The sequence below is a fragment of the Neobacillus camarae genome, assembly GCF_054950115.1.
Genome location: NZ_JBUCKX010000006.1, coordinates 1 through 57671, shown reverse-complemented (window position 1 = coordinate 57671; position 57671 = coordinate 1). Strand labels below are relative to the sequence as shown.

61 protein-coding genes, 1 pseudogene and 1 riboswitch (1 of these 63 running past the window's edge) are annotated in these 57671 nt (G+C 40.4%); of the genes and pseudogenes, 7 read left to right on the top strand and 55 right to left on the bottom strand.

The features are described from left to right. The 16 genes from ACY8D0_RS27690 to ACY8D0_RS27615 form a co-directional block, all read right to left on the bottom strand. Positions 1 to 2: a 2-nt sliver of a carbonic anhydrase gene (locus ACY8D0_RS27690; protein WP_462413687.1), read on the bottom strand. 499 nt of this gene lie to the left of the window's left edge; only 2 of the gene's 501 nt are visible here; only part of the start codon is in view: it crosses the left edge, with 2 bases visible at positions 1 to 2; the stop codon falls past the left edge of the window. A gap of 84 nt (positions 3 to 86) precedes the next feature. Further along, positions 87 to 452: a Na-translocating system protein MpsC family protein gene (locus ACY8D0_RS27685; protein ID WP_462413686.1), complete on the bottom strand. Its 366-nt coding sequence runs from the start codon at positions 450 to 452 to the stop codon at positions 87 to 89. A 93-nt stretch (positions 453 to 545) separates the two neighbouring features. Beyond that, positions 546 to 3155: a DUF2309 domain-containing protein gene (locus ACY8D0_RS27680; RefSeq protein ID WP_462413685.1), complete on the bottom strand. Its 2610-nt coding sequence runs from the start codon at positions 3153 to 3155 to the stop codon at positions 546 to 548. Beyond that, a complete protein-coding gene (locus tag ACY8D0_RS27675; RefSeq protein ID WP_462413684.1) occupies positions 3140 to 4681 on the bottom strand; it encodes an NADH dehydrogenase subunit 5 in 1542 nt (513 codons plus the stop codon). Before ACY8D0_RS27675 ends, ACY8D0_RS27680 begins: the two co-directional genes overlap by 16 nt. Positions 4682 to 5317: 636 nt before the next feature. Continuing rightward, positions 5318 to 6109 (bottom strand): 3-oxoacyl-ACP reductase FabG, encoded by a 792-nt coding sequence (gene fabG / locus ACY8D0_RS27670; RefSeq protein ID WP_462413683.1) that lies wholly within the window; start codon positions 6107 to 6109, stop codon positions 5318 to 5320. A 38-nt stretch (positions 6110 to 6147) separates the two neighbouring features. Beyond that, entirely contained in the window at positions 6148 to 7548 is a 1401-nt protein-coding gene (locus ACY8D0_RS27665; protein WP_462413682.1) for a phenylacetate--CoA ligase family protein, read from the bottom strand. A gap of 99 nt (positions 7549 to 7647) precedes the next feature. Next, the gene (locus ACY8D0_RS27660) at positions 7648 to 8040 is read right to left on the bottom strand and encodes a cobalamin B12-binding domain-containing protein (protein WP_462413681.1); all 393 of its coding nucleotides are present in this window, start codon (positions 8038 to 8040) and stop codon (positions 7648 to 7650) included. Between the two features lie 41 nt (positions 8041 to 8081). Continuing rightward, positions 8082 to 9788: an acyl-CoA mutase large subunit family protein gene (locus ACY8D0_RS27655; protein WP_462413680.1), complete on the bottom strand. Its 1707-nt coding sequence runs from the start codon at positions 9786 to 9788 to the stop codon at positions 8082 to 8084. Between the two features lie 24 nt (positions 9789 to 9812). Beyond that, positions 9813 to 10754: a methylmalonyl Co-A mutase-associated GTPase MeaB gene (meaB, locus tag ACY8D0_RS27650; protein WP_462413679.1), complete on the bottom strand. Its 942-nt coding sequence runs from the start codon at positions 10752 to 10754 to the stop codon at positions 9813 to 9815. Between the two features lie 35 nt (positions 10755 to 10789). Further along, a complete protein-coding gene (locus tag ACY8D0_RS27645; RefSeq protein ID WP_462413678.1) occupies positions 10790 to 11500 on the bottom strand; it encodes a FadR/GntR family transcriptional regulator in 711 nt (236 codons plus the stop codon). Between the two features lie 52 nt (positions 11501 to 11552). Continuing rightward, complete coding sequence (locus tag ACY8D0_RS27640; protein ID WP_462413677.1) at positions 11553 to 12311, bottom strand: sigma-70 family RNA polymerase sigma factor; 759 nt, start codon at positions 12309 to 12311, stop codon at positions 11553 to 11555. Positions 12312 to 12425: 114 nt separating this feature from the next. After that, a complete protein-coding gene (locus ACY8D0_RS27635) occupies positions 12426 to 13724 on the bottom strand; it encodes an MFS transporter (protein WP_462413676.1) in 1299 nt (432 codons plus the stop codon). 375 nt (positions 13725 to 14099) lie between these two features. Then, complete coding sequence (locus tag ACY8D0_RS27630) at positions 14100 to 15293, bottom strand: M24 family metallopeptidase (RefSeq protein ID WP_462413675.1); 1194 nt, start codon at positions 15291 to 15293, stop codon at positions 14100 to 14102. Between the two features lie 52 nt (positions 15294 to 15345). After that, on the bottom strand, positions 15346 to 16242 hold the full coding sequence (locus tag ACY8D0_RS27625) for an AEC family transporter (RefSeq protein WP_462413674.1): 897 nt from the start codon (positions 16240 to 16242) through the stop codon (positions 15346 to 15348). A gap of 225 nt (positions 16243 to 16467) precedes the next feature. Then, positions 16468 to 17073 carry a hypothetical protein gene (locus tag ACY8D0_RS27620; protein ID WP_462413673.1) on the bottom strand — a complete coding sequence of 202 codons (606 nt, stop codon included), beginning with the start codon at positions 17071 to 17073 and terminating at the stop codon, positions 16468 to 16470. 175 nt (positions 17074 to 17248) lie between these two features. Beyond that, entirely contained in the window at positions 17249 to 17884 is a 636-nt protein-coding gene (locus ACY8D0_RS27615; RefSeq protein WP_462413672.1) for a hypothetical protein, read from the bottom strand. Between the two features lie 190 nt (positions 17885 to 18074). Here ACY8D0_RS27615 and ACY8D0_RS27610 point away from each other — a divergent pair, with 190 nt between their 5' ends. The 3 genes from ACY8D0_RS27610 (at position 18075) to ACY8D0_RS27600 (ending at position 20768) form a co-directional block, all read left to right on the top strand. Next, a complete protein-coding gene (locus ACY8D0_RS27610; RefSeq protein ID WP_462413671.1) occupies positions 18075 to 18866 on the top strand; it encodes a class I SAM-dependent methyltransferase in 792 nt (263 codons plus the stop codon). 16 nt (positions 18867 to 18882) lie between these two features. Then, positions 18883 to 19197: a hypothetical protein gene (locus ACY8D0_RS27605; RefSeq protein ID WP_462413670.1), complete on the top strand. Its 315-nt coding sequence runs from the start codon at positions 18883 to 18885 to the stop codon at positions 19195 to 19197. 179 nt (positions 19198 to 19376) lie between these two features. Then, positions 19377 to 20768, top strand: coding sequence for an amino acid permease (locus tag ACY8D0_RS27600; protein ID WP_462413669.1), 1392 nt, complete (start codon positions 19377 to 19379; stop codon positions 20766 to 20768). Positions 20769 to 20941: 173 nt separating this feature from the next. On the opposite strand, the gene ACY8D0_RS27595 is transcribed toward ACY8D0_RS27600, so the two are convergent. From ACY8D0_RS27595 to ACY8D0_RS27565, 7 genes are all read right to left on the bottom strand, one after another. Next, on the bottom strand, positions 20942 to 21340 hold the full coding sequence (locus ACY8D0_RS27595) for a VOC family protein (RefSeq protein ID WP_462413668.1): 399 nt from the start codon (positions 21338 to 21340) through the stop codon (positions 20942 to 20944). 155 nt (positions 21341 to 21495) lie between these two features. Further along, positions 21496 to 22602, bottom strand: coding sequence for a glycosyl hydrolase family 18 protein (locus ACY8D0_RS27590; protein WP_462413667.1), 1107 nt, complete (start codon positions 22600 to 22602; stop codon positions 21496 to 21498). A 184-nt stretch (positions 22603 to 22786) separates the two neighbouring features. Next, positions 22787 to 23245 carry a hypothetical protein gene (locus tag ACY8D0_RS27585; protein ID WP_462413702.1) on the bottom strand — a complete coding sequence of 153 codons (459 nt, stop codon included), beginning with the start codon at positions 23243 to 23245 and terminating at the stop codon, positions 22787 to 22789. Positions 23246 to 23250: 5 nt separating this feature from the next. Next, the gene (locus ACY8D0_RS27580) at positions 23251 to 24039 is read right to left on the bottom strand and encodes a hypothetical protein (protein ID WP_462413666.1); all 789 of its coding nucleotides are present in this window, start codon (positions 24037 to 24039) and stop codon (positions 23251 to 23253) included. Positions 24040 to 24191: 152 nt separating this feature from the next. Then, a complete protein-coding gene (locus ACY8D0_RS27575; protein ID WP_462413665.1) occupies positions 24192 to 24632 on the bottom strand; it encodes a cell wall hydrolase in 441 nt (146 codons plus the stop codon). Positions 24633 to 24784: 152 nt separating this feature from the next. Next, positions 24785 to 25114 (bottom strand): YciI family protein, encoded by a 330-nt coding sequence (locus ACY8D0_RS27570; RefSeq protein ID WP_462413664.1) that lies wholly within the window; start codon positions 25112 to 25114, stop codon positions 24785 to 24787. 147 nt (positions 25115 to 25261) lie between these two features. Beyond that, positions 25262 to 25456: a hypothetical protein gene (locus tag ACY8D0_RS27565; RefSeq protein WP_462413663.1), complete on the bottom strand. Its 195-nt coding sequence runs from the start codon at positions 25454 to 25456 to the stop codon at positions 25262 to 25264. Between the two features lie 274 nt (positions 25457 to 25730). Between ACY8D0_RS27565 and ACY8D0_RS27560 the strand changes: the two genes are divergently transcribed. After that, positions 25731 to 26066: a L,D-transpeptidase gene (locus ACY8D0_RS27560; protein WP_462413662.1), complete on the top strand. Its 336-nt coding sequence runs from the start codon at positions 25731 to 25733 to the stop codon at positions 26064 to 26066. 126 nt (positions 26067 to 26192) lie between these two features. Here ACY8D0_RS27560 and ACY8D0_RS27555 read toward each other — a convergent pair whose 3' ends face one another. The 3 genes from ACY8D0_RS27555 to ACY8D0_RS27545 all read right to left on the bottom strand — a co-directional run bounded on the left by ACY8D0_RS27555 (position 26193) and on the right by ACY8D0_RS27545 (position 28179). Continuing rightward, a complete protein-coding gene (locus tag ACY8D0_RS27555; RefSeq protein WP_462413661.1) occupies positions 26193 to 26969 on the bottom strand; it encodes a Cof-type HAD-IIB family hydrolase in 777 nt (258 codons plus the stop codon). Positions 26970 to 27039: 70 nt separating this feature from the next. Next, positions 27040 to 27252, bottom strand: a complete 213-nt coding sequence (locus ACY8D0_RS27550; RefSeq protein ID WP_462413660.1) for an SIR2 family NAD-dependent protein deacylase — start codon at positions 27250 to 27252, stop codon at positions 27040 to 27042. A gap of 54 nt (positions 27253 to 27306) precedes the next feature. Continuing rightward, on the bottom strand, positions 27307 to 28179 hold the full coding sequence (locus ACY8D0_RS27545) for an SDR family oxidoreductase (RefSeq protein ID WP_462413659.1): 873 nt from the start codon (positions 28177 to 28179) through the stop codon (positions 27307 to 27309). 200 nt (positions 28180 to 28379) lie between these two features. On the opposite strand from ACY8D0_RS27545, the gene ACY8D0_RS27540 reads away from it, so the two are divergent. After that, positions 28380 to 28814 (top strand): Rrf2 family transcriptional regulator, encoded by a 435-nt coding sequence (locus ACY8D0_RS27540; RefSeq protein WP_462413658.1) that lies wholly within the window; start codon positions 28380 to 28382, stop codon positions 28812 to 28814. Between the two features lie 362 nt (positions 28815 to 29176). Here the strand turns inward: ACY8D0_RS27540 and ACY8D0_RS27535 are convergent, their stop codons facing one another. The 13 genes and pseudogenes from ACY8D0_RS27535 to ACY8D0_RS27475 form a co-directional block, all read right to left on the bottom strand. Beyond that, positions 29177 to 29527 carry a VOC family protein gene (locus tag ACY8D0_RS27535; RefSeq protein WP_462413657.1) on the bottom strand — a complete coding sequence of 117 codons (351 nt, stop codon included), beginning with the start codon at positions 29525 to 29527 and terminating at the stop codon, positions 29177 to 29179. 118 nt (positions 29528 to 29645) lie between these two features. Continuing rightward, entirely contained in the window at positions 29646 to 29780 is a 135-nt protein-coding gene (locus tag ACY8D0_RS27530) for a hypothetical protein (RefSeq protein ID WP_462413656.1), read from the bottom strand. Next, on the bottom strand, positions 29761 to 30108 hold the full coding sequence (locus ACY8D0_RS27525) for a VOC family protein (protein ID WP_462413701.1): 348 nt from the start codon (positions 30106 to 30108) through the stop codon (positions 29761 to 29763). Before ACY8D0_RS27525 ends, ACY8D0_RS27530 begins: the two co-directional genes overlap by 20 nt. A gap of 281 nt (positions 30109 to 30389) precedes the next feature. After that, positions 30390 to 32216, bottom strand: coding sequence for an APC family permease (locus ACY8D0_RS27520; protein ID WP_462413655.1), 1827 nt, complete (start codon positions 32214 to 32216; stop codon positions 30390 to 30392). A gap of 135 nt (positions 32217 to 32351) precedes the next feature. Next, a riboswitch (cyclic di-AMP (ydaO/yuaA leader) is annotated at positions 32352 to 32493 on the bottom strand. 276 nt (positions 32494 to 32769) lie between these two features. Then, positions 32770 to 33087 carry a hypothetical protein gene (locus ACY8D0_RS27515; RefSeq protein WP_462413654.1) on the bottom strand — a complete coding sequence of 106 codons (318 nt, stop codon included), beginning with the start codon at positions 33085 to 33087 and terminating at the stop codon, positions 32770 to 32772. Positions 33088 to 33737: 650 nt separating this feature from the next. Beyond that, complete coding sequence (locus ACY8D0_RS27510; RefSeq protein WP_462413653.1) at positions 33738 to 34784, bottom strand: MBL fold metallo-hydrolase; 1047 nt, start codon at positions 34782 to 34784, stop codon at positions 33738 to 33740. Positions 34785 to 34990: 206 nt separating this feature from the next. Then, positions 34991 to 35809 carry a Cof-type HAD-IIB family hydrolase gene (locus tag ACY8D0_RS27505; protein WP_462413652.1) on the bottom strand — a complete coding sequence of 273 codons (819 nt, stop codon included), beginning with the start codon at positions 35807 to 35809 and terminating at the stop codon, positions 34991 to 34993. Between the two features lie 48 nt (positions 35810 to 35857). Next, positions 35858 to 36610 (bottom strand): DeoR/GlpR family DNA-binding transcription regulator, encoded by a 753-nt coding sequence (locus tag ACY8D0_RS27500; protein WP_462413651.1) that lies wholly within the window; start codon positions 36608 to 36610, stop codon positions 35858 to 35860. Positions 36611 to 36925: 315 nt separating this feature from the next. Beyond that, complete coding sequence (locus tag ACY8D0_RS27495; protein ID WP_462413650.1) at positions 36926 to 37750, bottom strand: MBL fold metallo-hydrolase; 825 nt, start codon at positions 37748 to 37750, stop codon at positions 36926 to 36928. A 173-nt stretch (positions 37751 to 37923) separates the two neighbouring features. Further along, entirely contained in the window at positions 37924 to 38550 is a 627-nt protein-coding gene (locus tag ACY8D0_RS27490; protein ID WP_462413649.1) for a LysE family transporter, read from the bottom strand. A gap of 384 nt (positions 38551 to 38934) precedes the next feature. Then, positions 38935 to 39708: pseudogene (gene proB / locus ACY8D0_RS27485) on the bottom strand (glutamate 5-kinase); the annotation flags it as partial. After that, positions 39705 to 40550: a pyrroline-5-carboxylate reductase gene (gene proC / locus ACY8D0_RS27480; RefSeq protein WP_462413648.1), complete on the bottom strand. Its 846-nt coding sequence runs from the start codon at positions 40548 to 40550 to the stop codon at positions 39705 to 39707. The pseudogene proB and the gene proC, both read right to left, overlap by 4 nt. A gap of 30 nt (positions 40551 to 40580) precedes the next feature. Next, positions 40581 to 40787: a Fur-regulated basic protein FbpA gene (locus tag ACY8D0_RS27475; RefSeq protein ID WP_462413647.1), complete on the bottom strand. Its 207-nt coding sequence runs from the start codon at positions 40785 to 40787 to the stop codon at positions 40581 to 40583. Positions 40788 to 41224: 437 nt separating this feature from the next. On the opposite strand from ACY8D0_RS27475, the gene ACY8D0_RS27470 reads away from it, so the two are divergent. After that, positions 41225 to 41758, top strand: a complete 534-nt coding sequence (locus tag ACY8D0_RS27470) for a site-specific integrase (protein ID WP_462413646.1) — start codon at positions 41225 to 41227, stop codon at positions 41756 to 41758. Positions 41759 to 41807: 49 nt separating this feature from the next. Here ACY8D0_RS27470 and ACY8D0_RS27465 read toward each other — a convergent pair whose 3' ends face one another. Continuing rightward, entirely contained in the window at positions 41808 to 42395 is a 588-nt protein-coding gene (locus ACY8D0_RS27465) for an RQC-minor-1 family DNA-binding protein (protein WP_462413645.1), read from the bottom strand. Positions 42396 to 42405: 10 nt separating this feature from the next. Beyond that, entirely contained in the window at positions 42406 to 43554 is a 1149-nt protein-coding gene (locus ACY8D0_RS27460) for an FAD-dependent monooxygenase (RefSeq protein ID WP_462413644.1), read from the bottom strand. Positions 43555 to 44083: 529 nt separating this feature from the next. Here ACY8D0_RS27460 and ACY8D0_RS27455 point away from each other — a divergent pair. Continuing rightward, positions 44084 to 45424 carry an AAA family ATPase gene (locus ACY8D0_RS27455; RefSeq protein ID WP_462413643.1) on the top strand — a complete coding sequence of 447 codons (1341 nt, stop codon included), beginning with the start codon at positions 44084 to 44086 and terminating at the stop codon, positions 45422 to 45424. Between the two features lie 122 nt (positions 45425 to 45546). On the opposite strand, the gene ACY8D0_RS27450 is transcribed toward ACY8D0_RS27455, so the two are convergent. The 14 genes from ACY8D0_RS27450 to ACY8D0_RS27385 form a co-directional block, all read right to left on the bottom strand. Beyond that, complete coding sequence (locus ACY8D0_RS27450; RefSeq protein ID WP_462413642.1) at positions 45547 to 45693, bottom strand: hypothetical protein; 147 nt, start codon at positions 45691 to 45693, stop codon at positions 45547 to 45549. A 56-nt stretch (positions 45694 to 45749) separates the two neighbouring features. Beyond that, entirely contained in the window at positions 45750 to 47045 is a 1296-nt protein-coding gene (locus tag ACY8D0_RS27445; protein WP_462413641.1) for an MFS transporter, read from the bottom strand. 295 nt (positions 47046 to 47340) lie between these two features. Next, a complete protein-coding gene (locus ACY8D0_RS27440; protein ID WP_462413640.1) occupies positions 47341 to 48765 on the bottom strand; it encodes a sulfatase family protein in 1425 nt (474 codons plus the stop codon). Between the two features lie 49 nt (positions 48766 to 48814). Further along, on the bottom strand, positions 48815 to 49867 hold the full coding sequence (locus ACY8D0_RS27435) for a GntR family transcriptional regulator (RefSeq protein WP_462413639.1): 1053 nt from the start codon (positions 49865 to 49867) through the stop codon (positions 48815 to 48817). A gap of 126 nt (positions 49868 to 49993) precedes the next feature. Then, entirely contained in the window at positions 49994 to 51250 is a 1257-nt protein-coding gene (locus ACY8D0_RS27430) for an anaerobic sulfatase maturase (RefSeq protein WP_462413638.1), read from the bottom strand. Positions 51251 to 51629: 379 nt separating this feature from the next. Further along, positions 51630 to 52853, bottom strand: coding sequence for an amidohydrolase (locus ACY8D0_RS27425; RefSeq protein ID WP_462413637.1), 1224 nt, complete (start codon positions 52851 to 52853; stop codon positions 51630 to 51632). Positions 52854 to 52955: 102 nt separating this feature from the next. Further along, positions 52956 to 53432 carry a hypothetical protein gene (locus ACY8D0_RS27420; protein WP_462413636.1) on the bottom strand — a complete coding sequence of 159 codons (477 nt, stop codon included), beginning with the start codon at positions 53430 to 53432 and terminating at the stop codon, positions 52956 to 52958. Between the two features lie 49 nt (positions 53433 to 53481). Continuing rightward, on the bottom strand, positions 53482 to 54360 hold the full coding sequence (locus ACY8D0_RS27415; protein WP_462413635.1) for a phosphorothioated DNA-binding restriction endonuclease: 879 nt from the start codon (positions 54358 to 54360) through the stop codon (positions 53482 to 53484). Continuing rightward, positions 54357 to 54764, bottom strand: a complete 408-nt coding sequence (locus tag ACY8D0_RS27410) for a hypothetical protein (protein WP_462413634.1) — start codon at positions 54762 to 54764, stop codon at positions 54357 to 54359. The genes ACY8D0_RS27415 and ACY8D0_RS27410 overlap by 4 nt, the downstream gene beginning before the upstream one ends. Positions 54765 to 54812: 48 nt before the next feature. After that, on the bottom strand, positions 54813 to 55058 hold the full coding sequence (locus ACY8D0_RS27405; RefSeq protein WP_462413633.1) for a hypothetical protein: 246 nt from the start codon (positions 55056 to 55058) through the stop codon (positions 54813 to 54815). A gap of 184 nt (positions 55059 to 55242) precedes the next feature. Next, positions 55243 to 56187 carry a S8 family peptidase gene (locus ACY8D0_RS27400; protein ID WP_462413632.1) on the bottom strand — a complete coding sequence of 315 codons (945 nt, stop codon included), beginning with the start codon at positions 56185 to 56187 and terminating at the stop codon, positions 55243 to 55245. Between the two features lie 243 nt (positions 56188 to 56430). Next, complete coding sequence (locus ACY8D0_RS27395) at positions 56431 to 56568, bottom strand: YvrJ family protein (protein WP_042462125.1); 138 nt, start codon at positions 56566 to 56568, stop codon at positions 56431 to 56433. 84 nt (positions 56569 to 56652) lie between these two features. After that, positions 56653 to 56871: a DUF2922 domain-containing protein gene (locus tag ACY8D0_RS27390; protein WP_462413631.1), complete on the bottom strand. Its 219-nt coding sequence runs from the start codon at positions 56869 to 56871 to the stop codon at positions 56653 to 56655. A gap of 37 nt (positions 56872 to 56908) precedes the next feature. Next, positions 56909 to 57127 carry a DUF1659 domain-containing protein gene (locus ACY8D0_RS27385; RefSeq protein WP_462413630.1) on the bottom strand — a complete coding sequence of 73 codons (219 nt, stop codon included), beginning with the start codon at positions 57125 to 57127 and terminating at the stop codon, positions 56909 to 56911. Positions 57128 to 57671: the final 544 nt, after the last annotated feature.

The window sequence follows — 57671 nt, the reverse complement described above, 5'->3', positions numbered from 1 at the left end:
ATTACGTTCACTCCATTTTTGAATTGAATTTAACTTCTAATTCTTTTCAATTGGACTTTACTTTCAAAATGGGAAACCCCCATTTTTTATGATAGTTTTTTCTCCAAATCTCCTGAAAGTTTAAAGACCATGACTCTTTCCCCGGTCTGGGTGCTGATATCGGTATGAAAACTGATGACTTCCTGAGCTGTAATTGAAAATATAATATCCTTTAATTCTTCTAGACCTGTTTCTACCAGGCTGTTTCGTGTCTTTTTTATCGATAACATTCCATCTTTTTCCCTGCATAACGCATATTCAGCAGGGGTCAAGATTCGATTCAATGTCACAATCACCATATCCCGTAAAATATCGGTCTTAACAGAAATAGAACCGCGGCCCAGATAATTTTTCTCCCATTGAGTTAATGCTTTACTAATTTCAGCTTCAAGACTGCCTTTTGACTTCTCCATATGACTTGATCCCTTCTCGACTATAGAATGGCTATATTACTTTATAACCAAAAATCGTACCGACAATAAAAATATTTTTTCCTTAGAGCGGCATTACGACCAGCTTTTCCAGTTCCCTTCCGGATCAATGGACGCAAGCCGTAGCCAACCGTTTTGAACTTTTTGTTGAAAGACCAGGTCCTGTTTCAACAACCGTTCCACATATTCCGCTGGTGCTTGGATGACCACCAGCAGCCTGATTGGTGCATGATATATCGTTTCATCTGATTGCATCACCGACTGCCATGCTAGTCCAGATAATAAATCACTGGCGTTCCCCTGCATCACACCCACTCCCGCTGTCACGGTCTGGGTTGCTTTATTTCCGCTTCCATAATAATGAGGAGCAACGGTTGATGCGTAATATTGCAGGTTGATCCATTGACAAACCGTAGCCGGTCCCGCAATGATACCGGCAAGCAAAGAACCGTTTTTATCCTTTTTCCAGTTATAGTTATGAAGGAAAACTCTTCCCTCCAGGTCGCATTCCTCGGTCAAGCTTCGTTCCCCGATGACAAACGCCGCATTGCCTGCTAATCCCCATTCCGGACGGATTTCACTCCAATCCTCGGAGAGTCGCTGGGCTTCCGCTTTCGGGTTTTTGAGATTGACTTTGAGAGTCGGCATTTTCGAAAGCCGCACCGCATTAGCCTCCTCACTCACCTTTGGCAAAACCTCTTGAACGCGGTTGTATGCTTCTTTTGCTGGATCCGACAGCTTTGGCAGATATACCCAATGCAATTCATCTAGTGTCGTAATATGCTCTGCCGCCGCAAATACGGTATCTTCCGGAATATAAATTCCCCTTGCCTCGAGGGCTTGCCGTACATGGGGAAGGTTGCACAATTCAGCCAGCACCCGCGCATTAAAAGCACTTGAGGCCCCGCCGCATGCCCCGCAATCGAGCGAAGCCGCATAGGGATTATTGTTGCTGTGACTTCCATGTCCGCAAATCACCACGAATGGAGCAAAATAATCTGTGAGCCCCATCATTTTTAAACCCTGTTCGGCAAAATGCACTTTCTCTTCCTCTGTAAAACCGACCGGCAGCTCCGTTTTAGAGTCCTCCGTACGGTCAAGCGTTAGTTCCACATCAGGTTGCTTAAGCCATGTATCCAGCAATTTCCTGAAAGTGCGTCCTGCACTCCTTGGTACAAAAGTGCGGGCCAACGTTTGCATACTAAGCCACGGGCCGCTTACCTCAGGCAGCAACATGCTGGCAAGCAGGTTATGTTTCATTGTTTTGAATGTACCGCCAAGTGAATGGACTGCCTGCTGCCGCTCGTGAAATGTCTGGTTTTGAGAACCGGACAAGTATTCATTTACCTTGAATTGCGGTTTGGACATGACCGGCAGGGAAGGATGTGTATGATTGTGATCGAGCTTGCAGGTTTCAATCGGCAAGCCGAAAAATCCGGCTGCCCCAAACGTTTCAAAACCAGCTGTTTGTTCCAATTTGCGGCGGAAAGGCTCTGACCGCACATCGATGCAAAAAACAAATTGGGCCAAGGATGGTGCCTTTTCTCCAGAAACCAACTGCTGCTTCAAGACGATTTGTTCCATTAATTGTTTTTCATATGTTTTTTCCCATGCTTCCAGCCAAAGTCTGTTGCGAGTCATCTGATCAAACTGCGAAGCCAGGTTCAAACGTGCTTTTTGTTCCGCTGCAGGCATTTGATACCATGCATTAATCGGTAGATTCCCCCAATGGAGCCAGGCAGCAATGAACGATTCCAGGGGCACGTCCTCTTCCCTTCCTTGATAAGGCAAAGGGAGATAAGGCTTTAACAATACCAACTCCATGGAAATTCTAACTGCCAAGTACTCAGTGACTAATGAGCTTTCCTTGATTTGCTGCTGCGAGCGCCATAGCATCATTCCCGCCCATCCCGGCAAGGCAAGCAAATGGGCTTCAAGATATTCTTGTGTCTCTGAATGGGAAATTCCTAATTGGAATAATGATTCCTCTAAGGCAATGTCTGCTTCATTAGGCAAATTCTTTATCTGTTTACGTATCTCTTGTGATAGTGCTGGGTCCAAGGAAGCCATTTTTCTCCATGACTGATAGAAACCAACTTCGCGATTTGGCATGGACCAAACAGCCTGGGATTCATCCAGGAACAATTTACACCACTTAATCATATGGCGATTGAGATCCTTTGACACCCAGTCGCCGCCTATCTGTTCGAAACGCTGGCTAAGGGGTTTCACGGAATGTCTTGCCTTTAAATGGAACTTCATTTTTTTGACCAATCGTTTCACTTCGGGAAGTGACGATAAATCAGAAGATGGCGGCTCCTGCATAAGTGCCGCGCGGCAAAACTGCTCCACTGCTGTACGCGGGAGTTCGAAAGACTGCTGCTTAAGCCATTGCTGCAGCCCTTCTTCTAAAAATTCCACTTCAATTTCGCCTTGATTCCATGCTGAATGCATAACAGAATTTTGGGGAAATAGCTCGATATCAGACATATCCTTGAAACGGCGTACTGTCTGTTCAAAGGATTGCCGTTCCAAACCGGCCCAAGGGCTGCGTGCCGCAAACTGGCTAATCGGGCCAAGCGGTGCGATGACCTCGCTAGCTGATTTTATTAAATCATGAATATCAAGACTAAAATCTTCAGGTACCTTTTCCCAACTTAATGTTCTGGCTAATGTCGGTGCCATCTGTATGCCCCCCTATAAGACAAGGATTTTGCCAAATATTTTGGATGACTTTCCACTAAAGTTTTGTGCGGCTCACCCAAATGGACAAGCCAAAGATAAATGACCGTAAATGCCGTTGATGATTGTTTGTGTGATAGCCATAACCCGAAGGCACTGCCACCCAACAAGATCAACAGAACCCAGATGATGGCAGGTGCAGGCGGCTGCGTGCCAGAGAAAATCGATTCATGTAACAGGCTGTCTAAGGCCGCATGAATGAATTTGAACATCAATACCGCTCCTGCAAGAAAAATAAATCCGGCCATTCGACCAGTCCTACCGTGTCCAAAAGCAACGAGTCCGGTCCAAGCAAAAATCACGGACCATCCTAAAATGAGCGTACTGATGATTTGATAACCATCGCCACCCGTTGCCAGCCAATAGCCAAAAGCGGTCAGGAGACCTAGAATCACTCCTACAATTACCCAAAAATAAGGGAATGGACGGTCCTTGAAAGAATGAGTCTCCCTATGCTGGACGGCCGACCCTGCTTGCAGGAATAGGCTTGCTTTGAACAGTCCATGTAAGATTGCATGAAGAATGGCGGCTAGATAGGCGCCTAATGCACACTGAATAAGCATGAATCCCATTTGCGCAATGGTGGACCCTACCAACTGCCGTTTATAGTCGACATGCACGAGCATGATACCTGTCCCAAGCAAAATGGAAAAGCCAGACAAAACGAGCAGAATCATCTGTGCTGAATATCCGTTAAAAAGCGGTGCGAAGCGAGTAAACATCAGGCCGCCGGCATTGACAATACCGGCATGCATAACAGCTGAAACAGGCGTTGGCGCCACTACCGAGTCCAGCAGCCAACGTTGAAACGGAAACTGTGCTGCCGGAATCATCATCGCCACTATTAACAGGACGCTGAAAGCGGTTCTCTCCCACGAAGCTAGTTGTGTAAGATTATCAAGTATGTGTGACAGCTGCCAGTGTCCTGTTTGTTGGGTAATCCAAGTTACAGCCAGCAGCAGAATCAGCCAGCTGAGTGAAAATAACCGGCCCGCATAGTCGGCTGCGTTTCTAGCCACTTGCCATTCCTTATTTAACCGGATAAGCAATGTAAGTCCTAAAAGGGTCACTCCCCAGCAGACCAACAGAAGGCGAAGATCGTTACTGAGCCAGGCAAGCGTGTCCGCAAACGTAGTGAGTGTCAGCAAAGTAAAATATTTTCGGTAATAACGATCCCCAAATAAATAACGAATAGAATAGCGCTGCACGATCAATCCTATGGTTAAGACAAAAAAGGCCAGGAGCCACGAGAGGGAGTCAAAACGCCAAGGACCCACCATCACAGTTTCATGGCTTGAAAGAAGCCCCCACAAAGCGACGATGGGAGTCAAGGCAATTAAGCCAATGTGAAAACGAACAAAATGTAAAGGAACCTTTTCCCATAGCAGCAAAATGGCGCCCACCATAGATACGGCAAGAACAATAAAAAATACACTTGGTAATGAAATGAACTCAAGAAAATGGGACATTCTATCTCTCTCCCCCATAGATTTTATTACTAGAAATCTTTTTATTTTTAGCTCTGCTAAATTGGGTTGCTGCTTTCCACTCCAGTCGCTCGCTTCCGCATTAAACAACATAGTTAAAAAATATCAACATGATCATTTAACAAAGCCTTATTTTAAAAACAAAAAAACCGGCAACTCTAAAGATAATGGTCATGTTATAACCATTACACTTTGAAGATTGCCGGTTTACTTTTAACGGCCCAATTGGGCTTTTAAATAGTCTACCTTTATGGTATTTAGTTCGATATAGTAGATTCCTATTTTCTATAGAATCCCTTTTTCATAACAGTCAATAAGTGATTATTAACAGTATGCTAAAAGTTACTATAGTGATAGAAATGGTTTAGTATTATTAACACGTAGTAAATGGTACTATTTATGAAACTTACTGTCAAGTAACTTACATCGGATATTGAAACAGTAATTTTTTTGTCCATGAGATCAACAATATCTTGTTAAATCAAAAGCTTTAGTCGTTAATTAAGCGGGAAAATGACAGTCAAACTAGATTAATAGTATTTTCTTTTACTTGTCAGAAAAAGGCACAACAAGCAATCTTACGCTCGTTGTGCCTTTTCCCGGATTAAAGTCCTAAAGTTAAACCACTAAACCACCATCTACACTCAGTACAGTACCATTAATATAATTAGCATCTTCGGAGGCTAAAAATAAATAAGCGGCTGCAATATCCTCCGGTTTTCCAAGCTTCCGTAGAGGGGTCTTGGATTCCATCATGTCGAGAACCTTTTGTGGTACTTTGGCTGTCATATCCGTCACGACAAAACCGGGTGCCACGGCATTGACACGGATCCCCTTTGGACCGAGCTCTTTTGCCCAGCTTTTGGTCAGCCCAATAACGCCTGCTTTAGTAGCCGCATAGTTGGTTTGGCCAACATTTCCATAAAGGCCAACAACAGAGGAGGCATTTAGAATCACCCCTGAGCCTTGCTCCATCATGAAAGGAACAACTTCCTTTGTACATTTAAATACACCTGTTAAGTTGACGGAAAGCACTTTTTCCCAAGCATCCTCGTCCATTTTGGTGAGAAAACCATCAATCGTAATGCCGGCATTATTCACCAAAATATCAACTTTCCCGTAAGTATCAATGGTCTGCTCAACCAATTGTTTTATTTGCTCTGTATCCGTCACATTAGCCTGAATAAAGAGAATATGTCCTTCCTTGCCAAGTTCCTGTTCTGCTGCCTTTCCAGCCTCGGAATTATAATCGGAGATAACGACTTTTGCCCCTTCTTGTAAAAATTTCTTGGCCGTCTCTTTTCCGATCCCGTTTGCTCCACCCGTAATAATGGCTACTTTTCCATCTAGTTTCACCTGGATACCTCCAATATGGGGCTGGACAGGATGGAGAGGAGATATTATGGTCATAAATCCCCTCCAAATTCCCAACCTGATTCCCCTATTTATTATTCTTTAAAATTGCGTTTATCGATAACCCGTTTTGCTTTGAACTGCGTCCTTTCCAAGGTACCGTTTGGAAGCAGTTCAATGTTGAATGTGACGCCAACTTCCCGCTTAAGCTCTTTAGAAATTTGATTGATAAGCTCCTCGTTCGTTCTGGTCCCCAATGATTCACATTGGATGGTGACCTCGTCCATGATATTTTCCCTGGTTACAATCAGGACAAACTCTTGTCCAAGACCGTCAATTCTGCGAACTACGTTCTCAATCAAACTGGCATATACATTGACACCGCGGACCGTTACCATATCATCAATCCGGCCATAGATGCCTTTGGGCAATCTTGGATACACACGGCCGCAAGCGCACGGCTCATCTGTCCATGTGGTTAAATCACCTGACCAATAACGGATTAATGGCTGCGACGTTCTTTCTAATGGGGTATATACGGGAACGCCTTCCCCTCCATATGGAACGAGTTTTTTCGTATGTGGATCGACCACTTCTGTATAAACGACATCCTGCCATAAATGAACCCCTTTTCGGTGTTCACATTCCGTATTGCTCATCCATGGCGTGACTTCCGCCATCGTACCGGAATCAATGCAGATCGCGCCAAATGTATCTTCAATTTTTTGTTTGGTCGATGGAACACCCGCACCAGGCTCTCCGGAGAAGAACAGAATTTTAAATTCGAAATCCTTGGGATCTACTCCCATTTCTTTTGCCTTTTCGGCTAAGTATAAGGCATAGGACGGTGTACCATAAAAGGCGGTTGGTTTTAGTTCCAAAAGCCATGACACCGCTTTTTCCGTTTGACCTGTCTGTCCGGCTCCGAACGGGAACGTTTTGGCCCCGAGCCGTTCTGCACCAATCAGGGCTCCCCAACTTCCAATATATAAGCTGAGCGGCGATGCAATAAACAACAAGTCGTTTGGCCGCAGTCCAAAACTCCACATGATTCGGGCATGCTGATGGGCAATCCGTTCCCAATCTTCTTTACCAAAGGAAAAGACGGTCGGTTTGCCGGTCGTTCCGGACGTTCCCTGTATACGGTGCACTTCCGAATAGGGAATGCAAACATTGGTGCCAAAAGGGGCGTTCTCCAACAAATCCTGCCTTACCTCATCCTTTGTCGTCACTGGTACCTGATCAAACTCTTTTAAACTTTTAATATCATCTGGATGGAAATCTACTTTTCCCCATTTCCTCTTGTAGAAGTCAGAATGTTCATAGGCATACTCCATGACTTTCTTTATTTTGAAAAATACCAATTCATCCAGTTCTTCCTTGGAGGCTGTTTCGATGTCTTTATACCAATACTTTTCATTCGAATCCGGAAGGTATTTCAGATCATACTTTGGAGGCCATTGTTGATATTGCTGCAAAAGTGACGTTTTTAACATGTATCCTGTTCTCCCTTTTCTAAAATTTTTTCCAGAAATACTAGGATGTATCAAATTTTTGGGAAAAGAAGTGGTGAGCGCTTCACCACTTCTAGCTTTTTACACAATTTCTTGCTTCACATTGGCACGGATAAAGGAAGCGATGCTGTCAATTCTTGTTTCGGGACCAAACACTTCAGCAATCCCAGCTTCTTTTAACAGCGGAATATCATCTTCCGGAATGACGCCGCCCATAATGATCAGCGAATCGACTCCTTTTTCCCGAGCAATTTTCACTACCTTTGGCCCTAAGGTTAAATGATTCCCGCCAAGGGTACTTAAGCCAATTACATCCGCGCCTTCCTGAATGGCGGCGTCCACGATTTGTTCCGGAAATTGATTTCCTAAATAAACAACCTCCATCCCCTCATCCCTCAGCATCCTTGAAACGACCAATGCACCACGCCAGTGTATATCTAAACCCAATTTCGCCATTACCACTTTAATTTGCATGAGAAGTCCTCCTTTTGATTTTCCGTTTTTTCACTAGGTGATTAAGCCAATGGGAATTGCCACAGTCCAAATTCTTCACGGAAAATTTCTTCGATTTCCCCTAGGGTGGCATATTCAAGAACGGCATCTTTTATATATGGCATAAGGTTGACATCTTCATGGCATTTTTGCCTTAATACGCTTAATGCACGGTCAACCTTTTCCTGATTTCTCTTTGCACGCAGTTTTTTCAGTTTTTCCTTCTGACGTCTTTCAGCATCCTGTGGGTATCTAAACACTTCCACTTTGGTTGTGCTTTGATCGGAAGGAAAATAATTCAAACCAACAATTTTATGTTTGCCGTTTTCGATATCCTTTTGCATCTCGTAGGCAAAGTTGGAGATTTCACGATGCAGCCAGCCCGACTCGACACATGCCACGAGGCCTCCTCTAGACTCAATATCGGAAATATAATCGCGAATCCGCTGAGCCATTTGCTGCGTTAAACTTTCCACAAAATAGGAACCAGCCAGTGGATCAACCGTATTGACCACATTCGTCTCTGTCTGAATAATTTGCTGGGTTCTGATGGAAATGAGAGCTGATTCCTCTGTCGGTGCGGAGTAAGCCTCATCATAAGAGTCAATATGCAAGGATTGCGCTCCGCCTAATACCGCTGCAAGGCCTTGAATCGCAGACCGGGCAACATTGTTTAACGGCTCCACTTTCGTTAAGGTAATGCCGGCAGTTTGCACATGGAAGCGCATGAGATGAGATTTCGGGTGCTTTGCATCAAACCGGTCCTTCATGACTTCATGATAAACAAGTCTAGAAGCACGGCATTTCGCAATTTCTTCAAAAAAGTCATTAAACAGATTCCAGAAAAAGGACAACCGCTTGGCAAAATCATCAATGTTATTTCCCCTTCTGATTAGTTCCTCAGAGGTAGCAATGGCATTCGCAATGGCACAGGCAACCTCTTGGACCGCAGTTGTACCGGCTTCGCGCAAGTTATAGCCATTGTAGCTAACCGGATTCCATCTAGGGAGGTTTTTACTTGCAAACTCAATGGCATCACATTGTAATCGGAAGGAGGCCTTTGGCGGTAGTACTTCCAAGGAACTTCCAATAGCTGTCTCCATTAAAAAGTCGTTTTGATTGGTACCTGATAACTTTTCTAATGGAATACCCTTTTTCTCCGCCATAGCAGCAAACATGGCCATGAGTACGACGGTGGTGCTTGGAAGATGGGTTACGATGTTACTCGAAATTTCATCGATTGGAATGCCTTCATATAAGGCTTCGATATCTTCAATGGAATCGATGGCGACACCGGCGGCTCCCACGTGGCCCTCGGCTTCCGGATCATCCGAATCATATCCCCTGATGGTTGGCAGGTCCAAGACAACACTCGTACCTGTCGCACCATTTTTTAATAGAAACTTGAAACGTTCATTGGTGTCCTCAGGGGTGCCGAATCCAGCAATTTGCCTGACTGTAAACAGCCGGCCACGGTACATATTCGGGTATACGCCGCGAACGTAAGGAGCTTCTCCTGAAAATCCAATATCCTCTAGATAATTGATATCCTTTATATCGTCCGGTGTGTAAAGCAGATTAATAGGAATCCCTGAATCGGAAAAGTATTGGCCTTCCCCATCTTTCCCTTTAACCGTATTTTCCTGCCAGCGCTTTTTTTGCTGCTCAATTTCTTGAACCGCATCTTGGTCAAAAAGTTTATTCTGGTTTACATCCGTTTTGTTAACCATAATTACCTCCCAAAAAATGAATGATTATTTTTTTAATAAACTGTTTACAATTTCATGTGAAACGGTAAAGGGATCTGAAACACCATTTCTTAGCTCTTGTATCTGGTTCTGGACGGCTTCATCTGAATCAATCAATTCTTCTACTTTATTAGATAGCAATTCTAATATCATATGGTTAAATCTTGTTAAATTCCTAGTTTGCCGTTTCTCTTCCCATAAACCGGATGCTTTTAAAAATTCTTTATGTAGCACCATTTGATTGATTAAATCGGTTATTCCTTCTTCTTGGGTTGCAACGGTCTTTAAGATGGGTTGATTCCAATCTGTTCGCCCTGATTCCCGCACCATCATCTTTAAATCCTTTACACTTTCATCAGCACCCGGCCGGTCGGCTTGATTGATTACAAACAGATCAGCAATTTCCATAATTCCAGCTTTTAAGGTCTGCAACGAATCTCCCAAACCGGGAACATTGACCAGGATGACAGTGTCCGATACATTCAAAACATCAAATTCGATTTGCCCTACTCCGACTGTTTCAATTAAAATAATGTCCTTTTCAAACGCATCAAGCACTTGAACGATGTCGGCTGCTGAAGCTGCCAATCCTCCTAGATTTCCCCTAGTAGCCAAACTTTTGATGAAAACATTAGGAAGTTTCGCAAGCTCCTGCATTCTGATTCGGTCACCCAAAAGGGCTCCCTTTGTGAAAGGGCTGGTTGGATCCACACAAACTATTCCGATCCGGAGACCTTGTGCAGCCAGCTGTTTGCAGAGCTTACTAACTAATGTGCTTTTACCGGCACCCGGTGGACCCGTTATCCCCACGATATGTGCGTTGCTTCCTTTTGAATAGCAGGACTTAAGGATGCCAACGCTTGCATTCGTTTGATTTTCAACCTCCTTCAGTAATTTCCCCAAAGTGAGATCGTCCTTTTTATCCTCCCAATTCTTCAGCAGTACCACGAGAACACCTCCTCTCACAGAGATAAAATAAGCCTTTATTCTTCTTTCATTCCTCCAAGTTCTTCTTGTGCACGTGCTAAGTGAGTTAACATGATCCGTTGGGCTTCCTCTTCATCCTTCTTTTCGATGGCTTTAAAAATGGACCAATGCTCCTCCTGAAAACGTTTCAGGGTAGATGGTGATGTTGCCAATTCGTTTCGAGTTGTTTTGATTTGCTCACTTAGCAAATCTGAAATCACTTCCACCACCATTTGCAGCATCCTATTTTTAGAAGTGGCGACAATGGATTGGTGGAATAAAAAGTCATTTTCAGACTGCTCATCTTGGTTTTCAGATGGAAGCTGATCCATCTCAATTAGGATTTTTTCGATTTTTTGTAAATCTGATGCCGTTCTTCTTGATGCCGTCAACTTTACAGCTCCCATTTCCAAAATCGTTCTTACCTCGAACAATTCATTGGTGTTTAAGCCCTTAGAAATAGCAACGAGCGACATAATATTTTTTAAATTTTCCGGTTCTGCTTGTTTGATAATCGTTCCTTCGCCGGACTTTCCTTCAAGGATTCCGATAACACTTAAAACCTTAAAAGCTTCACGAAGGGAAGAACGACTTATTCCCATTGACTCTGCAAGCTCAATTTCATTTGGTAACTTCTGTCCGATTTTTAATTTCTTTGTGATCAAAAGCTTTTTAATTTGGTCCAAAACTTCTTCAAATTTCTTTTTCTTGTTAATGACCGTAAACATATATGTCCCTCTATTCTTTGTTTGGTATGATTGTCAGACAAAGGGAGTAGACTTAAGAACAATATTTTCTAATTTCCTCAAACGCTTTTACCAGATGCTTATGAACCATGGCTTGTGAACAACCGATGATTTGGGAGATTTCAGTTTTGCTGTATCCTTTAAAGTAATGTAAATAAATGACTTTACGTTGCTTTTCATTCACATAATCCAAATACATCTTCACCATAAGATTATTAACGGCTTGATCCTCCACACTTTGGGCTTTGGTTCTTAAATTAAGCAGTGGCTGATAGTCATCGTCTTTTCCGTTGATTTTCTTACATTCTTGATAAATCAATTCTTGCATTCCATAAACCAGGGCGAAGGCATCATCCTTGGTGATGTCGAAATATTTCATGGTTTCCGTAATCGATGGATCCCGTTGATAGTTGATCCAAAATACTTCATGGAACTTTTTATATTTTGGGTAAAGCTCACGAATTCGCTGCGGAATGACCAGCATATTGGAATTATTGGATCTTGAGAAGTTCCTTAATTCCCCTTGAATCGTTAAGTACGTATATCTTACCCATTCATTTGGTGACAGGTTTAAATCCAATTTATAAATGGCATGAAACAAGCCAATGTACGCGGATTGTAGGAGATCTTCCCACTCGACCTTATTAACGGCCATGAATTTTGCAGGAGATTTTGTGTAATCCTTAATGACATATTTGACAAACTTATTTGCTTCCCTACTTTGAATTAATTCATTTAAAAATCCTTTATCTTCTTTTGCAAGTTCTAATACATCTTTATTTAGTAGAAACATAGGTTTTCTCTCCTATTTTTCAAAGTTGGTCAAGAATTTAGATTTTCCCGCCATTGTGATATTATGAGGGTGGGAGCGGTACTTGTTTTTCTTGACCAACTTATGCTGCCTGTTTTACTCTAACACTTGGTTTGCGGAGACCATAAAACGTGTTAAGATGGCACCTATAAGGGCAAGTGCCGCACCTATAAATAATACGTATTGCCAAGAGCCGAAGGTTACAATGAGAAAACCGGTTAATGCCGGTGCAATGATTCCTGCGATCGTTCCAGAAGTGTTCATGATTCCAGATAAGGTTCCTGCTGATTTTGGACCAATATCAATTGGCAATGTCCAAAACATGGTAAAGTTAATTCCCAGGCAAGTGACTGATAAAGTAATATAAGCTAGTGCTGCCCATTCATTTGGAGTATAGGCACCTAGAGCCATAAAAATCGCTGTCCCTAAAAAGGAAATATAAATAGGGATCCGTCTTGCTTGGGTTAGAGAATATTTTTTGGTCAACCGGTCTGATAACAAACCTGCCAAGTTCATAGCCACAAAAGCACCAAGCCAAGGTAAGGCTCCATAGATCCCAACCTTTAACATGGTAAAGCCTCGTTCCTTCATGAAATAGGCCGGAAGCCATGTTAAGTATAAGTACCAATTGTAGTTTTGAAAAAAGTAGATTAACGTGATGCCCCAAACTTCTTTTACCCGGAACATTTTGGACCAAGAAATCTTCACATGTTTTTTTTCTTGCGTGGTGGCCGGTTCTTCCATTTCCGCTAGTTCTTGTGGTGTGATAAACGGATGGTCTTTTGGATTGTCAGTGGCAACCTTGAGCCAAACAATCGCCCAAATAATCCCCAAAGCCCCAAAAAAGTAAAATGATGCATGCCAGCTGAATTGTGAAGTCAACCATGTCGTAATCGGTGCGGTAATTGTAACACCAATGGCCATACCCGACATATTCAGTCCTTGCCAGCGTCCCCTTACATGAACAGGTGACCACTTGGAAACAACGGATGTGTGGGATGGGAAGTTGACCGCTTCACCGACCCCCAGTAAAAACCTGATTAAAATCATCGAAGCAAAACTCCAAGCCAAAGGTGTAGAAATGGTAAATACTGACCATAGCGTTACCCCAATGGCGAGAAACTTGACTCCCCCCCATTTATCCGACATCCATCCTGCAGGAATACCCAGCAATAGATACCCGACAAAAAATGCGGATGAGAGGAGACCAAATTGTTGCTCATTCCAGCCAAATTCCTCCATCATCGTGACCGCTACAATGGAAATATTAGAGCGATCGGTATAAGCAAGGACTGTACTTAAAAAGATAAAGAACATTACCCACCAACGTGCCTTCATCTTCCTTTTTGGGCTGGAGACATGAACCTCTGTATTCTGTGACAGTGGTTTTGTCATAAACTTTTACCCTCTCCTTCTTATTCGTGATCCTGTCTGCTTCCTCAAATATGCTCTGATTTTTGGTAAAATCACCACCTCCATAAACATGGAAACGCTGACATTTAGTTTCAGGCTTTAATTACCAAGTCTACTATTGTCAGCGCTTTCAATTTCAATTCGAGAATTAGCATTTTGGAATAACCTAGATGTATGTATGCAGGATCTTTGAAGTTAATAAGAGGATAAAATCTGATTATCAGTTTGTCAGACAAACCGATTTATGTGTTTTATATTAGCGGATTCCCAAATTACTGTCAACACAATAAACTAAATATTTTATTTATTTTAAATATTCTATTAATATTATTTTGTGATAGTATCTTTATATAGAAATTAGTCTACATAGAATAAATCACGAGTAAGCGTGCTTAATATTTTGAAACCATCCTCGGTAATTAAAATATCATCTTCTACCATAACAGAGCCAATTCCCGGCACCATGAACTTTGGCTCAATCGTAATAACCGCACCTACTGGTAAAGGCTGATGGAACCCTAATCCTAATACAGGATCTTCATCTATTTCTAAACCAATGGAGTGACCAATATAAGTTCCTCGGTTGCTGTTTACTCCCATGAAGTTTTCTTGCAGGCGATTATGTTTAGCCAGTTGTTCTGCATAAAGATATAGCTCCTCACCTGTTACTCCTGGTTTGATTTTGTCAATAACGGATAAGTGCAGCTCTACTAATCGGTCCCACAAGTCTTGTTGTTGACTGGTTGGTTTTCCTACGCAATAGGTACGCGCCATATCGGCATGGTACCCTTCTCGGCAAATACCGTAATCCACGACAACCAAGTCCCCTTTTTCCAGTTTCCGCTTTGATGCTCCCCAAGGCAAACTTTCGCTCATCCCGATTCCGGTTACGGTCATGGCATGGCCTGAAACCTCCCAAGCATTTGGACCGGAAGAAACAATGCCTCCTCCAGGCAAATAGCCATCCCAGCGGCGAAACCACACGACTCCATCGCCCCCATTTTTTCTAGCGGCAAACTCCATACTTGCAGACAATTCAAATTCCGTTTTTCCGGCTTCTAGCGTATGAAATAGGGCTTGATGTCCTTCCTTCCATAAATCAATGGCCTTTTCGATGGCCTCAATCTCCGTCCAATCTTTGACTAGGCGTTGCTGCATCACGATTTTGGAAACATTTGTTAAACTATACGACGATAAATTCTTTTGCAGGCTCAGCCCAATATTCATCGGCAGCACGTCTTGTTGAATTCCAATCATACTCCCCTTTCCGGGCAATAAGGCAGATTCTCCCAAAACGGATAACATTTCTTTAAAACTGTTCGCCGGTATCACTTTGTTCAACCATGTCGCCTTTTTTGCCATTTCATGTGCCCGTCTGGTAAACAGGATTGGCTCCCCGCTTGCCGGTATCCAGAGATTGGACGGCTGCGCGGTACCAGCATAATAATAAAGGTCCCTTGGGTACATAATGAGTGCTGAATGAATCTGGTTTTCTTGTAATTTCTTCTGGAAGCGTTTTAGCCTTTTTTGATAAATTTGGATGTGTTTCATTTTCCATCACGCCTTTCATCGAATTGTCCATTTTATTCTATAAAAATATTATTTAACCATAATAAGCGTTCAAGAAGTATAAAAGAATCGTAACGGAAATGAAACTAGCCACTGTAGACATAAAGGTGATATTGGCCACAGTGTCCGCTTTGGTTTTATACTCAGCCGCTATGATGGTCATAATGACGGCAGTAGGCATGGAGTGCTGAATAATCAACACTTTGGCCAAAATGCCGGAAATCCCCATTAATTGAACGATGACAAAGATCACCAAAGGTGCCAACACAATCTTCAATACGCTAGAAAGGATGGTGACACTTATGTACCCTTTCAGACTGGATCTTGATAGCTGAATCCCTAAAAGTATGAGCGCTAGCGGAATCATGACTTCACCAACCATGCTAATTGGATCCATAATAAAATCTGGTATTTTGATATGAAATAGGTTGACGATAATAGCCAAAATAGTGGCATATGTGGTTGGCAAAAAAAACAAACTTTTCAAAGCCGTTTTCCAGCTATTTTTTTTGTAGGATGCAAAATAGATTCCCAATGAATACATTAAGATAAAATTCATGACCACGATAATAATGGCCATGGCTGATGCCTTTTCCCCGAACGCGAATAATATAATCGGAAGCCCGTAATTCCCCGTATTCGGAAAGACAGTAGACAGCAGCGAGGCATTCGTGAACTCTTTATTTCCCGTCCACCTCATGACAATCACTGTGAGGAGGACCATCACGATCGTAAACAGGAGGACAGACGTGGTTATTTGAATCATTTCGGTGGAAGAGAGTTCATTTTTCACTAAAAAACTAAAGATGAGCGCAGGACTAAGGAGAAAAATGGATAGTTTAGAAATGGGCGACGGATCAATTTTTGAAAATTTCCCAAACAAGTATCCGGCTAATAATATGATTAAGACAGGAATAATGACATCAATCATCAACAGACCACCTATTTTTTTGATATTTTTACTAACAGTGGCGGGAACGATTGAAAATTGTTACCTAATCCTATTGAAAAAATAAAATTTTTTTTTTGGACAATGAATCCACGGAATATGAACAGAATTATTACTAATAAGATTAAAGGAAAAAAAGACCAGACATACTGTCAAATGTCTGGTCAGAAATTGTATTTTGTACAATTCAAGGTTTAGATAACTTGGCTATACGATGGAAGAGCTTTCTGCTTTACCGGATTTCGCTGAGTTTAGCTCTTTTAAAATATGATTAGAAAAAGTTTGGCAGCATCCCATAACGTTATCAACGATTACTTTCGAAGAATATTCGAGAAAGTGGACCATAAAGTTCTTATTTTCCGTATGAAGGAATGTCCCTATAAATTCAACCAATAGATCGTTTACGACTTTAGTATGAAAATAAAATCGTTCCGCATGGGCTACTTGCTCCTGAAGGCTTGAGCCTTTGTAAACTAACTCCTTGACCCTTGGCATATTTTCAGCTAAAAAATTGGACTCTTGGATTTGTTTAGGAACATTCGCCATAATGGATTGGAAAGTTTCTAGCGGGAAAAACCTTTCTTCTTCAATACACTGCGTTAAAAAGGCTAGGGCTGTATTGGTAAAGGCATATTGAAAGGTAACATTATCTAATAGTGACTCTAAATACGCTTCAGGAGATCCTACACTGTCCCTTGCTTGTAATAAAATCTTTTGAACCCGTTCTTGCAGCACCATTTTATCCCAATCGGGTTTCGTAATGATGGCATTAAAAACATCTGCTGTGTTTTTCGATAGCGCCTCTATTGACAACGTTTACATCTCCTCTAATATTTATTTTCGTATGACCCATTCCTTTTACAATATAAGCCCTTATGAAGCGAAACTTTGTACATTTTCTGGCTCTTGTACAAAAATAGCGCATCCTACTTCCAATTATACCTTAGACAACAATTGCCATAAAGAAGATTATTAAATTCTACCAGTTTTACGATGCCGAATTGATCAATGTAAGTAATTGTTTGATATTCTCCAAGTTTTTTGTATTTTTAGGTACACAAATCACCATATTTTCATCTAAGTCTAGCGAAGTTAATCCTTTCATATCAGAGGTGCCTATTCCATAAACTTTTTCGCCTGATTTTAATAGTGCCTTATCTCTTATTTCCATTTTGTTAAAACCCTTTAAGTCATTCAAGGGTAACAGAGATTTCTCTGATAAAAGCTTCTCAAACAAGTCATGTTCAATAATGATTAAATCAATATCCCCTGTTGCCAGCTCTGCTGCAAATTTTTGCCTTTCTACTTGTGAAGATTGATCCAAATTTGAATCGTCATTGCTGATGGATTGTACAATAACCTCTTCATGACCTTTGTCTGTTACAAGTTTGTTGGTTAAATGTTCTTGGAATTGAACGACGTGTTGACGATTAACATCTTTCCCCAAAATCGACAGGCGAAGGAAAGCCTCTTTTTTCCCGCTTGGAGGGTTACCTATTAGAAAGATTAGCAGAATGATCGCAGCTATGGTCCCCAAGATAGGCAACTTGTAATAGTCCCAAATATAAGAAATTCTTTGCATAGGGCTCATGGGGGCAAGGATTTCTTTGATGTTTGATTTCAATTTTTCGTACTCCTTCCATGAATTTTTTGTTTAAGATATCGCTTACTTTTATTTTAATATATTAAATTCGAGAATACCATTTATTATAGGAATCTTTTACTCATCTTTGTTTTTGAATTTTCCAAGGGAAAATGAGTTTTTATAGAGAAATATATAAAAGTCGAACACTAATAGAACGGGAGTGAATAAAGTGTCAGACGACCAATTAAAATCAAAGGTTCAAAAGCAGTTTGGCAAAAATGCTGAAAAATACGTAGAAAGCCAGATCCACGCAAAAGGTACCGATCTAAATATGATGATAGAATGGCTTAAACCTTCCAATCATTGGGCTGTTATCGATATTGCGACAGGCGGTGGGCATGTGAGCAAAACACTTTCTCCCTTTGTTCATCAAGTCTTCGCTACAGATCTCACGCCTCAAATGCTATCAACGGCCCGAAAGCATCTCTCCCCTAGTTGCCAAAACGTTTCCTATATCGTTGCGGATGCAGAGTCTTTGCCTTTTTTGGAGAATTCGTTTGATGCAGCTGTCTGCCGTATTGCTGCGCATCATTTTCCAAATCCGCAAAATTTTGTGGCAGAAGTTGCGAGGGTGTTGAAACCGGAAGGCAAGTTTCTGTTAATCGATAACATCGCACCTGAAGAGGCTGAATTAGACCTTTTTATGAATACAACGGAAAAGCTGAGAGATGACAGTCACGGGAGATGCTTTACCATAAAAGAGTGGTCTGACTGGTTTAAAAGCAATGGCCTAGAGATGAAAAAGTCTGACAGAAGAAGGAAAACATTTGATTTTCCTGTTTGGGTAAGACGAACGGCAAGTTCTGAGGACCAAGTCCAGTCGGTCGTGAAACACATTCTTGGTGCCAATCAAATGACGTTGGATTATTTTTCGGTAGTCACCCAAAATGGGGAAATTACATCACTTCAAATTGATGAATGGATGGTATTGGCAGAAAAGGCCGCGATAATTAAAAAATGAAGTTGGTGAAGCTGATATGCGAATTCATTTATCGCAGGAACAAATGACAGAAGTCAAACGAATCGTTGAAAAGGAATTTTTGATAACTGCAATTGAACCAACACATGAATATCTATTTATCAACTGTTTCGCCAAAAGGCAGAAAGAAATTGTCTATTATCACCTGTTTGCAGAAAATGATACGCTGATTATCCGCTGCTATGCACGTGTGTTTGACAATTCAGGTCTGAGCATGATGATCAGAAGCACAGCAAAGAATCTATTTGACTATCTGGTATATCAGACAGGCTTAAAAAGTAAAAAGTATATTGAAAACGGGGTCGTTTGGTAAGTTTTCAATTATTACGTATTCCTGAAAACATTTTTGTAAGTTTACATCTTTTTTTCATTCCTATTAGCATTATGCAATCTTTGTATATCTCCATTTTTTAAAACATAGTTGTTTTATAACCTTAAAACCTCAATCCCAAAAATAGGTTGTTTCTTTTAAGGTAGAAATGGAGGGAATCAATGAAATCTTTTATGAGAAGGAAGTCAATTGACCAGTTACAAGAGGAAGGCACGAATAGTACAGGGCTTCAACGTATCTTGGGATTATGGCAGCTGACAGCCATCGGCTTAGGGGGAATCATTGGTGTCGGAATTTTCGTCCTGACAGGCGTGGCAGCGGCTGAACATGCTGGACCTGCTGTCATCCTATCCTTTATGATTGCAGGGCTTGCCAGTGCAGCAGCGGCCTTATGCTATGCGGAATTCGCCGGATTGATTCCGGTCGCGGGCAGTGCCTATACCTATAGCTATGCGGTGTTGGGAGAAGGAGCCGCCTGGCTGATTGGGTGGGATTTATTGCTTGAATATACCCTGGTCATCGCAGTAGTGGCGATTGGATGGTCAGGCTATATGCAAGAAATATTGCACCAAATCGGCATTCATCTTCCATTATGGGCACAGGGAGCTCCGGGGACTGGTGCCGGACATAAAGTCGACCTTATTGCGATGATCATCAGTTTGGCCATTGCCGGGCTGCTTACCATTGGGATGAAATGGGGAGCTCGATTTAACAACTTGATGGTCATTATCAAATTAACTATCGTGGTGGTGGTCATTGCAGTCGGCAGCTTTTACGTGGATACCGCCAACTGGCACCCGTTTATGCCATTTGGGTTTCATGGCGTAATGGGAGGCGCGGCACTGGTATTCTTCGCCGTATTTGGGTATGACACCTTAACCACGGCTGCAGAGGAATCGAAAAATCCGCAGCGTGACCTCCCCCGTGCGGTGGTCTTTTCCTTAGCGATTGCTCTCTTACTTTATATCGGCATGTCCCTTGTGATTACCGGTATGGCTCCATATGAAACATTAAATAATGCCGCCCCGATTGCGAAAGCCTTTAGTCAAGTTGGTTTAAATTGGATCACGTTAATTATTTCCGCGGCCGCCATTGCCGGGATTTTATCGGTGCTGTTTTCTTTTATGCTCGCCGGTTCGCGCATCTGGTTCGCCATGAGCCGTGATGGTTTGCTGCCTAACTGGTTTGCTAAAGTCCATCCCAAATATAAAACACCTTACCGGCCAACACTTATCATTGGCGTGGTAACAGCCATTGTATCCGGTTTAACCCCGATTAATGAGGTCGCTGAATTAGTGAACATCGGAACACTGTCCGCCTTTATCCTGATATGCGCTTCCATCATGGTGCTGCGCATCAAACAGCCGAAATTGGAAAGAAGATTTAAAACACCTTTTGTTCCATTTGTCCCTATTGTCGGAATTGGCTTTTCTCTTTATCTGATTAACAGCCTGCCATCGATTACTTGGATTCGCTTTGTGATTTGGATGGTGGTGGGGTTTGTTCTATATCTTTCATACGGCAGACGTAAGAGCAACCTTTCTAAAAATTAGTCCCCATAATTTACCTCTCTACTTTTTGTATATCTTGAAATAAAACCCTCTTAATTAGACCAAGAAAAAAAGGGCACCTTAAGCTGTTCTCTTCGAGGTCCGCAACTATAAAAGACAGTATAAAAGCAAAGCGATTCGGTATGAATTTGCTTTGCTTTTTTATTGGTATTATGTTATTTAGGTAGATTTAGCTGCCACGAAACCCCAAAACGGTCATTTAGCCAGCCAAACTTCTTACTGAAACCATAATCTCCTAATGGCATAAGTGCTTGTCCACCTTCGCTTAGTTTTTGATAAAGATTGTCAAGTTCTTCCTCCGTATTGCAAGTAACATATATTGAGAACGAAGGTGTGAAGGAAAACTGATGTTTGATATTACTGTCAATGCACATAAATTCTTGCCCTTTTAAGGTGAAAGCAGCCTGCATGACCGTTCCTTCGTCCCCACTTTCATTTGCACCATATCGGACAATATTTGTAATGGCTGAATCCTCAATCAAAGATATGTAAAAATTCATTGCTTCTTCTGCTTTTCCATCTTGAAACATTAAAAATGGTGTGACCTTTTCCATTATAAATCTCCTCCTTTTCCTGTTTTTTATTTTCTTAATTTTAATTCAACTTGTAGGATAATATCCAATCTTTTACTTACCCTCTTTGTTGCTTCTACAAAAACAGGCTCTAATCCCATTTGGATCAGTGCGTATGAACGTACCTATTAATCGCATTATTTTATTACTCTTATTCTCTGAGGTATCGTCTTCCAATACTTTGGGTCTTCTAAGCCGAGCCGCCAAATCCCGATTCCTCGTAAATTATATTTTTCTACAAGATTTAGCTTATACCTCAGACTATTGCTATTCTCAAACCACGCTTGGTGGCTGTGATGTTCTTCATCTTCGTAACTGAAATGAGGTGATTTCGAACGGGAATCCCATAATACTTTCGCTTTAAATTTTGTTTTCTGACCCATCAACTCTTCATAGGAGCTATACTTGGTTTCTCCTGTTGTTGTATCCCAATCCCATCCATAACCTGCGATCCCGAGTATAATTTTTGCTGGTGGCACTTTATGTTTCAAGGCATAACTTATCGTTGCTTCAGTCCAATCGACTGATGCTGTTGATCCGGGTTTTGTTCTAGGGTTGTGTTCGTCGTATGTCATAATCATTAACCCATCCGAATATTGGCCAAGCTTTTCATAATCAAACCACGGTGACCAGGGATTCGCTCGGGAATCGCCTGTGTTTGACGGGACGGAAACTGTCACCACTTTACCATCACGTTTTAGGGCATCAGACAATTCTTTGATCATCTGACTAAAAGATTCTCGATCCGTCAAATACAAATTTTCCATGTCAATATTAATACCGTCATATTTATACTGATTGATTTCATTGCGTAAGTTTTGAATGAAAACATGGCGGTTATTTTCGTTATCGAGTACATTACTCGCTGCCTGCTTGCCTTTCTCCACAGTTTCATAAAACAGATTATGTACAACCATATATACCTTGAGGTCTTTTTCATGAGCACTCTGAATAACCTTTGTCATATGATCCTCTGAAACGGAGTTTATTAGACTGCCTGGACGATTTTCATCGAGCTTATACCAAAAAGGTGCAATGATACTTAAACTAGAGAATTGAGAGTCAACTGTAGGCTGAGATCCTGGATACGTTCCTTCCTGTTCTGTGTAAAACCCTAAAACTTCACGATGAGTTTTAGTCTTTTTGCCTTCCTCTTTTCTTTGCAGCTGACTACAGGATGACATTAGTAATAATCCTATGCTTAGGAAAATGATGGTGAATGATCGAAAACAATTTTTCTCCATAATACACCTGCTTTTAATTTGTCTATTTCTAAGTTGATGAGAAAAGTTGTAAAGAATGCTCAGACCCAATAAATCTCTGAGCATGTTTTAAAAGGTTTTATTGAATTAAAGCACCCCTAGTTTAAGCGGAAACCTTCACAGAATTTTAGAAATTTATGTATGTGTTCAACGCATAGTCATTTAATCATTTAACTTTGGCTACTCCCAATGCAAAATGGCTCCAAAGGATGTCTTCTACTAATTCAGCTTGTGAATCTTCACAATCAACAATTAGGATGACTTCAGACTGTTTTCCTCTTAAAACTCTTTTCTTCCTCTTTATCACCAATTCCATAAAAAGACGAATAGCAAACCCCAAAACAAATCCAACAAACGCACCGATTAGACCCCAATAAATCGGTCCCCAAGCTAATTTGAACCCAATACTTGCTCCAATAACTGAAAATCCAGTGCCAAGCCCCATTCCAATATCAATCAAGCTTGTTCCGTCGGAGCGATGAAGGTTATCAAAAATTTTGGGCTCTTCTGCTCGATTATCCAGAGGGACAGCAAACAGGCTTTCTTTTTTAAGCCCTTTTTTTTCTAATGTAGTAATGGCCATTTCTAAAAATCCAGTGGTTTCAAATGTTGAAAATACCTGCACATCGATCACATCACTTTTTGTCCTTTTAGTATTTTGAAACCTTCCGATTGGTAATTCTCGGTTAAATGATTCCTTAACTCTTTTTCAAATAGTTTGTTATTCTCCACCGTATTGATATAAGAATCATATACTGCAAACCCATAGTGTGAAGGGATAAAAAGAAGCCATTCTGCCTTTAAGACTTCAGTTGCTTCCTTTACTTTTCCTAAAAACAAAAGGATAACAGCTTCTTGAACATGAGAATAATAATAAAATACCACTAACCAGATGATGACAAAGAGAGCGGTTAAAATCCTATGTATATAAAGCTGCCCCAGCCCAGGAATAAACAACGACCACATAACGGAAAGAATGGGATTTCGCTTATCTAAGTAGTTAATCTCTAACGATCCTAATGAAAATGAACTAAACCTGTGTTCCTCTCGCTCTGCTAAAAGATAGACCCTATTCATGTCTACGGTTGTCCGGTAACTGTCCCAAATACCGAAGAGGTAAACAGGGATATACATAAGAAGCCATCTTGTGTCTAATACCTCTTTTGCCATGGGAATATTCCCTTGAAAAGAATAAATCATGGAAGAATTAACATGTGCGTTAATATTTACAATCACTTCCCAAATAAATAAGGCATATCCTCTAAGATATTTAGATAGTAGCAAATGCCCAAATCCAGGGAAGGCTGCGGACCACCAGGCAATGATATAAGGATTTCTTAAATGCAGCTGGGTTGTTCCTAAAATACTTACATGGGCTTTATACCGTCTGGCCGTATTATCATTTGTATAGTTGTTCATTTATTCCACCTTCAGGAGCGATTTATATTATTTTTCCAAAAGTAGGATATATTTATGCCTGTCCTTATTATGCCAACCTGTCCTTTAGTGAACCAAAAAAAGGCTGCCGCTAGCATGAAACGGCGAAACCAAAACTTACCCAAAGAGTACGCTTAACCGCTATAAACACTGTCACATGTTCCAGGCTTTGGTTCATAAAAACAATGTTCTTTAAATTGGCCAGATTGTGGTTGACCGTACCATGTTCCAGGGCATGGAGCATGTGGATTAAAATACCAAAGAGCGAATTTTGCCGGGTGATTTCTCCAATAATCTAAATTCATTTTTGCTAATCTTCTTTCTGCCGATCTTGCCCTTTGGTAAAATACATTCCCTTTTTGAACGGCTTCAAAGGAATAATTTCCTCCTTGCACTTGATAAATAACTTGGTTAACGGATCTTAAACCCTTAAAGTCCAAACAATTAGCAACAAGGCGATTCACAATGACATTGCCAACATATAACATTCCCTGTTTTCCTTCACCCTCGGCTTCTGCTCTCATCATTCTTGCCATTAAGTTAACGTCTGAAGTTCGGTAATTGACTCGTGGCATTTTTTCACCCCCAAAATATGGTATGAAAAATTACCTACAATGATGTCAAATAGCAATAGAATAAAGATAAAAAGGACCGCATGTAAGCGATCCCCTCATCCATCCTTGCCCACGTCAAATCAGAAAACGGAGGCCACCTGTAAAAAGGATTATTATGACTTCTTAATAACTGCTTTCATCGGATAAAATTCTGTTGTCATAATTCCGGCAATATCGGCGGGATCTTCTGCAATCAGTTTTGGAACTTGTTCCTGATTGTCGACTTCAATAATGGCCAGTCCGTGTGGGGCTGAAGGATTTAGGACGGGGCCAAAAACCAACGCAATCCCCTGATTTTGCTTTTCCGTCCAATAGTCGATGTGTTGCCGCATGATATTCCTTTCCTCTTCGGTCATATCCTGATGAAAAGACATTCTTGGAGGAGTGGATTTTAACATGAAGTGTATTTTTCCATGATGGTTATTTGAGGTGTCGTTCGCCATATGAATCCCTCCTTCAGTCTGATTTGTATTTTCAACATCATAACGCTGGGCTCCCTTGTGCCTTAAGTCCCTTCCAAATCCAATAAACACTGACGGATGAATTCGATACTCTCCTTTTCGCTCTTATTCTAATCGTCTATGTACAATCTATTCATCCCTTACATCATCCTTTGAAAAATGTTTTACAATTGTTTTATTTATATTATTTAGCAAAAACAATCCTCTTAAAATACTGCCTACAATAATGCCAAAGGCAATAACCCCCGCGATTTGTGGAGGACCAATCAAAAGTAAACAGAACCCTAATAATGCACTTAAAACAATAGATAAAAACAAATACATATTCTTCCTCTACTTTCCCAAATATAGATAACTTACAACTTACTATTCCTTCCGATATACCAAAACTCCTTCTAACTGTTTATCCAACCATCTGCTCCGAAAAAATAACAGAATACTTGAAGTACCACGAGCCTTTGGTTAATCGGTGGTACTCCGTATTTGAACTCACTTTCATCCCCTGTCTAAAAACGGCCGGCGCCCTAGATGGGCTTACCCGTTCGGAACAAGCGCCGGATATACTTCATACCATATTCAAAAAATGGAGTTGATCTTCATGGCGAAATGGATTGATGTATCAACATCAAAACACCAATTAAAACTTTTTGATCGTCACAGGCTGGTAAAAACTTACCCGATTGCAGTGGGAAAAATATTGACACCCACACCTACCGGAAACTATACCATAATCAACAAAGACCCTAATCCTGGCGGACCATTCGGAGTGCTTTGGATGGGATTGTCAAGACCTCATTATGGAATACATGGAACAAATAATCCATCTTCTATAGGCAAAAATGTGTCTCATGGTTGTATAAGAATGTTTAATCACGACGTTCTAGAATTGTCATCTTTAGTTCCCATTGGTACGAATGTTTTTATTCATAAATGATTCAATATTTCTCGCCCTATTTACTTTTTAATTATCTGGCTTCTTCCGCCACAAAAAGGGGGATCGCCACAGCAATTCCCCTCCTACTGATTTAAATTACCTGCTCATTTAGGTACACTATATTACTTATAATAGACCGACCATTTGAAGGCCATAATAGATTCCATTGTCTTCAACTGATTTCCTAACGTATTTTGCTGCTCCTTTTACTTTATCTTCTGCATTGCCCATTGCCACACTGTGCTTTATTTCTGAAAGCATCTCAATATCATTTAGACCGTAGCCAAAAACATATTGACTCTCTTCTGGGAATCCTAATCTATCAATAATTTTTTCAATCCCTTTTGCTTTCGTGCCTCCCTTTGGAATAACATCAACTGAAAAAGGCAGAGCTCTAACAAAATCTAAATCTATAAAACTTTGCGCATATTGTTCCTCTTCATCATCTGGGCAAAAAAGAAGTGTTTGATACAATTCACGCCCATGATAGTAATGAGGATCATAGGTGGGACTATCCATTTTCAATGACTCAAAACTATTCCTGATGTAGGGATGTTCTGGCACATTCGATTTCATTTCTTCATGATCCATATAAACGACTGGATGATGATTACTAAGAGCCGTTTCTGTTAACTTTTTTATGGTTGCAAGGTTAAGTGGATTGGTATAAAGGACTTTTCCATTTAAAACTACATATTGGCCGTTATAACATACATAGGTGTTTATATCTAACTCTTTTCGTAAATCTTCAAACATAAACGGAGCCCTGCCTGTTGCAATACCCACTTCATGCCCCTTTTCTTTTAATAAAAAAATCGCTTCTTTTGTGGAAGCAGGTAACTTCTTATCTTGAGTAAGCAAAGTGCCGTCAATATCAAAAAAGATAATACTTTGTTCTGTCAATGTAATTCCCTCTTTCTGCTAAATTCAAATGAACAAACGAGCCATTTTGACAATACACAGTGAGTCGCCGTCAACATGTTGGGTAAGGATAAAAACCTGATGAAAACATATTGGATAACCCATACTTTTCAATAAATGGAGCAAAGTTTTCCGTAAATCTTTTTCCACTATATTCAATACCAGCGGCTGCCGATAATCCTGTTCCCCCACCTACTAAAATGCATTCTGCCTCATCTACTACTTTCCTTGCCTGTTCTATATGTTCTTGAAAAGTACTTTTCATGGTAGCCTCCTTTTCTGCAAAAAAACCGACTTAAAGTCGGTTTTTTAGTTCATTTTATTTTGTTTGTAAAATTGTCTGAACAAGTTGGGCCATTGCCTCGTTGATTGGCGTAACTGGTCGGCCAAGTACTTTTTCAAAATCATTGCTTTCAACATCAAGTGAACCGTTCCGGATGCTTTCTTGAATTCCTACTACAATCGGAATTGCAAAATCAGGTACACCTAAGCCTTTCATGATTTCTGCATATTGTTCATCACTAACCTGTTGCACAGGTATTTCTTTACCCAATACAGATCCAAGAGCAGATGCCAATTCTTCCTGGGTTAAAAGAGGACCAGAAAGTTCATACACGGTATTTTCGTGGCCGTTTCCAACAAGAACCGCTGCCGCTGCATCTGCGTAATCTTGCTGCAAGGCCCAGCCTACCTTTCCTTCAACAGCAGAAGTGACCCATGGGGCTCCAGCAATGGCACCTTGAATGCTTCCAATTTCGTTTTCCAAATACCAATTGTTACGCAAGAAAGAATAGGGGATACCCGTCTTCTTGATGGCCGCTTCTGTCGCAACATGAGGAGGAGCCATTAAATTTTTGCTTTCGGTTGCATTGGCTAAACTGGTGTAAGCAATAAATTTTACCCCTGCACGCTCAGCTGCTTTGACTGCATCGGTATGTTGGCGAATCCTTGTTTCATTGTCACCATCCGCAGAAATAATTAATAAGCTGTCAATCCCTGCAAAAGCTGTATCTAGTGTTTCCGGACGGTCAAAATCTCCTTTACGAACTTCCACGCCACGAGCACGAAGTCCTTCTGCTTTTTCCGGATTCCGAACACTTACTGCCAGGTCACTTGCAGGTATAGATTTCAATAATGTTTCCACAACCTTTGAACCTAATTTCCCTGTGGCTCCAGTCACTAATATTTTCATTTGTATTCCTCCCTTTACGCTTCTTCTGTAACAATATTGATTACATGTATTCATTTTAGTTACATGTAACTCATTTGTCAACAGGTAAATTTCTATTTATTATTTTGTTCGTATTTTGGTATAATAAACTTGTAATCAATTTAATTACATGATAAAAAAAGAATCAATATCGTATTAGTTATTAGAGGTGGTGATTGAACATGTCCATCAGCAGCCGATTCGCTGTCGGAATTCATATATTGACTCTTATTGAATTAAATAAAGAAGGAGTAACCTCTTCTGAATTTTTAGCTTCAAGTGTTAACACGAATCCAGCCGTCATAAGAAAATTAATGGGTATGCTCAAAAAAGCTGGTTTGATAGAGGTACATCCAGGCATTGCCGGGGCTAAACTGGCGAAGGAATTATCTGATATTACCCTGTTCGACGTTTATAAGGCCGTGGATGTTGTACAGGAGAAAGAATTGTTTAGCATTCATGAAAACCCAAATCCTGCTTGTCCCGTAGGCAGGAACATCCAAGATACCATTGAACCATTATTCACAGCAGCACAATTCGCAATGGAGAAGGTTTTAAGAAATGTTACTCTAGAAGATGTTGTGAAGGATATCGCCACTAAAGGGAATATATGTTAAGAAGGTATTCCATGGGAATGCCTTTTCTTTTTATAATTCAAATAAAAATTGCTGGTGAAACAGCCCGTTTGTTGTGGAAGAAAAGCCTTCAGCTAAAAAAACTTATTTCAGTTCGAAAAAACTAACTTATTTTTTCTTTTTAGATTTTCCAAATAAACCTATTGCTGCTGCTACGCCTATACCGACACCAAACCAAGCAGCCATACTCAATACATTCACCTCCATTTAGACTAAGCATATCCTTTTGTATTTATATGACTTAAAATACTAAAGTTTAACAAGTTTGACTGTTTTTCAACAATAAAACAGAACGCCAGAAGCGATCCCGTTATATATTCAAGTTCTCGTTATTTTAAGTGAACCTATTCAAATGTCACAGCTATTGTGACTTCGTCTATTTTTGTCGGCTCCATAGTAAACTTCACTCCGTGCTCCAATAATCGGTCGTACTCTTTACGAATATCTGCAACGCCAAACATTGTTGCTGGGATGCCTTCGGAAAATATTGTCTTTTGATACTCTTTGGCGGCCGGATGATTATTCGGTTCGAGCAAAAGCTCAGTCCCCTCTTGATCATCTGTAGAAACAAGCGTTATCCACCTGTATTCTCCGGCGGGATCGTCCTCCTTTTTTACAAACCCCAGCTTTTCAGAATAAAACTCCAGTGCCTTTTCTTGATCTTGTACAAATATACTGTTAACAATTATTTTCATATGTTTTTGCCTCCTTGTTCTTTGCCCTGTATGTTATTTCTGGTAACATTCTGGCTATTGACCAAACGTCCCATTCATTATTCAGAAATCTTATTAGGAATAAAACATCACTTTTAAATCATTGATTCGTAATTAAGTCTTCTGAATCCTGCCCTATTAATTGAATAAAAAATAGGATTGCCGCAGCAATCCCCTCCCGTTTGTTCACCAAAAGAGGAATAATGACAATCCCTTTATTTCTCCCATAGCTCAATCAGTCTGCCTTCTGGATCTTTAATCCAAATAAACTTGCCAAAATCACCAATCTCTTTTTCCTTTGCAAGAGGTACACCCATTTGTTCAAGATGCTGAATCATCTCTTTTAGATCATGAACTTGGAAATTTAACATTACTTGCTGTTCTGTTGGGAAGTAGGTGTCATCTTCAGTAAAGAAAGAAAAGATTGTTTCAGTTTCAGGTTGGGGTTTAATAATAGCCCCATTCCAATCATCCATTTGTATCTTTAACACTTCACTGTACCATTTTTTTACAGCATCTAAATTTTTAGTTCTCCAAAATATTCCCCCGAAACCTTTTATCATCACAACAAATTCGCTCCTTCTCTTGTTTCCTTCATTCTTCGTTTAAATTAGATATTCAAGAAATAGTAACCAATTCCTTCTTAAGCAAATACTCGATTAAACTTATAAAAAGTTTCATTCGAAAGCGTCTTAATACTTTCTTTTGGTGTAGTCTCACCTGATTCCAGCTAAATATCGGTTTATTCTTTCATCTTTCCAGCCACGTTAGTACAACAACTTCATCAGAACTAAACGTTAACCCTTTAGGATTAACGTTCGAAGTCTGAAATAACTAGCAATCATTATTTTATTAAGTGATAAGGCACTGTAGTGACAATCACGTCTCTCCGATAGAGTAAGAAAGTTCTTATGAGAAGACTTGATTGATTGTGAAGAATGTTTTGCCACCCTTTTTTGGGAATAAATTGCGGAATGACAACTGTTACCCGATAATGACCATCCCTTGCTTTATACTCTACAATATCCACAAATTTTGCGAGTGGGTTAATGATGCTTCGATACTGGGAATGCAATGTCACCAGACGAACATCCGGCTGCCACTTCTTCCATTTCTCTTCAAAAGCCTTCTCATCCTCTCTTTCAAACGCCACATACACCGCGATGATTTGTTCAGGCGAAAGGGATTTAACATAATGTAACGTATTCTCTACCACATGAGTCATGCCCGCAACAGGCACGATCATCACGTTCCCCTCAATGGTCAAAGGCGGTTCACTGGTTTGAAGACTTAGCTGGTTTCCAACCGCTTCATAATGCTTTCTAATCCGTTGGAAGAAAAACAGAATAATAGGTAGAAAGATTAAGATGGGCCAAACCTGTGAGAATTTGGTGATCAAAAACATCAATGTAACGATAAGGCTGATAAGAGCCCCCGCTGTATTAATAATAAATTTCGGAATCCACCCTTGCGGCTTTTCACGCAGCCATTTTACCATCATGCCTGATTGAGATAAGGTAAACGGAACAAAGACGCCAATCGCGTAAAGCGGGATAAGTGACTCGGTTTCTGCTTGAAACGTAACGATTAGAAGGATAGATGCAATTCCAAGACTGATGATGCCATTTGAATAGCCTAGTCTGTCCCCTCTAATAAGAAACATCCTTGGTATAAACTTATCCTTAGCAAGATTGACTGCCAGCAACGGGAAAGCAGAATACCCTGTGTTGGCGGCTAGGATTAAGATTAATGCCGTCGTTCCTTGAATAAAGAAATAAACGATATTCCTCCCGAAAACTTCTTCGGCGATTTGGGAAACAACGGTTACTTTTGGGTGGGGAGAAATCCCATAATAATAGGCCAAAAATACAATCCCTGAAAATAAAACGGCAAGCAAAGCTCCCATGGCCATTAAAGTTTTAGCGGCATTATTAGGGGCTGGGTCTTTAAAGTTGGGAATGGCGTTGGATATGGCTTCTACCCCTGTTAAGGCAGAACTACCGGAAGCAAACGCTCGTAAAAGAATGAACAAACTAATTCCCGCCACAGGTGTTCCTATTGTGGTATGTAACTGAGGCGAAACCCTTCCGGTAAAAATTTGAAACAGGCCCACACCAATTAAAACAAACAACGCCAAAACGAATAAGTAAACCGGGTAGGCTAAGACTGAGGCAGACTCGGTTACCCCTCTTAAATTCAAAATGGTAATAAAAATGACAAATATAATGGCAATGACAACATTATGCTGATGCAAGGCGGGAAACGCAGATGTAATAGCATCGGTCCCAGCTGACACACTAACCGCCACGGTTAGTATGTAGTCGACCAATAGGGAACCCCCTGCAATTAATCCTGATTTAATACCGAGATTACTTTTAGAGACCACATAGGCTCCACCCCCATGAGGGTAAGCAAAAATGATTTGTCGATAGGATAATATGAGGGCTGTTAAAAGGATTAAGACCCCGATGGCAATCGGGATGGAATACCAAAATGCGGCTGTCCCTACTGTGACCAAGACGATCAGAATTTGCTCTGGCCCATAGGCCACCGATGACAAAGCATCAGAGGAAAGGATGGCCAAGGCTTTCGTTTTGTTTAGTTTCTGTTCCCCTAACTCATTGGATTTCAAAGGTCGCCCAATCAATACTCTTTTTATTGCTCCAAACAAGTTCATGCACCGCCTAAGAATTCATTCTGTGTTTTATGTACCCGTACAAACAAGGATCAAAAATAAAAAAGTGCCCACAAGTCAGATTTTAATAGACCTGTAGACACTTCACTGTTCTAATGCCACATGCTCCACCTTCCTTCTCATATAACGCTTACGAGGTTAGCTGCCGGATTCGGACCTTGAGTAGCCCTACCTAAAAAGGATTCACCCCTTGAGTTAGTTAAAACCCACATAAATGGTTCCCCCGTACCTATGGTTTCAGCGATTTAGAAATATGAAACTGACATAATATTACTCCTATGTTCGGCATATGTAAATGTATTTTTTTCCAAGCATATGATGTCCCAGAAATACGTAAAAGTTAGGAAAAAACAAGCGGCCCTTGTTTGATACCAGCAAAATAAAAAGCCCTCATTGAGGACTTGGCTCTGCGTCTAATATATGTGGGTAAGAATATATTTAACAAAAATTCCCTTTGTGTACGGTCAAAAACGCCTTATAAGGACTCTTACATTTCAACTAACTCCTCAAGTTGGCTTGAATAAAAAAATTACGTTTCACCATAAAAATCAGCAAAATAGAATAATCCTATTTTCCGAACCATGTAATGGCTTAACTCACTTCCAGTCGCTTTTTCAAATGGAGGTTTTGTAATGCTGTATACTTTTGCATTAGGATTTAACCTAAGGAAATGATTCTGATCTACTTTATTTTCAAATTCATACTCGAATATATTTGAGATAAAAGATTCTTTAGGATATCCCATAAACAGCAAATGAGTGCTTATAGCCATTTTTGGAGTTGAATGTGATAAGAGAAAAATGACTACAATAAATACAATTGCTGAAATCACTACTATTTTTTTCAAAGGAATCCACCCCATTTTTCTAACTTGGAGGAATTATTCTCGATATCAAAATAATAAAATGGTTGCCCTGCTAGTAGCTGCCTGGATGTTAGTTAAAGAAAAGCGACCCTTTACAAGGAAAAATCGTACAAGTTACTTGGACAAGATGTTAAAAATAATAAAAGCAATAATGAGTCCAACTACAATGAAACCACCGATTGTGGGACTGCCATATAGAACCCTATTCCAACCGTCATTGTTCTCTATTTGGCTTTTTTCTCCGTTCTTAGTATCGTTTCTCAATAGAACACCGCCCTAAGGTATAATGCCTTTCACTTTCTATATTTCTATTTTCTTATAACGAATTCCTTCTTAATAAAACTGCCAGTTAGATAATAAAAGAAGGATTCTATAAGGATTTGATGGGATTGGTACACCAATAGGAGAAGTTTAAGGTTGAACTAACGGGGAGTTGCTCCGTCAGCCACTTCACTGACCATTGTTTCACTGGATAACTTGCTCTGAACTCTTGCACCTGTTAGCTTGCCCCTTGATAGAATAATAAAAGCGATTCTTCGTTATGTAAGAATCGCCCCTTTATTTATTGAACGGAATTTAACGGAGAATGTCTGTTTTTTTTACCAACTACTCCTTTTGTGAATATGGCCTATTTACATTTCCCACCATGTTGTAATAGGAGTAGATAACGATTCCATTAATGGAACCGTTTCGCCGATTTTTGGAGCGATGAGATGGACCTTATTTTTCTCTGCCTCTTGTAACGCTCTTTCGATAGGTTCTGTCCACCCATGGTTCGCCAGGGTAAAAGCTCCCCAATGAATTAACATCATATTCTTCCCGTTTACATCGATATGGGCCTGAACCGATTGTTCCGGAAACATATGAACTCCAGACCAACGCCTATCGTATTGACCGCCTTCTATTAAAGTAATATCAAAAGGTCCGTATTTCTCGCCAATTTCCTTAAAATGTGCACCATACCCGCCATCTCCACTGGTATAGAATCGGGTGCTTTTTCCAACAATGACCCACCCACCCCATAGCGTCGAATTTCGATTGAAAATCCCCCTTCCAGAGAAATGTTTGGAGGGAGTTAAGGCAATGGCTAAACCTTGAAATTCCGTTTCATCCCACCAATTCAGTTCTTTTATTTTTTCTTGTGCTACACCCCAGCGAAGCAAATGATTACTCACACCGTAAGGAACAAAGAAATGACCAACCTTGTGCTTAAGTTTTCGTATAGAAGGATAATCTAAGTGATCGTAATGGTCATGGGTGATCAAAACAGCATCAATGGGTGGCATATTTTCAATCATATCCAGCACCCCTTCACTGTAACGTTTAGGTCCTATAAAGGATACGGGTGAAGCAATGGGACCCAGCATCGGGTCTATAAGCAGCTTTTTATGGTCGATACTAAGCAAAAAAGCAGAGTGCCCAAACCAAGTGAGACTATCTCCCATACTATTCACTTTGTCCCAATCAACCTCAGAAACAGGAAGTGGACCAGCAGGACGACGGTCTTTACCGACTGAATGAAAGTCCCTATACGTGGAGGATATACTCCCGCTCATCACGGTTGGCTGCCGATAAACGAATTTCCCTTTCACATAATTGTCAAACGTATTATATACCTGTTTTTGTTCGTTACTTGGGTTTCCCCCAAATACCGGATGAAAGTTCATAAGCAAGGTCATCACAACTCCTATTACGATTAAAAAACAATAAATGGATGTTTATATTTTGGCGTTTATTTGACTCAATGTCTACACTTATCACCCAAATCGGGAATTTGAGGATGGTTATTAAAACAATGCTGCCCGTTTTTTTAAGTGAAACAATTCGCACTTTCTCAATTTTGAACCTACAAAAACTAATCGGCTCTTATAAAATCATTTTCCTTTTATTCAAAATACTTTTGTAAAGTATGTTTTAGACCATTCTCATTATTACTTAAAGTGACCTCATCAGCGATCGCCTTTACCACATCTGGTGCATTTCCCATCGCAACCCCTAAGCCTGCGTATTTTAACATATCCATATCATTATAGTTATCTCCAATGGCCATGATTTCCTGGTTTGTGATGTGATATAGGTTCTCTAGCTTTTTAATTGCATTCGATTTCGAAGCATGACCTGACATAACTTCTAAATAGGTATCCTTTGACTTATAGATCGTTAAATGAGGGAATTTATCTTTTAATGCTGATTGAAGTTGATTAATTACTTGTGGTTCTCCCATGCATAAACACTTATGAAAATCATAATTTTCTTCTAAAAACGAGAGAAAGTTGCATGGAATTGGGTTAATATTGGTGATTTCCTTTTCCTGTATAATCCATTTATTTGCATTGTCGTTAACCACCCATTGGTTATGGCTGTATAGGCTAAAACTAACAGCAGGAAAAAGTGAATTAACTATCGTATGAATTCCTTTTACATCCGTTTGGGATAAACTAGTACTATTAATAATCTTCCTCTGTCCATTATGATCAACTGCATCTAGAACAAGTGCACCACTATAACAGATAATAGGAGAATCAATGGATAAATCTTTTTGAATCTGTAAGATAGAACTCGGCATTCTTGCAGATACGAGCACGAATGGAACATGTTGATTCACAACCTTGATAATTGCTTCTTTCGTTTCACTTGTAACTTTATGATCTGAGTTCAATAAGGTTCCGTCAATATCACTAAAAACTGCTTTAAGTTTTAACATTCTATCTCTTCCTTCATAAAAAATCCTCTACCTTCTTTCCAGTCATTTTTATTGTTTAACCCCCTCTGTCACGATTTCTATTTCCACTTTATGATTTTTCAGTATTTCAATAAATTCTTCCGGTGGCTCTTTATCTGTGATTAACGTATCAATATGAGAAAATGACATGGCTTTATAATGGCTCGATTGATTAAATTTCTCGAAATCAGCAAGCAAAAAGACTTGTTTTGCACGATTAGATACCATCCTTTTAATATAGGCATCTTCCTGATTAGCAAAATACACTCCGTCACTTAACAGTCCTGCAGCCCCTAAAAACACTTTATCAAAATAGATATCATTCAATTGTGCCGCCATTTCAGGAGAATAAAAAAACCGGTTTTTTTGATTTAAAGTTCCTCCTAGTAAGTGAACTTCCATACTCTCTTTGGTTGATAAGACTTCTGCATTATCAAGTGAATGTGTGTAAACAGTTGACCTTACCTGTAAATTTTCACATAAAAATTTTACGGTTGTTGAGACATCAAGAAAACACAGATCTCCATCCGTGATGTAGGTTGAAGCCTCTTTTCCTATCAGATACTTCTGCTTTGAAGCAGTGGTTAAACGTTCTTTATAGGCTTTTATTTCTTCCTTAAAATGAGGTAACGCGATGCCGCCATGGGTTCTTATGGCCGTTCCTTCTTCAACCAATTTGATAATATCTCTTCTTGCTGTATCTCTTGAAATATCAAGCATACTGCAAATTTCTTGGTTGGAGACTTGGTTATGAGTTTTGAGATAATCTAGTATTTTTAACAAACGTTCTTCTTGATAAATAAAGAAGCACCTCCCTTTATATATTCAGTATAAACGTTTTTGCGTATTTTGTTAATTATTTTTAAGTGTTTCTTATACCTTTAAGCATTTCTAAGCACTTGTCATACTTAAAAACGACTTTTCGAGCATGTTTAAGAACACCCATTAGAAAATAAGGAGTCTTTTTTTTCTTTACACTTTTCTTATGTCTTATCAAACTAGCCGCCAGTTTGTTCAACAAGAAAAAGAGCCATAGTTACGGCTCTCCCTTAAACTCATGCGTTCGTTTGAACGATGATTCTCTGTTTTGATGGTTCATTATGTGTTAAATAATGTTCCATATAAGGCATTTATATACCTTTCTGCAGACTTCTGTACGGACAAATTAGCATTCTCTTTTACTATGCGATGAAAAGCATTATAAATTCGCTCAAATTTCAACTCTTTTACGGTTTCTGCTATATCGTGGACTTTGGATGCAGGCAGTGGAATGAGGTTAGGGTAACTGTACATAAAACTGACCCATTGACGGTCGGCAACCACCTGGATAATATCGCCCGTTAGTAAGATCCCTTTTTGATAGTTGCCCTCTTTCCATTCCAAAACAGCGCCACCTTTAAAGTGGCCTCCTAAACGATGTAGGATCACTCCTTCATGTATTTCGAGAGATTCACCAGACCAAAAGATAATTTTATCACTTGGTCTCATGACCCATTCTTTGTCATCCTCATGAATATAGATAGGTGCATCAAATGTTTCCGCCCATTCTACCTGTGTTGAATAATAGTGTGGATGTGATAAGGCGATGGCTTGGATACCACCCAATTCCGTGATTTGCTGAATGGTTTGTTGATCCAAATAGGTAATGCAGTCCCACAATACATTGAATCCCTCATTTTCAATCAAATAAGCTGTCTGTCCTATAGCAAACACTGGTTTAGTGGTGATACTATATAAACCTCTTTCTTCCAAAAGAATTTCATTTTTATATTTTTTCGATTGCTGCATATTGGCTAAAGTGGTCCAAGACTGGCCGGCAGGATGAATATACTGTCTTTCCTCTGCACAAATCACACATTGATCGGGCACTTCAGCAGTCCTTTCATTTTGAACTCCACAAGTTTCACAAATATAATGATTCAAAACCTACCACCCTTTCTTGTTATCAAAAAAGCATTTCGATTAATGCGTCAATTATTCCTCTTTTTGAGAGATATATTTTTCTATTATCAAAAGCTAGGAAATATGTGAAACCTGGTTATTTTCTGAAACCATTATGTAGATAGAAAGGGACTCACACCGTTTTTTTATGTTCCCTAAAGGGCATTTACTCCTTGATATCCGAAAAACAAACCAAAACCAATTAATGACAGGCCAGAAATAACCGAAATCACAATCAGACTACGGACAGTGAGAAGTTTACGGAAACTAGTGGTTAGTGCTGCTACGAAAATATCCCAAATCGTAAGGCCAAGAAAAATCATGCTACTATAAATAATTAAGGAATCCGTACCGGTGGTTTGTGCTGTTTTGGCCAAAACAGAGCCATATATTCCTAACCAAAAAAGAATAGATAAAGGGCTGGTTATAGACATAATGAATCCGGTAATAAAACATTTCAATAGCGATTCTTTATTTCTGCTGTAGTTGAGCGTAATCTTATTTGCCCCATAAATACTTTCGACTCCTGAGTAAATTAGAATGAATCCACCAAAAAGCCAAAGAAAGATTTGAACGACAGGAATCTCCAGAAAATGTACCATTCCAAAATAAACCATCAGCATAAAGATCCCATCTGCAATCATGGAACCTGCTCCCACAACCCATGCATGCCAGAAACCGTTCTTGATCCCCTTATCCAACCGGGCAGAATTTACTGGACCAATGGGAGCAGCTAGGGTAAATCCTAAGATGATGTAACCAACAAAAAGGCTTACACTCAAGAAAACCACTCCAGTTCGTTTTCGGTACTAACTTGTACATTCTATGAAAAATGTATAAAATCATGTCCAGAAAATGGTTTAATATTAATGTACGATGCAAGAGGGTAATGCCCCGTTGGTTAAAGTCTCTTATCTGTACGGCAATCTAATCAGTATTTTGCCCACAAAGAAATCCCCTCCAGTCCGACTGCTAAGAACATATCAATGGTCTTAAAAGTCGAACCAAAAGAGATCAAATCATTTAGTAAACTCCTATCTTTTTTTATTCAGTTTTTACACAAGACCACCAGCCGCGTCCCGCAGCAAACTCCACGAAATCAACAGTCCTGTTTGAATACGAATCCACCGTATTTAACCGCCTGCTTTGGAAGCCAACTCCCGCTTGATAAAATAAGTCCCCGTCGCTTTTTGATGAATCGCATCCTTTAAAATATTGGGGGTCCCGGCTTTCCCCAAAAAGGAAAGAATTCCGGAAGCCGTGGCAATTTTAAAAGCATCGATTTTCGATTTCATGCCTCCTGTACCCACCGAACTTCCCGAGCCGCCAGCTGCCTGTTCAATTTTCATGCTAATTTCATGAACTTGTTCCAACCGGACGGCGTGATCCTGTTGACGGGGATCGGCATTATACATCCCATCGATATCCGAAAGAATAACGAACATATCGGCATCAATGAGTTCGGCAATTTTGGCGGAAAGGACATCATTGTTGCCAAACTTTAAGCGATTGATCGTGACCGTGTCGTTTTCATTAATGATGGGGACGATTCCCCGATTCAATAAGACATTAATGGTATTTTTTGCATTGCTATGGCGATTTTCGTTCGATAAATCCTCTCTGGTGATGAGAATCTGCGAGGCGACATAGCCGTGGGATAGAAAAAGCTTCGAGTAAATTTCCATCAACAAAATTTGGCCAATCGAGGCGGAGGCTTGTTTTTCCGACAGTCTGCCCGGTGGTTCCGTAAACCCGAGTTTTCGATAGCCTGCTGCCACTGCACCTGATGAAACGAGCAGGACCTCGTGTCCTTCATCCTTTAATTGCACAATTTCTTCTACTAACTTTTCCAGTTTCCTGCGGCTAACTTCCCCACGAAGGCTCGTGAGTGAGCTGCTGCCAATTTTAACAACCACTCTTTTTTTTAAGCCTAAGGTCATCCAATCACTCCTATATCATCTTTGTAATGGCTGCTCATTTCCCGGGAACGTTTTGCCGCCCCTTTGACCGCTTCCATCATCGCTCTTCCTCCGCCATGCCTTTCCAATTCTTCCAATCCGGCCGCCGTGGTGCCATTCGGGGAGGTGACTTTTTCTCGCAGCTGTGTGGGTGTATCATTTTGCTGCATGATCATTTTGGCTGCACCCAAAAGGGTCTGGGCGCTGATTCGCCTTATTGTATCTGAATCAAGGCCGGACTCTTCTCCTGCCCTCTCCATATGTTCAATTAAATAATAAAAATAGGCAGGTCCACTCCCAGCGATACCTGTAAAAATATCCATTTGATGTTCCTCAATAGGATAAACCGTTCCCAAACAGGATAATAACTCCATCACCATCGTCACAACTTCTTTCGTTGCATGTTTACCTGGGCAAATGGCTGTGGCTGATTCACCAATCATGCTGGATGTATTGGGCATGACGCGAACGACAGGCTGTCCTTCAGGGAGGTTTCTCTCGATAGAGTACGTTGGGATGCCTGCGGCAACCGAAAGAATCACTTGATGAGGCTTAATTTTTTTGGAGAGGAATTCCAATGCGGATCCCACATCTTTTGGCTTCATGGCCAATATAAAAACTTCAATGGTATCAAAGTTTAATTCTCCCCTGATGATTCCCTTTACACCGTAGGCTTCCTCAAGATCTTGCAGACGCCTTCGGTTCCTTTGATTGGTAACGATAATTTGATGGGAAGATATTTTTCCGGTATGGACAATGCCGGTAATCATGGCCTCTGCCATGGAGCCCGCTCCTAAAAACGCAAGCCTTCGATTGTTAAACATCTCGCTCCTCCGTTGGCTGATTTTTAAAGATTAATTGGTTTCAAGAATAGGATCTGATTGTTCTTCAACTCTTTGTTGCAAATGATTGGCATAGATATAGGCATACTCATCCTCTAATTCACTCAAAGTCCATTCGTAAAGATGCTTATTGTTTTTTTTATAGACACCTGATTGAACAAGCTGCTCCATCAGAAATTGTCTTCTTTGCTTAACAACCGTTCTAAGTAAGTTTTTCAAATAGATACCTCCCGTTTTCATAAAGAATAATCGTGTTTAGATGGTCCCTTCATTAATAAAATGTTGGAAGGCAGGGTTAAGTATTAAAAATGAATCTCCCCCTTTCCCATAAATGCCATTATAAAGAGGTGTCTTTTCAGAATTTGTCGATTGGGCACACTTTTGTACGTCTTAAAGGAAACTTTATTTTTCTTTAATAAAAGAAAACTAGATGTTTTTTTTGAAAAATATTCCTTTTCAAAGGAGGCTCTATAACAAAAATACCCGCCATTCTCCAAAATGGCGGGTAAAAAGATATGACGGAGAAACAGAAATAACTAACAATTATTTCAACTAACCTCCAAAATTCATTTTCGCTCTTCATTTGTATATAGACTACGTATCTAACAAAAACGTATAATTTATTATGATAAGACAATGACAACGGAGTTGAGATAATGGAATTTGTTCACCCTATTCGTGACCTGCAAAAAATTCAAGAAATGAAAGAAATCCTTGCTCCAAGAGACGCCTTCCTTTTTACCTTCGGAATTAATGTGGGTTGTAGAATTTCCGACCTTCTTCAACTTAAGGTCAACGATATTCGAGGAAAATCTCATCTCATCATGGAGGAGAATAATACTGGAAAGACAAAACGCTATCCTATCCACAATGAACTTCAGTATATCATTGGACTGTACACTCACGGAATGAACGACGATGACTGGTTGTTCCCAAGCCGTAAAGGAGACAAACCCATCTCACGGATTCAGGCATATCGAGTTTTAAACAAGGCTGCCGGGGAAGTCGGCCTCGAAGAAATTGGGACTCATACTCTAAGAAAGACATTTGGTTATTGGTATTACAAGAAACATAAGGACGTTGCAACATTGCAAGAAATGTTCAACCACTCGGCTCCATCTGTTACGCTCCAGTATATTGGCATTAACAAGGAAAACACGGACGAAGCTCTTGAAGATTTCATTCTATAAGGGACGAATCCAATTAAAAAAGGATTCGTTCACCTAAAAGGGATTTCCATCAATGAACTTCGGTGTTTTCTAACCTATCCATCACTTCTTGGATTTTTCTTCGAACCTTTTGATATTCAATCAATTGCCATGCTCTCAGAATAGGGATGAATTCTTGATTGCCGGATTGAGCGATTTTATCTAGCAATAACATAATCATGCCGCGATTACGGTCCTTTAATGTTTCAACGAAGGAATACTCTGCCTTATCGGAAGCATCCATCAGTTTATCCATTAATTCAGCAGCATAGGTCTCCCGTTCTAGTTCCCAGCCTTTTTCGGTAAAAACGAGGAGCGGGAGCCTATCATCATTTTCAATGTCCAAATAATCATGAAGGATTATCCAATCTACTTTGGCTAGAATTTCATTTTGGGGTATTCCTCTAAATGCTCCGTAGACAGGGCTTCGATCCAATTGAAGCTGCAATAGCTTCTTATCCTTTGACCCTGCCAGTATTTTGACAAGCATGGCACGGCCGCCGCTCATGATCAAATCGTCCGCACCTCTTAAAATAATCTTCATTTCACTTTCTGGCAATGACGTAATTCCGTTAGCATTTAGCTCGTATCTGACGTGTTTTACCTTTTTACTCACCATATTCCCTCTCCTAATCCCAGTTCACATCATACAAAAATTCGAAACGTTTCATGTTAACAGAAGGTGGTATGAGCTTCAAAAAAGCATTTCTTATCGGGATGAGCGATTTGCTTTCAATTTGGGCGACTTGGCCTACCAGCTTGGACATTTTAATCACCTTGTTTGTGCGGTCCAATCTCATCCTTTCATAAGCTTTAAAGGCGGTGTCGATTGTCTCGCTTGTTTCCAAACATCTTGCCAAAACGAAGGCATCTTCCATCGCCTGTCCGGCCCCCTGCCCTAGATTGGGTGTGGTGGCATGGGCAGCATCTCCCAGGAGGACAACTCGCCTAAAAGCAAATTGCGGTATCGGTTTGATATCCACTATATCATTGTGGAGAAGCGACTCCTCTCTTGTAGACTGGATAATTTCTGGTATCGGGCTATGGTATTTTCGAAAAATTTCCTGCAATTCCTTGATACCCAAAGCGGCAACTTGGGGGTCACGGGCCTTCGCCTTAATGCAGGCGAACCAATAGATTTTCCCGTCCGCGAGAGGCACAATGCCAAACCGGCCTGAAGGTCCCCATGTTTCCGTTGCCAGAGCTTGGTCGATTCGGATAGTGGAATCTGTGACGATCCCACGCCAGCACGTATATCCCGCGTACCTAGGGGTTGAATGTGGAAATAACTTTCGGCGAAATAAGGAATTCACTCCGTCGGCAGCCACTACAGCGTCTGCCCGAATGGATTCTCCATCCTCAAATGCAACGGTGACGCCATCTTTCTCCTGCAGGAAATCTACGCACCGCTTATTTACCACAATCGTTTCAGGGAGTAATGCGTCCCTAAGGACTTGATGCAGGTCTGCCCGATGGATGGTAACATTGTCCGTCCCGAACCGTTGGCTTACCAAAAGGGAGTCGGTTTCCGTGATGGGTTTCCCTTTATCGGATAATACAATCATTTTATCCAACACTTTGCTGTATTTCATCACGGAATCTTTCAAATTTAACTTCTCTAATGCCTTCACTGCGTTGGATCCGATTCCGAGTCCCGCCCCGAGAGACTGAAAGGAGCTTGCGCCTTCATAAATCTTGACGTCATACCCTCTTTGTTGCAGGGCAATCCCGGTGCAGAGACCGCCGATTCCCCCACCCACAATGATGAATTTAGCCATGCTTCTTCCTCCGATTCACTCTTTACATACCTCGATGTATGGTTAATTTTCTTTTCATTATAGCAAATACATGCCAACCTATTCGATTTTAGTTTTTATCATCGGAGGTTTTACTGGAATCTCTAAAGGCCAGTTTGATCTACTAATCGTAGAAGTAAAGACCATCGAAATTTCTTCTTGAGAAAGTGACATTCTAAAAATTTTTCAAAAGATCAAATTGGCAAATAAACACACCCGTACTCCACTTTTATCAAAGGAATTCAAGTCAGTTCAAGACATTTTTTCAAAAATCGGGTGTAACCAGACAAGGAATAGTGGCCTAAAAGAAGATGCGACTATTTTACCAAATCAGAAATTTAGAATTGCCTGAATTTATGTCATAATATGGTTATTAAGACAATAGTGGAAACAAATAACAATAAGGGTGTGTTATATGTACATAAAGAATTTAATTCTTACTAATTTTAAATGTCATATCAGTTCCGAATTTGATTTTGGGAAAACAAATCACTTTTTTGGAGACAATTTTGTGGGAAAATCGTCCATTGGAGAAGCGATTGTCTTTTGCTTATTTGGTATGACAAAACATGGTTATAAAGGATATGTGAAGGACTATATGCAAGAAGGAAAAAATTCAATGAAAGTAGAAATGACCCTTCTAGTGGATCAACACGAATATATCATTGTAAGAACCATGAATCCAAAGGGAACCACTTCCGTCCATATGAATGGCCATCCAGCAAAAGAAAAAGAAATAATCGACCTTGTGGGTGGATACCAACCGTTTATTTATTGTTTTTTCCCTGATGTTTTTCCTGAAGAAGATAAATCGACTGCGAGGTCATTTATTATTAGCTACATTCTGAATCAAAAGGATACCTTTCAAGAGTTTGAAAAAGAAACAAAGCGATTAGTAGCACAGCAGAAAAAGGTAAAATCCTCTGCAACTTTTTACGAAGGTCAGTTGAGCATACTTAAAAAGCAATTCGAATCGATGCCAGAAAAGACAATTGAGTCCCAACCAGTCCCAGAAAATATGATTTCCAGGAGAAATCTGATGCGTGAAGACCTTGAAAAAATAAATAAGGGTTTGGAGCATTATCTAAAAAACGGGTATCAGCTTCAGGCAAAAATAAAAAATGGTCAAGAGAAGCTAAAAGAATTCGAACAGGCAGAGCAGTTGCTAAAGGATGCTTGCCCTACGTGCCATCAAAAATTGCCTATCCATCAACTGGAAAACATCCGTACACTTCATTCTGATAAGAAAAAACAGATTTATAATGAATTGGAGGCATTGGAGATTCAGCTTGAAACGGAAAGAGGCTCCTATATGGAGTTATCTCAAAAGAAAAGTTTGTTAGAAGTGGAAATAAAAGAATGGGAGGATCGGTTTCCTTCCAATCAAATCTTGGCACAGGATTATAGGCAAGTGATGGAAGAAATCCAAAAAATTGAGCATCAATTACAAGATTTGCTTGCCGAAAAAAGCGTTCTGTCCAACCAGCTAAAACAGATTAAACATCAATTAGGACAATTGGCCAATCAAAACCAAGTTCAAATCAATAAACAATTAATCCACACCAGATTCCAATTGTTTAAACAGTTAAAGAGCGGAGAATTGCGGCCAGATTTCCAGATTACCTATAAGGATAGACCTTATCGCATACTGTCAAACAGTGAAAAAATTCGCTGTATGCTAGAGATTATCAGCGTAATCTATAATGAATTAAACATTACTTATCCAATTTTTCTTGATAACCTTGAAAGCATCACCCATTTAAACCCGCCAGATACACAAATTATTACTGCAACAGTTAAAAAAGGAATGCCGTTGACATTGAAGATTAAAGATGAAACCCGTACAGCATGAATGGGCTGTACGGGTTATTATTTATTATCATAAAGAAACTCGCCTTTACTATCCTCATTTATGATTTGCAATGAGAAGAATAAAAAGCCTCAGCAGGAACCGAGGCTTTTGATCATAGTTTATTATTCTGTTTCACGCACATCTTTTTCGTAGGCAATGACAACCACTTCTTTTTGTGATTGGCCGCTTAACTTTTCTTCTAATGATTTGATTTCATGCACCAAATTAGAAGGTAAATCTGCTGCAACATATTCCTGTTCTCTGTTCATGATCATCGCTCCTTTTTTGATATTATTTCCCATAAGAGCGAAGCTAATCTAAACATTTACATACCTAATTCCGAAATATCTTCTAGTGTTTTCCCCTTAGATTCTACGTTGATGACGACTAGGACGATGAAGAGGATTACAATACCCGCACCGATTCCCGCAACATACAACCATTTAATGGAGTGCGACAAAATAAGGGCAATGATATACGAAGACAGGAATCCGCTCAACCGGTTAGCAGAGCTGTTTACCCCCATGGCGAAGCCCCTGACGGTAGTCGGAAACAATTCTGCAGCCCATGTCCAAGTGACACTGGAACCAAGAGAGCCTAAGAATTCCATACATACCCACAGGACAAAAAACGCCTTCGCTGGTATGTCAAAAGTAAGGAGGCACACCAAGATCACTGTCATCAAGGAGAAGGCAAAAATGCCAATCGGCCTTCTGCCCGCCTTATCGATTAAAAGGCCGCCCACAACGAAACCGGCAATATTAAATAACCAAACAAACGCCGATCCAAGAAGAGAAATATTGAGACTACCCGTTAACCCAACCGTTTTCAGCACTTGCGGGGTAAATAAGTTAATCGGTGCCATCAAGAAAAAGGCGAGAAAGGTCGAGACAAAAACACCGGCCAACAAACGAATCAGTTTTCCGCTGAAAATATCGGACCACTTGTACGTGTTCTTACTTGAATTCAATAATGTGAGCTCTTCTAGTGTGACATCCACGTCTGAGTTTTTGATGATTTCTTCGGCTTCTTTCATTTTACCTTTCGATGCCAGCCATCTAGGTGACTCCGGAATCGACTTTCTGATGGCTAACACGACAATCGCTGGAATGAGTCCAATCAAGACTGCGTACCGCCATGCCACATCTCCAAAGGATAAGAAAGCATCAATGACCAGGAAGGATAATACGGCACCGATTCCCCACATGATGAATTGCAGGGATAGTAAAAACCCTCTCCGTTCCTTCGGCGCAAATTCAGCGACTAGTGTCCAGCTGACAGCCAAGTCCACCCCAATGGCTAAACCGGTAAGGAATCTGCCCACAAACAACATGGGAACGTTGACTGCCAGACCAGCAATTAATGTACCGCCAATAAACAGAAACAGGTCTAAGACAAACATCATCTTTCGGCCAGATGTATCAACAAATCTACTTAGAAAAATTGAGCCAAAAAATCCTCCCAAAAAGGCAATGCCAATAATGAGACCTGTTATGCCAGATGAAGTAATGGAAAACGTACTGTTAATTAAAGAAATAGCACCTGAAATGACAATCAAATCATATCCGTCAAGCAAGCCCCCCATCCCTGCGAGTAATGCCACTTTGGATGATAATCTCATAACTTCCTTCCTCCCTTATTCGGTTCATTCCACTTATTTAGGAAAAATTAATAAATGCCTTCTTTAGGATCAAAAGATACGGAACGCCTACTCCGTACCTTCTTAGAAAAATTAAACGCTTTCAATTCAGGGAGGACTCTTCAAATGGTCCACTAATTATCCCCTGTTCATTAAGCTGTTGCCAAAAGCTTAAGTCTGCTTGAATCCATACTATTTCCCGTAAAATATTTTCCGACTATTCTGACTATAACAGTTACATTATTCCTACCCCCTAATCTGTCTTTCGTACTAGCTATTAAATTTTTCTACCCTTCGTCAACTGCTCTTTCATCCAATGGTTATCCACCAGTGTATCCCCTTCTTCCAATAAAATATGGTAAAGACGGGTTCGTAATTGCTGAATAACAGGCTGATGCCGTTCATGATGAATTACATTTTTCAATTCGTCCGGATCCTCTTGAAGGTCATAGAGTTCGTCCACATCGGTTGTGTTCCAAATGTATTTCCACCTTTGGGTTCGCAGCATCCGTTGCGTAAACAGCCCGAATTGCTGGCCGTTATAGGTAGAAACGACCTCCTTGCGCCAATCAGGGACATCCTCACCTTTTAATAGAGGAATCAACGATTTTCCCTGATGGATCTGAGGAGGATTGATTCCGGACAATTCTAGGATGGTGGGTGATATATCCAGCAAATTATAGACAAAATCGTCACACACGAAGTTAGTCTTGAGTTTCTCCGGCCACCTTACAATGAGGGGCACTCTTACGATGTCATCATACATCACGTAATGTTTATCCATCATTCGGTGACCGCCGCACATATCACCATGGTCTGATGTGAATACCACTACTGTATCCTGCTCTAACCCCATCCGCTTTAGGGCATCCAACACCTGACCTATCGCATCATCCACTTGGCTGATTATCGCATAGTATCTCGCCACAATCGGGGCCCAGTCTGCCCAGGTAAAGTGTTCCATTCCCCAAGTGACTAGCTGCTGGCGTTGGATATATGGTTTATTTTCAAAGGTATCATAAAAATTGGTCCACTCCGGAACCGTCTCTGGAGGGTACCTTTCAGCAAAGCTTTGATGGGGTGTACATGGCAAATGGGGCTCGGTAAACTCCAAGCGGATGTGCCATGGCTGTTTGGTCTCGGCATATTTCTCCATCATTTTAATGGCTTTACCCGACAGCCAATGGGTTCTTGTATCCTGTAAAGGGACTGGGTCGATTCCTCCAAACCAAGTATTAACCGAATCGTCTTGATCAATTTTAATCCCGTTATTATATTTAAGATGCGGATAACGCTGCTTGCGAAACTCGGCATATTCCTCTTCACTGACGTAAGAATCGTAACCGAAATGGGTCGGGTCGTAGGTAGGATGCACATGCCACTTGCCTAAATAGGCGGTTTGGTAGCCTTTTTTCCCCAACTCCCGCGGCCAAGAATACTCTTGCGGGTCAATCGCCGGAATTTTCGGCCCCAAATCATAATTCCACAAGGCACCAAACGTTTCCGGACGTCTTCCATTGAGAAACGATTGGCGGGCCGGGCAGCATAAAGGGATATGGGTATACGCATTCGAAAACCAAACCCCTTCGTTGGCTAACTGATCAAGATTCGGTGTTTTAACGGGGTATTTTTCACTGAATCCTAAACAGTCATACCGTTGTTGGTCAACCATGATATAGAGAATGTTTGGATCATTATTCATGGTTCCCCCTCCTTTTCAAAGTGTGATTTTGGATTGTTAACAACCATAATCATTTAACCACTAAGCCTTTAACTGATTGTTTAATGACTAATTGACACGGAACCAATCGTGTTTTGGTATCCCATTCCCCATTTAAAAGCGTCGACATCGCTAACGTGCCCAGCTGGTAAAGCGGTTGCAGCAGTGTGCTGATAGACACTTTTAACATCGACTCAAATGGGATTTTTCCTGAAGCAATCAGCGATATTTGTTCAGGAATATTGATATCCCTTTCTGCCAACACTTCAAGGACTGCTATCGAAGAAGTATAGTCTGCTGCAAATATCGCTGTACATTCCGGATGCCTATCAAGCCAATCACTATACAAGTCTTTTGCGTCTAAATGGTTTTCTGGTCGTCCAACAAACCAATCATCAGAATAATCGATTCCATTTTCCTGAAATCCTTGAATAAACGCCTCCTTCCGATTTTTGTAATTGGAAAACCCATCCCGCAAACCCAGCAATCCTATCTTCTGATGGCCATTTTCCATTAGATATCGAATCACATCAAGAGATGCGTGATACAAATCCGAATTGACACAAACAAATGGAACATTTTTAAAATCAGAATTTAATACAACAAACCTTTGGCCTTTTTCCCATGCTTGGGTCAAATAGTCCAATTGATAGTAAGATGGGGTAACGACGATGTATCCATTGATGTCAGGAGGGTAATTTTCCTGGCATCCATTATCGATAAATTGAATGGCCAGCCCCCTGCGATACGCTTCATCTCTTAAACCGTCCATTAATTCGGAAAGGGCTGCGTACACACTGGGGAATGGATGGCAAAGCCATACCTTAATGGGATTGTCATAGCTGTTATGGGTTGTAATGGAGGATGCCGCAACAAATGTCCCTTTTCCCTTCTGTGCCGTAAGGATCCCTTCCAATATCAATTCGTTTACTGCCCGATTCAGCGTACTCCAACTGCATTGGTATTCCTGACATAACGTATTCCGACCGGGCAGAAGGTCTCCGGCATTGAAAATTCCCTCGTTAATTTTAGTTTTTATATCTTGCTTAATCTGGTAATAGGTCGGTGCAAATTGTTGATCCATACCTATCTCCTCCTGGATATCATTTTATTGGCAGGTAAATCAATGTTTTTCCACTAATCTTATAGACTATAAATGGGTTTGATACATATATATCAAAGTTAATGTATAGTAGCCCTTTACTTTTCTTCACGAAACGATATGCGCCCCGCAGCATTTTTTGAATTTCTTGTTACTACCGCAAATGCATAACTCATTTCGGCCAGGAACCTTCAGTCCACTTTTGATATATTCCTCTAACCAACGATTTTTGAGTTTGCCGGCTAAGGCATTCATCCGCTCATCGGCATATTGATAAACCTTTAGATAACTCTCACAAAAATAATCCACATCCGCCACATGACCTGATTCCATCCATTTACGATTTCTTGGGCAGCCCCCATGACAAAGTGTAAAGTACTCGCATTGTGTACACTTCTTAGGGACTTTTGGCTTTAATCCGAGAAATTGTTGGTATACCGGACTGTTTAAAATGGCATCAAGCGAATCAACACCGACATTACCCAGCTTATAATCTTCACTAAGATAAAAATCACAAGGATAGGCGTCTCCATTTTGCTCTAAAACTAGTGTTTTCGGGCATGCTGCTCGATGAATACATAACTCAGCCTCTTGATTCACATAAACACTTAGCATATTATCGAAGAATCGAATCGAAACATCAGGCTCGCCTTCGTTATACCAAAGATCAAAGACATCACACAGAAAATCGCCATATTCTTCTGGTGTAATGAGATAATGGCCTTGCTTATGGGTCTCTTGTGCACGGAAGTCCATGCATGGGATAAACTGGATAAACCCGAACCCCTCTTTTTTATAAAATTCCATCAGTTCCTTGGCTTTTCCGACATTGCCTTTATGTATGACTGTTAAAATATTAAAATCCACATCATTTTTCTTTAATATATGGATACCGTTCATCACACGGTCATAGCTGCCCTTTCCTGAACCGGTGATCCTTTTGCTGTCATGGATCTCTTTCGGACCATCCAAACTGACTCCAATTAAGAAATTATATCTTTTGAAAAAGCGAGCCCAGTTATCATCAATCAAAGTAGCGTTTGTTTGTAATGCATTACTAATAATGGTCTTTGGTGGTGAATACTTAGCCTGCAAATTAACGACCTTTTCAAAAAATTCAAGACCTGCAAGTAGTGGCTCTCCTCCCTGCCACGCAAAGGAAGCGGATCCTTGTGTCTTTGCCATATATTCGTGGATGAATTTTTCAAGTAATTGGGAATCTATTTTTCTGATGGGTGATTTCACTTTTCCGCCGCATGTACTATAGTAACAATACTCACAGGCCAGATTGCAGTCCTCTGAGACTGTCTTCCACATGACACCGAGGTTGCCGCTATTTTTTGACGTAAGACATGCTAAAGTCATGAGGTACGCCTCCTTCAATCAATCTTTTTGGATATTTAATATGTAGTGGATTATATAGGTGAATGTTATGGGTATTCAAGATGAAAGCGGATTCGAATAACGATAGGAAAAATCCCATTATATTCACCTTGATACATATATACCAAGGTTGTTCGTAAACATAATTTACCTTACGCTTCCAAAAAGAGTCAATATACATTTCAGAAAATTCCAAAATTGTAAAATATACGCAAAAGAGAACCACCCGAGATGGTCCTAACGAAATAGATTTAACATGTTCCGCAACCTCTGTAAAGTTAAAGGGGAAAACACGCCGACAAACATAATATCCCATCCAACTCCAGTAAAAAATAACGAAGAAAAAATAATCGGGCCCTGCTTAGAATAGGGAGCCTGATACGATATTCCCTTTATAAAAAACAGTTTTTCGCTTTGCTCTTCTAGCAACAGCTTCAGCCGAGCAGCTTGCTTCAACTAGAATCATATTGGCCTGTGCACTAGGCTTCGGCCAAACCTGGCACCCTTCTTCATTCAAAGGTGTGAGACCGCCGGTAATATATTTTAAAGCCTGGCCCAAGGAAACCTCATCTGTCCAGCGGTTCCGTTCCACCAGTCGGCCCACCCTTTCCAGAACATCTCCGTTACCGGTTGGCCACCATGAATCAAAGATATTATCATTTCCGACAGCAACCTCTACCCCATACTTGGTTAGAAGCGCCACAGGTGGTATGTTTCGGCCAATGGGGAGACTGGTCACAATGGAAATTCCGGCATCCTTTAAAATTTCTGCCATTTCAATAGCCTCTTCTTGTGAAACGTCCCCAAGTCCAAAGGCATGGCTGACTGCCACTCTCCCCTCCCATCCGGCTTGTTTGGTTAAAAAGGCAAGCCGTTTCATCGTAAAGGTTCCCAAATGGCCTGGGTCATGTAAATGCAAATCAATATCGGCATTTGCTTCAACCGCCAGCTCCATTAATTGTACCAATGAGGCTTCGATATTTTGGTCTACTGTTGCCGGATCAACCGCTCCCACAATCCCGGCGCCATTTCTCAAGGCCTGTCTTACAAGTCCAACTGTCCCCGGACGCAGCAATCCGTGTTGGGCAAAAGCCACAATTTCTGAGCTTAGCCTATGAGAATAGGATTCTAATGCCAGTTTGACCCCATCCAAGTTTTGCAGTTTTACCTCAGGATAAATATCCACGTGGGTTCTGACATGTGTGGAACCATAAGATAATAGCACCTCAAGCAGTGCTTCTGCACGTTCCTGTGTGCTAGATGCCATGGTTGATAAAATGTTTTTTTCTATTTCGCTGCGCTCCATCACACTTGGGGCAGGAATACAGGCTTTCCAGAGATCCCCCATATAGGTCTTGTCCAAATGGACGTGCTTCTCGACAAAGGACGGAAGAAGCAGCAGGCCATTTGCATCCTTTACCGGTAAATCGTTCAAAAGCGGCTCTGAAGCATTCACGATTCTCCCAATTTTTCCTGCTTCAATGAAAAGATGAAAAAGCTCCGTTTGCGTTCCCGTCACTCTACCATTCTCTTTTAGATAACCTGTTTCTAAACGTACATTTTTCAGCCAAAAACTATTATTCATTCTCCATCCTCCTATCTGGCTCAACTCCTGGGGCTAAATACCACTATTTGTGCACATGTTAATATCACTAAACTTGATTCCATTCATAGAGAGATGTATCTTTCAATTGTAAGAATAGTTTTTATCCGTTCTTAAGACTTCTGCATAGGTAAAAATTAACGATGCAGCAGGTTGGAGTCTAATTCCAGACCAAACTTGAATCGTGTTTTGTTTACTTATCTTATAATCTTTTAATGGCTTTGATAGTGGAATATTGTGAAAACTAAACTGAAGGCCAATGATAGATATATAGACAACATCATTATCAATAAAAACACGAGAAATCTTTTTGGAAAGTACCTGTTCGATTCCCTTGGCAACATAATTTTTAAATTGGTACCTTTTTAAAAATGCTCCAGCCGTATCTTTTTTTACAAAGGCATTCAATAAGTTCATACAGGCAAAATAATAAAAGGCATCGATATCATCATTGATTTCAATCAACGCTCCAATATAAGCTTTCATAGCCTGCTCTTCAGTTATTTCTGGAAAACTACTACTTTCTAACTTGATCATTTCACTTAGCTCTTGAATCGACATTGCTCTCACCTTTTTAGTTAAAGTAATAATGAAATACTACTCATTAATTTTAATTCACATAATACCTAGATGGCCCCTTAAAAACTTCCCGAACATGCCAATTTAAAAAATTATTTTGGGGTTCGTAATCAGGATGGATAGGAGATTTAATCTGCTTTCCGTGAAACTTCATTAAATATTCTTCAAAACCATTCGATCCATTCGCCTCTTCTGCTACTAATAAAATTCTATCTTCATTTAGTGTAAAGACTCCTCGATCAAATAATTTATGGTGCATGGCACAAAGTGCAATACCATTTTCCTCCGTATCAGGTCCACCCGCTTGGTGCCATTTTATATGAGCTGCTTCAACCCCAACCAAATGATTCCCAAGCCGTACATTAAAACCGCAAACAGCACAACTATACTCATAGGCTTTTAAAATTTTCCCCCTGAAGTTTGGATCTCTTGAACGTTTGCCTTGGTAATCTAAATCTAATCCTACATCGGACAAAATGTCCTCATGAATGGTTTCTGGAAAATGCCTTTCGAGAATGAATTGAGCTAATTCTTTAACTAGATGATTATTATTCTTTAAAGCATTGTAAACCTCTGTGCTAAAACCACCAGATACTTGGTTTTTTAATAAAAGATTGTTGTTTGGATTTTGTTTATTAATGATAACGGGAGACTTCAAATCCCATATACCATCATTTGTTAACCTTACAAAAGGCTCCTCAGGATGATAGGTGCGCCTTTTGGGTCCATACTCTATTAATAAAGACGTTAACTTTTCTTTCACTTCTTTATAGGGGAGATAATTCGTGTCCTCATTTTGGAGTTGTGCTAAAGCATATAGTAACAGCAATGGTTTATGTGGGGCTCTTTGATCACCTTTTTTCCAGATACTGATATTTTCAATTTTTCGTTTCAACTCATTTTCATTCATTGAGACTCTCGCCCTATCCTCGAATCTTTTCTGCAAATACTTTTATATGCTTTAGATGATAACTCAAAAAATTCCTTATCAATTTGAGATGGGTAATTTACCTCTTTTTGAAGTTTTATAGCCTCATTAGATTTCCAACTTAAGCCATAAAACTTTGGCCATAAAAGAAGACTATTCTTTTTGGTAAATATCGTTAAAAAGTCACGATCTCGTTTTCTATCGATCGCTTCATCAGCCCACAGAACAAATCGATTATAAGCTTCTCCAGTATGTATTTTAAACCTTAATCCTTTTTTATCCAATTGTTCAAAAAGACTCTGGGTCATCTCCTTTAAATCAGCTGGTAATCTTTTAAAATGATAGGTTTCGTAGAACGATTCGACGGTCATATAATTATTTTCCAAAAAAAACACCCTTATTATATAATTTTAAAAATACCCGACAGACAAAACTTATTCCATACATCTTTTACATGGAGTTTCATACCAATCGGTGGGTCTATCCCATTTTCCTACCCAATAATACTCTCCGTTTCTACTATCATTAACAATTACTTTCGTTCTGAAATTTTCAGAGTTTACAAAGCTGCAGGTTACATGATGAACTTTTGTGGGGGTTGCTGTATCTGTTATAATAAAATACCCTTTCCCGGTGAACTTTAATTGTTCAAATTTAGCTAAGCTTTTAATAGGATTCATTTTTTCACCTCTATTAAATTGTACTTTAACCACTTCATTCAAATTTTTTCGACAAAAATACCCGAAAACCTTCGTTAATTAAAAAAATATACAAATAGGTACTGAAAATTACCACCAAGTAACATTTGTCTATATAACTAATCCCACCAAAAGAGCTTGGAATATTGAATTCCAAGCCCTTAATTTATATGACTGCCATTTTTACATCTGTCTTGAATACTTCAGCCAAGTAATCCGCTGCCGTCAGGTATACCATCCCATTCCCTTCCATCTTCGGTGAATGACCTAGAGGGACCGTTCGCTTGATTAATTGGGCATAAACTTCAAGCTCTGTCAGTTTTCTTTCAAAAACTTGGGTCGAGAGGGCTTTTATGAGGGCTAATGCCCCGGATACATGCGGGGCTGCCATGGAGGTTCCGCTGAGCTTGGCATATTTTCCGTTCAGATAGGTTGATAGAATATCTTCACCCGGAGCAACGAGATCCACTTCATTGTTGGAATTGCTGAAATCAGAGATTCTCCGGTCTAGAGAGATGGCCCCTACACTGATCACTTCATTATAATAACCAGGATACCCCCATTCATTGGTTGCCTCTTGGCCATCCCCTTCATTTCCGGCCGCACACACAACCAGAATATTTTGTTCAACCGCCTTTTGAATCGCTTCGTGCAATTCGGGAATATCTTCAGGGCCGCCTAAGCTCATGGAAATTATGTCAACCTTTTGTTCAATGGCATACTGTATACCCTTGATAATCCATTCATACTGTCCGGAGCCATTTTGATCAAGGACTTTGACAATCAATAACTTGGCTTCAGGTGCCACACCTATTACGCCTTGCTGATTGGCCGTTCCAGCGATTGTGCCGGCGACATGGGTGCCATGTCCATTGTAATCACAATAACTCTCTTTAAGGCCATTGTCATCCTTGGTAAAATTCCTCCCACCAATGATTCTTCCCTTCAAGTCAGGATGTATCAGATCACAGCCAGTGTCTAGGATGGCAATGGTTATTCCTTTACCTTTCGTTTGGTCCCAGACTTTTGGGGCCTGAATCATCTCTACTCCTGATGGCACTTCCGTTACTTCTTCAACCTCTCCATTCAATTGGTACGGAAACAAACGCATTTTTCCTCCTCCTCAGCAGTTTTTCATTAAAGTCCCTTCATACAGGTAGTAGCAGTTCAGCAAACAGAATCTATTGATAAAGATTCCTCTGCGGTCATTTTTCAAGCCGGCCCTCCATTTTTTGAAATATTTTATATACAAAAAAGATGAAAAGCTGAGCCGTCATGGATTAAAAACACCATGACTGCCACACAAGAGGAGTAGCAGCCATAGGGTAGTGACATGCATAACCGGGATGTTGTGTCACCCTTTCATTCGTTCGGGAAGACTCTGGATCGACTGGACCACTAAATCGAGCTTTGACTCGATTCGGTAAAGCAAGTATAGGGTCACCACGATAGGGAAGCCCACCTCACTGATGAGCGGAATGATCTGTTCCACGAGTGTTCACTCCTTTCTTTACATAAAATACCACACTAGAAAAGGCCGGTTTCTCCTGAATCCGGCCTCTCCGTTTTTCGCACCTTATGCAAGTTCATATTCCACAACATTTCGGTCGATGACTCTTGCCCCTTTCGCCGCAACCAGCTTGCCTGTGCTCGATACGAACACGTCAGCAGCAATGATTTGAGCCATGGATTGCTTGACAGCTTCTTCGTCGACCGGCTCCTTCGGATTTTCAACCGAAATGCGGGCCGTTTTGCCAAACTCGGTGCCAAATTCCAACTCCAATGTTTTTGCCATTATTTTCACCTCCCGTCGTTACTTTTTCCCATTGTCATTAAGCGATAATTTCCGAACTGTCATTGCGCTCGACTTTGTTTAACTGATCGACAGACAAAACAGAGAGTGCAGTGGCAGCTTGCCATAACTGGTCAACTGTGGCGGCCTTGGTGACATTGCTGAACGTCTTTGACCGAATAATCGGCTTGCCTTCATCATCCATTCCAGTTTGAAAAACTAAACGAAGTTTCGTAGTTTCGAGTAATCCTTGTGCCATTTCGCCTCACCTCCTTTCACCTTTTATATATAGAAGTACAGATGAAAAGGACAGGTGTGATTTAAATATTATCTTTTAAATATCAACAAGGTTTTGGCATATACTAAATAGCCTGAGTTCTCACTAGCCTCTGCCTTATGACTAGACCAAACGAAGGAATGCAGTCACACTGGTGATGCCAAGTGACATGGGAGGGTACGTCATCATAAGCTACGCAGAAGTGCATTGTGCTTCATATAATTTCCTATAATCATCTTCCATAATTACCCAGTAGTAACCACGTAGCGTACCCATATGTTGGAGATTCACATTAAATGAAAGTAATGTTAAGAAACGTGTCGAAAATACTTTTTTGACACCCCACAAACGCGTCAAACCGTTGATTAAACAATATTTATAGAGGGAGGAAAACATCGTCATTACCAAATAGCAAAATAATGTTTAATATAAAGCTCGTTAAGTTCAGGATTTAGTAACCAAATTTTTGAGGAGCTTTTACGGTGAATAAAAAATGAACTGGAGAAGTGGTCGGTCATGTTGCACA

Excerpts from the sequence above, each read along its gene's own strand:
- ACY8D0_RS27505 (WP_462413652.1), bottom strand. The coding sequence starts at position 35,809 with ATGTTAAAACTTAAAGCAGTTTTTAGTGATATTGACGGAACCTTATTG.
- ACY8D0_RS27430 (WP_462413638.1), bottom strand. The coding sequence starts at position 51,250 with ATGACTTTAGCATGTCTTACGTCAAAAAATAGCGGCAACCTCGGTGTC.
- ACY8D0_RS27685 (WP_462413686.1), bottom strand. The coding sequence starts at position 452 with ATGGAGAAGTCAAAAGGCAGTCTTGAAGCTGAAATTAGTAAAGCATTA.
- ACY8D0_RS27415 (WP_462413635.1), bottom strand. The coding sequence starts at position 54,360 with ATGAATGAAAATGAGTTGAAACGAAAAATTGAAAATATCAGTATCTGG.
- ACY8D0_RS27510 (WP_462413653.1), bottom strand. The coding sequence starts at position 34,784 with ATGACCTTGCTTATGAACTTTCATCCGGTATTTGGGGGAAACCCAAGT.
- ACY8D0_RS27460 (WP_462413644.1), bottom strand. The coding sequence starts at position 43,554 with ATGGCTAAATTCATCATTGTGGGTGGGGGAATCGGCGGTCTCTGCACC.
- proC (WP_462413648.1), bottom strand. The coding sequence starts at position 40,550 with ATGTTTAACAATCGAAGGCTTGCGTTTTTAGGAGCGGGCTCCATGGCA.
- ACY8D0_RS27635 (WP_462413676.1), bottom strand. The coding sequence starts at position 13,724 with ATGACAAAACCACTGTCACAGAATACAGAGGTTCATGTCTCCAGCCCA.
- ACY8D0_RS27655 (WP_462413680.1), bottom strand. The coding sequence starts at position 9,788 with ATGGTTAACAAAACGGATGTAAACCAGAATAAACTTTTTGACCAAGAT.
- ACY8D0_RS27600 (WP_462413669.1), top strand. The coding sequence starts at position 19,377 with ATGAAATCTTTTATGAGAAGGAAGTCAATTGACCAGTTACAAGAGGAA.
- ACY8D0_RS27420 (WP_462413636.1), bottom strand. The coding sequence starts at position 53,432 with ATGTCGATTCAAGAGCTAAGTGAAATGATCAAGTTAGAAAGTAGTAGT.
- ACY8D0_RS27440 (WP_462413640.1), bottom strand. The coding sequence starts at position 48,765 with ATGAATAATGATCCAAACATTCTCTATATCATGGTTGACCAACAACGG.
- ACY8D0_RS27665 (WP_462413682.1), bottom strand. The coding sequence starts at position 7,548 with ATGTTAAAAACGTCACTTTTGCAGCAATATCAACAATGGCCTCCAAAG.
- ACY8D0_RS27400 (WP_462413632.1), bottom strand. The coding sequence starts at position 56,187 with ATGCGTTTGTTTCCGTACCAATTGAATGGAGAGGTTGAAGAAGTAACG.
- fabG (WP_462413683.1), bottom strand. The coding sequence starts at position 6,109 with ATGACCATAATATCTCCTCTCCATCCTGTCCAGCCCCATATTGGAGGT.
- ACY8D0_RS27575 (WP_462413665.1), bottom strand. The coding sequence starts at position 24,632 with ATGCCACGAGTCAATTACCGAACTTCAGACGTTAACTTAATGGCAAGA.
- ACY8D0_RS27565 (WP_462413663.1), bottom strand. The coding sequence starts at position 25,456 with ATGTATTTGTTTTTATCTATTGTTTTAAGTGCATTATTAGGGTTCTGT.
- ACY8D0_RS27570 (WP_462413664.1), bottom strand. The coding sequence starts at position 25,114 with ATGGCGAACGACACCTCAAATAACCATCATGGAAAAATACACTTCATG.
- ACY8D0_RS27675 (WP_462413684.1), bottom strand. The coding sequence starts at position 4,681 with ATGTCCCATTTTCTTGAGTTCATTTCATTACCAAGTGTATTTTTTATT.
- ACY8D0_RS27595 (WP_462413668.1), bottom strand. The coding sequence starts at position 21,340 with ATGGAAAAGGTCACACCATTTTTAATGTTTCAAGATGGAAAAGCAGAA.
- ACY8D0_RS27450 (WP_462413642.1), bottom strand. The coding sequence starts at position 45,693 with ATGAACAGAGAACAGGAATATGTTGCAGCAGATTTACCTTCTAATTTG.
- ACY8D0_RS27660 (WP_462413681.1), bottom strand. The coding sequence starts at position 8,040 with ATGCAAATTAAAGTGGTAATGGCGAAATTGGGTTTAGATATACACTGG.
- ACY8D0_RS27625 (WP_462413674.1), bottom strand. The coding sequence starts at position 16,242 with ATGATTGATGTCATTATTCCTGTCTTAATCATATTATTAGCCGGATAC.
- ACY8D0_RS27385 (WP_462413630.1), bottom strand. The coding sequence starts at position 57,127 with ATGGCACAAGGATTACTCGAAACTACGAAACTTCGTTTAGTTTTTCAA.
- ACY8D0_RS27630 (WP_462413675.1), bottom strand. The coding sequence starts at position 15,293 with ATGAAACACATCCAAATTTATCAAAAAAGGCTAAAACGCTTCCAGAAG.
- ACY8D0_RS27525 (WP_462413701.1), bottom strand. The coding sequence starts at position 30,108 with ATGATAAAAGGTTTCGGGGGAATATTTTGGAGAACTAAAAATTTAGAT.
- ACY8D0_RS27560 (WP_462413662.1), top strand. The coding sequence starts at position 25,731 with ATGGCGAAATGGATTGATGTATCAACATCAAAACACCAATTAAAACTT.
- ACY8D0_RS27535 (WP_462413657.1), bottom strand. The coding sequence starts at position 29,527 with ATGAAAATAATTGTTAACAGTATATTTGTACAAGATCAAGAAAAGGCA.
- ACY8D0_RS27605 (WP_462413670.1), top strand. The coding sequence starts at position 18,883 with ATGCGAATTCATTTATCGCAGGAACAAATGACAGAAGTCAAACGAATC.
- ACY8D0_RS27540 (WP_462413658.1), top strand. The coding sequence starts at position 28,380 with ATGTCCATCAGCAGCCGATTCGCTGTCGGAATTCATATATTGACTCTT.
- ACY8D0_RS27680 (WP_462413685.1), bottom strand. The coding sequence starts at position 3,155 with ATGGCACCGACATTAGCCAGAACATTAAGTTGGGAAAAGGTACCTGAA.
- ACY8D0_RS27550 (WP_462413660.1), bottom strand. The coding sequence starts at position 27,252 with ATGAAAAGTACTTTTCAAGAACATATAGAACAGGCAAGGAAAGTAGTA.
- ACY8D0_RS27640 (WP_462413677.1), bottom strand. The coding sequence starts at position 12,311 with ATGTTTCTACTAAATAAAGATGTATTAGAACTTGCAAAAGAAGATAAA.
- ACY8D0_RS27465 (WP_462413645.1), bottom strand. The coding sequence starts at position 42,395 with ATGGTGAGTAAAAAGGTAAAACACGTCAGATACGAGCTAAATGCTAAC.
- ACY8D0_RS27425 (WP_462413637.1), bottom strand. The coding sequence starts at position 52,853 with ATGAATAATAGTTTTTGGCTGAAAAATGTACGTTTAGAAACAGGTTAT.
- ACY8D0_RS27645 (WP_462413678.1), bottom strand. The coding sequence starts at position 11,500 with ATGTTTACGGTCATTAACAAGAAAAAGAAATTTGAAGAAGTTTTGGAC.
- ACY8D0_RS27405 (WP_462413633.1), bottom strand. The coding sequence starts at position 55,058 with ATGAATCCTATTAAAAGCTTAGCTAAATTTGAACAATTAAAGTTCACC.
- ACY8D0_RS27590 (WP_462413667.1), bottom strand. The coding sequence starts at position 22,602 with ATGGAGAAAAATTGTTTTCGATCATTCACCATCATTTTCCTAAGCATA.
- ACY8D0_RS27435 (WP_462413639.1), bottom strand. The coding sequence starts at position 49,867 with ATGGATCAACAATTTGCACCGACCTATTACCAGATTAAGCAAGATATA.
- ACY8D0_RS27545 (WP_462413659.1), bottom strand. The coding sequence starts at position 28,179 with ATGAAAATATTAGTGACTGGAGCCACAGGGAAATTAGGTTCAAAGGTT.
- ACY8D0_RS27470 (WP_462413646.1), top strand. The coding sequence starts at position 41,225 with ATGGAATTTGTTCACCCTATTCGTGACCTGCAAAAAATTCAAGAAATG.
- ACY8D0_RS27445 (WP_462413641.1), bottom strand. The coding sequence starts at position 47,045 with ATGAGATTATCATCCAAAGTGGCATTACTCGCAGGGATGGGGGGCTTG.
- ACY8D0_RS27390 (WP_462413631.1), bottom strand. The coding sequence starts at position 56,871 with ATGGCAAAAACATTGGAGTTGGAATTTGGCACCGAGTTTGGCAAAACG.
- ACY8D0_RS27580 (WP_462413666.1), bottom strand. The coding sequence starts at position 24,039 with ATGAACAACTATACAAATGATAATACGGCCAGACGGTATAAAGCCCAT.